Here is a 56,658-nt window from a genome sequence, read left to right as displayed (position 1 = left end):
ATCCAGTTCACGCCCGACCTGCTGCCCTCCGACGTCACCGGGACGCCGCTGTACGACCAGCGCTCCGGCGAGATGGTGTTCCACCCCGGCCCGGTCTTCACACACCTGCTGCTCGCCGACGAGATCAACCGGACGCCCCCGAAGACCCAGGCCGCGCTGCTGGAGGCGATGGCCGAGTCGCAGGTGACCGTGGACGGCGAGACCCGGCCGCTCGCCGACCCCTTCCTGGTGATCGCGACCGCCAACCCGGTGGAGTACGAGGGCACGTACTCGCTGCCCGAGGCGCAGCTCGACCGGTTCCAGCTGCGGGTGCGCATGGGGTATCTGGCCGCGCGGGAGGAGCTGGCGATGCTGCGGGCCCGGATCGACCGGGCCGCGCCCGAGGCCGTACTGGAAAGGCTCGCCGGGCCGGACGACGTCGTGGCGTGGCGGGCCGTCGTGGAGCGGGTGGAGATCGACGACGACCTGCTGGAGTACGCCGTCGCGCTCGTCGGCGCGACCCGCGACCACCCGCAGATCAGCATCGGGGCCTCGCCGCGCGGCGGACTCGCCCTGGTCCAGCTCGCCCGCGCCCGCGCCGTGCTGGACGGCCGCGACTACGTGGTCCCGGAGGACGTCAAGGGCCTCGCGGTGCCCGCGCTGGCCCACCGGGTGTCGCTGCGGCCGGAGTTGTGGGTGCGCGAGATGTCCACGGACGACGTGCTGCGCGAGATAGTCGACGGCGTGGGTACGCCGACGACGCGGCGTACGGCCGCGGCGTCGTCGTGACCGCGCCCGCACCGCGCCCGGCACCGGCACCGGCTGTCGCGCCGGACCCCGTGCCCCGGCCGGGCCCGGCGGTGGTCCGTGCCCTGGAGGGGCGCACCGCCCCGACGCAGCCGCCGCCCCCGCCGGCCGGCGGCCCGCGGCCGAGCGAGCGCACCCTGCGCCTGCTGACCGTCGCGGTCGTGGCCCTGGCCGCCGCGCTGGTCACCGGCCGGGCGTGGCTGCTGGCACTCGCGGCGGCACCACTGGTCCTGCTCGCGCTGGCCCTGCCCCGCGTCCACGCCCGCCGCGTCGAGACGTCGACGACCGTCGAGCCGGGGCGCTGCTTCGAGGGCGACACGGTCACCCTCCGCATCGCGCTGGCCCACGACGGCGAGGCCGTGCGCCTGGACCCCGGTGTCACGCTCGGCCCCGGCCTGCGCCTGGACGAGGTCGTCGTCGGCCCGTCCACGGTGACGCTGCGGCACACGGCGCTGCACTGGGGCCGCTGGTCGCTCGGCCCGGTGGACGTCGACGTGTACGACCCCGGCGGCACCGTCCGGCGCACCGTGCGCGTCGAGGCGGCCGAGGTGGCGGTGTTCCCGCGCGCCACGCAGGCCCGGTTCACGCCGATCCCGGTACGGCTGCCGCAGCGGCTCGGCGAGCACGCCTCGCCGCAGTCCGGTGAGGGCGTCGAGGTCATCGGGGTGGGCCCCTGGGTCCCCGGGGAGCGGCAGCGGCGCATCCACTGGCCCTCGACGACCCGGCGCGGGGCCGTGCAGTTGCACCGGTTCGCGGCCGAGCGGGCCGCCGACACCGTGATGCTCGTCGACGCGTTCGGGGACGTCGTCGACCCGGGGACCGGGCTGTCGTCCCTGGACGAGACGGTGCGGGCCGCCGCCGGGCTCGCCCGGGCCTATCTGCGCACCCACGACCGGGTCGGGGTGGTCTCCACCGGCGGCACCACCAGGTGGCTGGCGCCGGGCACCGGGGACGCGGCGTTCTACCGCATCGTGGAGAGCGTCCTGGACGTCCGCAAGGACCGCGCCTTCGGCGGCGACGGGCTCGAACGGGTCCCGCCGCCCGCGCTCCCGGAGGGGGCCCTGGTGTACGTGTTCACGCCGCTCAGCGACGCACGGATCCTGGAAGTGCTGCGGGACCTCCAGGCGCGGGGGCGCCGCCCGGTCGTCGTGGAGATACCGAGCGGGGACCCGGTGGTGGAACCGGGCGACGAGGCGGGCGGGTTGGGGCTGCGGCTGTGGCGCGCGGAGCGCGACGCGATGCGGTTCGCGCTGCGGGACAGCGGGGTGCCGGTCCTGCGGCACACCGAGGGCGACTCACTGGATCTGGTGCTGGCGCCGCTGCTGGCGGGGCGGGTCGGCGGAAGGGGGCGCGCGGGATGACGGCGCTGGACGGGCGGGTCGGCCTCCGTGAGTACCTCGGCTACTGGATCGGCACCGTGCCGGTGCGGGTGCTGGGAGCGGCGGCCGTCGTGATGGCCTGGCGGCCGTGGGCGACGGTGGACACGGCCGGGGAGGCCGTGCCCTTGGTCTGCGCCCTCGCCTTCGCGCTGTGGGCGGCGCCCTCGCTGGACCGGCGGCCGTCGGTGGAGGCCGTCCGGTGGTCCCACCGGCTGCTGCGCCACCGCACGACGCTGCTGGCGTCGGGTGTCGTGGTCATCGCGGCCTTCAGGGAACCGGCCCGGTGGGAGGGCGCCTGTGTGGTCGCGCTGTTGGTGGCCTACCTGGTGACCAGTGAGACGTGGCCGTGGCGGTGGGGCCGCGGGAGTGCCCGGGTGTGGGGCGAGGCGGCCGCGGCGTGCGCGGGTGCGGGTGTGGTGGCGGCCGCGGCGGCGGTTCCGGTGTCCGGGACGGGCTCCGGGCTGGGGCGGCTGATCGCCGCCGCGGCAGTGGCGGGCCTGGCGGTGGCCGGCGGCGCGGTACTGCGGGCCCGGTGGCGGGGCGATGCCCCGAAGTCCCGCGCCCCGGGGAACTGAAGGGCAACGGAATTTCCCGTTCGGCATCGGGAGAATCCCCTTCACGAAACCGTGCGGACGGCGGCCCGTCAATTCGGTCGCAAGACATTCACACGCTGTCAATTTCCGGCCCAGCCCTCCATATGACGGCTGGTAGCGTGCCCAACGCTTCACCCCCACAGAACGAAGTAACCGATCTTTGGATTTCACTTCATGACTGGTACGCCAGAGGAAACCCCCACGAACACCTTCGCCCCCGGCGGACGGCGCAGGCATCGCAGGGCGAGAGTGAGCCGCGTCGGCGCACGCCGGGCCCTCGTGCTCGCGATGGCCGTGCCCGTGGCCTCCGCCACGCTGGCCGGAACCTCGGCCTTCGCCGCCGACGACAGCTCCCCGCGACCGCAGGGCATCTCGGTCGACGACCTCGCCGCCGACGACGCGCAGCTGGTCAAGAACCTCAACGAGCGCCTCGCCGACGAACGCCTGGGCAACGATGTCAGCGGCGTCGTGCTCGACGCCGACTCGGACACCGCCCTGTGGGACCACAACGGCTCCACCGCCCTCATGCCGGCCTCCAACGCCAAGCTCGCCACGGCCACCACGGCCCTGACGCTGCTGGGCGCGAACCACGAGTTCACCACCAAGGTCGTGTACGGCGAGGGCACCCTGACCCTCGTCGGCGGCGGGGACCGCACCCTCACGGGCGAGGACGTCGCCGCACTGGCCAAGACCGCCGCCGACGGCCTCAAGGCAGCCGGCCGCACCGACGTCCAGGTCCGGGTGGACGACAGCCTGTTCGCCGACCCGAGCCTCGCCGAGGGCTGGAACGAGGGCTACTACCCCACCGAGGTCGCGCCGGTCCGCTCCCTCGTCGTCGACGGCGCCGCCGTCCAGGACACCTCGATCGACGCGGGCAAGGTCTTCGCGAAGAAGCTCGCCGAACAGGGCGTCACCGTCACCGGCGAGGTGGGCCGCACGACGGCGAAGCAGTCCGACGTCCCGGTGGCCCAGCACAAGTCGGCGCCGCTGTCGGACATCGTCAAGAAGATGCTCAAGACCAGCGACAACAACATCGCCGAGACCCTGCTCCGCATGACGGCCGTGGAGCTGGGCAAGCCGGGCACCTTCGAGGCCGGTACCGCGCTGGTCCGCCAGGTGCTCAGCTCGTACGGCATCTCCCTCGACAACTTCGAGATGCACGACGGCAGCGGCCTCTCCCGCGCCGACCGCATCCCGGCCGCCACCCTCGCCCAGCTCCTCGACGCGATCACGGAGTCCCCCGCCCTGGGCTCGATCCTGGAGGGCCTGCCGATCTCCGGCGAGGCCGGTGCCAGCCTCGGCCCGGAGTGGGGACGCTTCGACGACCCCGACTCCGAGTGCGCCGTCGGCAAGGTGCACGCCAAGACCGGCACCCTCACCGGTGCCATCGCCCTCAGCGGGGTCACGCGGACCGACGACGGCGACTGGCGGATCTTCTCCTTCATCGAGAACAACTCGACGGCCGACCCGAGCGACATCAAGGACGCGATGGACGGCCTCGCCGCGACCGTGAACGGCTGCTGGGCCTGACCCGTCGCACGTGACGGAGCGTGGAGATCCGGTGAAGGTCCCCCAGGGCAGACGGGCGTGCCCCGTCAGTCCGCCGGGACGCCGCACTCGAACCACACGACCTTGCCGGGCTCCCGCTCCGCCACACCCCACTTGTCCGCCAGCTCCGACACCAGCAGCAGCCCGCGCCCGCCCTCGTCCGACCCGCCGGATTCCAGAGGCACCGCCGGCACACCGTCCCCGCTGTCGTGGACCTCGACGCGTACGCCGTCCCCGCAGGGCAGCAGCCACAGCCGCAGCAGGAATCCCCGGCCGGGCGGTACGCCGTGCAGCAGGGCGTTGGTCGCCAGTTCGCTGACGCACAGCACCACGTCGTCCGCGCGCCCGCGCACGCCCCAGTCCGCGAGCGTCTCCCTCGCGAACGCCCGCGCGGCGGGCACGGACCGGCGCTCACGACGGTAGAGGCGCTCACGCGGGGACGAGGGTGGAGTTTCACTGTTCACGTGACGAGGGTCACGCTCCGTGGTCATGATGGGACAGTGCGCATGGCCGTACAGCAGGGCTGTACGGGTGCGCGTTGGTGAACGTACGCGCGCGGGTGGGGAGTTCGACCTCATGGGTACGACGACACGGAGGAACGCCTCCGCGATGAAGATGGTGGGCGCGCTGCTCGCCCTCTACCGGCAGGCGGCGGGGCACACCCAACGGTCCCTGGGCGAGCGCTTCGTCATCGGCGAGCAGCAGATCGCCTCGATCGAACAGGGCCGACGCCCGCTGAAGCCGGATCTCGCCGAGCAGCTCGACGAACTCCTCCAGACCAAGGGGGCGTTGTCGATCGCGCTGAGCAAGATGCCGGAGGTGGGTCTGGTCCCGCTGTGGGCGGAGGAGTATCTGGACAGGGAGCGGGAGGCAATCGTCATCTCCTCCTACGAGAACCAGGTGTTGCCGGGGCTGCTCCAGACCGAGGGCTACGCCCGAGCGGTGTTCCGCAGCCGTATCCCGGCCCTTGAGGACGACGAAGTCGAACGTCACGCGACGGCTCGTGTCGAGCGCCAAGCTCTCTTCCACCGCAGGGTCCCGCCCATCACCTGCTTCGTCATCTGGGAGGCCGTGCTGCGGGACCACTTGGGCGGCAGAGCGGTGTTCCTGCAACAGGTTCGCCATCTGCGAGAGTGCTGCGAACTCCCGAATCTCGCGATTCAGGTCCTGCCGCTGGCACGCACCGCGCACGCGGCCCTCGACGGGCCGTTCGTGCTCCTGGAGACACCAGACCACCAACGGCTCGCCTACACGGAAACACAACGGGGTAGCCAACTGATCGCTGCTCCCGACGAGGTGGCCATCCTCACGCAGAGGTGTGCGATGCTGCGGTCACAGGCCCTCACCCCTGAGGACTCGAGGGACTTTCTGGACCGTCTGCTAGGAGACCAATGAGCAGCACCGCACTTCGGTGGTTCAAGTCGAGCTACAGCGGAAGCGACGGCGGCAACTGCATCGAAGTCGCCTACGAATGGCACAAGTCCAGCTACAGCGGCAGCGAAGGCGGCAACTGCGTGGAAGTAGCTCACGAGTGGAGCAAGTCGAGTTCCAGCGGCAGCGAAGGCGGCGAGTGCGTCGAGGTCGCCCAAGAACCCGCCGCCATCCACATCCGCGACTCCAAAGCCCCGCAGGGACACGTCACCGTCGGACCAGACGCCTGGGCCGCGTTCCTCGCGGCGCGGTGACGTCCGCCTTCCACAGGTCGTACTCGGCGTCCAGCGGGCCGTGGGCCGTGTGCGGGTCGCCGTCGCCGAAGACCCGCACGGGGTGGGTGGCGTCCCAGGACTCCCACCCGGGGTCTCCGGACTCGGCGAACCGCACCCACGCCCCGTGCATCGCGTCGGCCAGGGCCTGCGGCGCGCCCTCGCCCGCGAGCCTGCGTGCGTCGGGGCCGTCGCCGGAGTCGAAGACGAAGCCCAGCTCCAGGGCGTGGCAGGCGCCGAGGCCGGGGAGGTTGGACGGCCAGGCGAACTCGTAGAGGTGCGACGAGCCGGGCCGCGCGTCGGCAAGGCGCAGCATCGGGATGCGGAGCAGGTGGTCGGTGACCAGCTGGCCCACGGTCTCGGCGGCCCCCGCGTCGGGGCGCAGCGCGCGGTAGCCGCGGATCACCTCGTTGCCGCAGTGGCAGCGGGCGCGGGCACCCGCGAGGGCCACCGCGCCGAGCCGGTCGACGCGTTCGACGAGGCCGCCGGGGACGAGCCAGAGCCGGTACTCGTCGCGGGTCCAGCCCAGCATGAGGTCGACGCCGGGTGCCGCGTCGCCGTCGACGAGCGCCTCCAGCGGATCGCGGGGCAGCACGTCGCCGTCGACGACGAGGCCGAACCCGGGGCCGCCGAGTACGGGGCTGCTGAAGCGCCCCACCTCGGCCTGGGCGCGCAGCAGCTGGTCGCGATCGGCGGCGGCGAAGGCCTCGGCGGTGGCGGGGATCTTCAGCCGGGCGGCCATACGGCGGACCATGCGCCGCACCTTGTCGCGGTCGGAGGCCTCGGGTGCGCCGCTCTGGAGCACGGCCCGCCGGAACAGGCCCTGGGCCGCGGGCGCGGCGAGGAGCGCGCCGGTGCTGATGGCGCCGGCGGACTGGCCGGCGACGGTGACCCGGTCGGGGTCGCCGCCGAAGGCCGCGATGGAGTCCCGCACCCACTTCAGGGCGGCGATCTGGTCGCGCAGGCCGGCGTTGGCGGGGGCGTCCGGGAACAGGCCGTAGCCCTCCACACCCAGTCGGTAGTTGATCGACACGCAGACCACGCCGTCCCGGGCGAAGGTGCTGCCGTCGTAGACCGGTACGGCGGAGGAACCCCTGGTCAGCGCGCCGCCGTGCAGCCAGACCAGGACCGGCAGGCGGGCGCCGGGGCCGGGCCCGGGGGTCCAGACGTTGAGGTTGAGGCAGTCGTCGCCGGGGATCGCCGGATCGGACAGGTACCGGGCGAAGGCCTCGGAGTACGGCGGTTTCGGGGCCGTGGGGCCGAAGGAGCCCGCGTCGCGGACGCCGTCCCAGGGCTCGGGGGGCAGGGGCGGGCGGAAGCGGCCCGGTCCGAAGGGGGGCGCGGCGTAGGGGATGCCGCGAAAGACGGCGACACCGTGCTCGTACCTGCCGCGTACCGCGCCGTGAACCGTCCTGACCACGGGGTTCGTCCGGCCTGACCGCATGCGCTCACCAGCCCTTCGCCGCACTCTCGTACCGCTCAAGGCATAGCGCCGCGCGACCGGGGATCTATTCCGGCAGGCCCCGGTCGCCACGGCTGGGGGACAATGGAGACGACGCACGCGAGGCGCGACCGAGGAGGCTGCCGTGACGGACGCACCCGTAAGGATCGCCGAGGCCGACGGGCAGCACGTGGTACTGGCTTTCTCCGGAGACCTGGACGCGCCCGCGCTGGGCGTGCTGGAGGAGCTGCTCCTCGACCCGCGGCTGCGTGAGCCGGGGGCCTGGACCCTGGAGATGAGCGGCTTGAACCACATCGATCTGGCCTGCGCCTACGCGCTGCTGCGGACGGTGACGCGCACGCCGAAGCCGGTCGCCCTCACCGTCCGGGGTGCCCGCCCTGCCGTCCACCGGACGCTGCGGCAGGCCGGTCTGGACACGGTGGCGGCCTTCACGGCGTAGCGCACGCGCCGTCGCGATCAGGGTGTCCGTGCCGGACGGGGGCCGGTGGAGAGGACATGGTCGACGGCGGCGCCGAGGGTCTCGGTCTCGGCGACGAGGACGGGCTCGCCGGTGGGCAGGGCGCGTTCGACCGCGAGTCCGTTGAGGACGGTGAGCAGGAACCTGACGTTGCGGGTGTGGTCTCCCGGTGGCAGTGCGCCTTCCTCGGCGAGCACGGACAGCCAGAGTTCGACACGGCGCTCCGCCTCTCGCTCATGGCCGAGGTAGGCGGCGCGGACCTGTTCGGTCGGCTCGGGTTCGATGAAGGTCCGGTAGGTCGTGCCCCATGCGACGCGCGCGTCCTCGCCGGTGCCGAGCGGTGCGAGAACCTGCCGCAGGCAGTTCAGCAGCCGTTCGCGGGGCGGCAGTGTCCGGTCCCGGATCGGGTCGCCGGGCAGCAGGTGTTCGTAGATCCGCGCGAGCAAGCTGTCCTGCAGAGCGCGCTGGGTGGGGAAGTGGAACCTCAGCGAACCGGTGCTCACCCCCGCACGTGCGGCGACCGCGCGCACGCTCAGCTTCGCCGTCATGTCCTCGGCCATCATCTCCGCAGCGGCCTGGAGGATCTTCTCGCGTGTTTCCATGCTCCGCTCTCCCTCTCTTCTCCCAGCCCTCCCACTGTACTAGCACGCCGTACTAGTACGCCGTACTAGTGCAGTGTGCTAGCGTTTCTCTAACACGCTGTACTAGTGGGCTGGCGGCCGACGTCGCGGCCGATGCGCAGGAGGGGTGGACCATGACCTGGAAGCAGTGGGCGGCGTCGAAGCGCCTCAAGCCGGGAGACGGCAGGGAGCTGCAACGGTTCCGCTGGTACCAGCTCCCCCTGCGCTCCCTGTTCTGGCTACGGCTTCCCGGCGCCGGTGGGCACGCCCGCCTGCACGCCGTCGACGTACGGCACTGGGCGCGGTTGGACAACAGCAGGATCCGGGCGCACCTGTTCCTGGACGGCAGGCATGTGGCCGAGTCGAAACTGCCCGCGGTCTTCCCCGTCGACGGCGGCGTCATCGAGGTGGCGATGAGCAACTACGGCATCAGGCGCTGCCACTACCGCCCCTCGGGCGGACAGCCGCGTCAGCTCACGCCCGACCCGGCCTCGGCGGAGGGACGGCGGGCGCGCCTCGGTGCCGACCGTCCGGGACTGAGCCGGGCGATCGGCGCCGCATCGGTGGTGCTGCTGGTCATCGGTGTCGGCCTGAACCTGTTGCAGCTCGCCGAACCCGTCTCCCGCATTCCTCCCGTCATGCGGCGGGTCGGCACGTTCGAATCGCCGGTACACCTGCCGCTCTGGCTGAACCTCGCCCTGGGGGTCATGGCCGTTCTGGCGAGCATGGAGCGCGCGCTCCGCCTGCGGTACTCCTCGCTGCTCGACATGGCCGGTCACTGAACACGCGAACGACGAAAGGAAGATCAGCATGGTCCGGTCGAGGCCACGGCCCGCCGCCCGGTACGCGGCGGTGTTCGCCGCCGCCCTCATGGTCCTGACCGGGTGCTCGTCCGGCGCCTCGGGGCCGCGCGGCACGTCCGCGGGGGCCGCGTCGACATCCGTCCCGTCCCCGGACCCACCCACGTGGAAGGCGTGCGGGGACAACCTCGAATGCGCCACGATCAAGGTGCCGCAGGAATACACCGAGCCCGACGGCACGCAGATCCCGCTCGCGGTCATGCGGCACCGGGCCACCGATCCCGACCACCGCATCGGCACTCTGGTCTTCAACCCGGGCGGGCCCGGGGTCCCCGCCACCGAGACACTGCGCAATCTGCCCAAGACGGCCGGGACTCCCGGCGCCTTCTCGTCCGAGGTGCTCGCCAGATTCGACGTGATCGCGATGGACCCGCGCGGCGTCGGCGGATCGCAGGCCGTTCGCTGCCTGACCGACGAGCAGCGGGCCGACTTCGGCACTGCCTTCGACCCGGCCGTCCCCGGGGGCAGACCCCTGCCGCGGCTGCTGGCCGATGCCGCCGCGTTCACCGACGGCTGCGTCGAGCATCAGAGCAAGGCGTTCCTGGCCAGCCTGTCCACCGACAACGTGGCCCGCGACCTCGACCAGGTCCGCTCCGCGCTCGGCGAGGACGAGATCACGTACTACGGCCTGTCCTACGGCACCGTGGTCGGCCCGATGTACGCCACCCTGTTCCCGCACCGCGTCCGCCAGATGGTGCTCGACGCGCCCGTCGACACCGACCTGTGGTTCGGCGACTCCCTCGCCTTCCTCAACGACGTCGCCGTGGCGAGCGAACGGACGCTCGACGCCTGGTTCGAGACCTGCCGCACCGAGGGGACCGCGGTGTGCCCGTTCGGAGCGGGGGACCCGCAGTCGGCGTTCGACACCCTGATCGACACGCTGGAGGCGAAGCCGCTGAAGGCCGCACCCGCCGAGGGCACCGCCCCGGGCGGCGAACTCGACGGCGCCATGGCCCTGGAGGCCACCCGGGCACTGGCCGGCGACCAGCACACCTGGCCGCTGCTGACCTCGGCGTTGCTGGCCGCGCAGAGCGGCAACGGCGCACCCCTGTACACCCTGTGGAGCAGCGTCACAGTGTCCCCCTTCCCCGTCCCCACCGCGATGTTCGAAGCCCACACCGCGGTGCGCTGCGCCGACTGGCGGACACCGACCGGCATCGCCGCGCACAAGGCCGCGGCCGCCAAGGCCGTTGCCGAGGCCAAGCGGATCGGGACCCGGGCGGCCTACTCCGCGCTGAACTGCGCCCGGTGGCCCGCGCCGAACAAGGACCGCGTCACCGAGCCGCTCACGGGCGCCGGTTCGCCGCCGTCACTGGTGGTCGCGGGCCGGCTGGACCCCGTCACCCCGCATCACTGGGCCGAGAACATGACCCGAGTCCTGGACTCCGCGGTCCTGCTCACGCGTGAGGGAGTCGGACACGGCTCCTACGGCACCAACTCGTGTGTCGACAGCGCGGTCGACGCCGCCCTCATCCACGGCACCCACCCCGCCGACGGCACCGTGTGCGAGACGGACACGCCCGCCACCACCCGCCCCCTCGTCCCCGCGAACCGTTGAGCCACGCCAGGCCCTGGGTCAGCCGCCCACGTCCACGTGGTTGTCGGGGGCCCCGTCGCCGAACGGCGGCAGGTCGCCGCGCTCGACCGGCGTGGCGGGCGCCGGTTCGACGGAGGGCAGGAGGCGGTCGGTCTCGGCGGCGTCGGGGCGGTGGGCGGCGAGCGCGGCCGCGCGCAGGACGTCGCGCGGTACGGCGTCCTGCTCGGCGGAGACGCGTACGACGTGCCCCTCCTCGGGCAGCGCGTACTCGTGCCGTCCGGCCCCGGTGCGGTACCAGGCGCCACCGTCGCGTTCGCAGGTGGTGTGCTCGCCGGACATGTCGCCGACGGGCTGCTCGGGGCAGGTGCCGGCGGTGATCGTGCCCCGGTCGACGGCGAGCCGCAGCAGCGCGTTGGTCTCGCCGTCGACCCAGGTGGCGGAGAAGCCGTCGTCGCCGAGGACCCCGACGGACTGCTGGGCGAGGGTGAAACCGGGGGCCTCGGTGACGTAGACCAGTTCGGGGGCCACGCCCATCGCCTGGGCGCGGGAGGCGAGTTCGCCGGTGTCGGGGGCCGCGGCCGGGGCGGCGGCGGAGGCGGGGCCGGACGGACCGGGGCCGCCCGCCTTCTCGGAGCCGCAGGCGGTGAGCAGCAGCGGGGCCAGCACCAGCACCGGCAGGACACGCGCGTGACGAATCATGCGGCCATCCTGCCGTACGGGTGTTCGCCCCGGGGGCGACTTCGGTGGGGCCTGGTCCAGCCTGGCCGCGCCCCGAGCAGCCTGTGCGGCATCCGTATGCTCCCGGGCATGAGACTCTTCCGGTCGCGCCGCCGAAGCGACGCCGAACGAATGACGGGAACACCGGTGGCCGATGCCAAGGCCCTTTATGAGGCCGGGCGTTACGCCGAGGCGGAAGCCGAAGCCCGGACCGTGAGCCGATCGCGGCCGCGCGACGACGTGTACGGAGCCGTGGCGCTGAACATCGCCGCGCTCGCGACGGGTGCCCAAGGCCGCCACACCGAGGCTCTCGCCACCTATGACGAAGCGCTGCCCGTCTTCGGCAGGATATTCGGAGCCGATCACTGGCTGACGTTGAAGCTGCGCTCGGACCGCGCCCAGCAGATGATCTCGCTGGGCCGGCACGCCGAGTGCGAGGCGGAATGTGCCGCCGTCGCCCGGGCCGCGGTGCGCGGTACCGGCCCGGAGATGGCACGCCTGGCAGCGGCCGCCCGAAACGGACAGGTCTTCGCCCTCAACGCGCAGGGGCGGCACCAGGAGGCGGAGGCGCTCGCCCGCGAGGCCCTGGCCGCCCATCGCGAGCGTGACCGGATGTCCTTGGTGCTGCGACTCGGTCTGGCTCGCAGCCTGAGCGGCCAAGCCCGCCACGAAGACGCCCTCACCGAGGCACGGGGCGCCGAAAAGCTGCACCGCTCGCTTCCCGACCACCAGCGCCTTCCAGAAACGGGCGCCGTCGAACTGGCCTTCGCCACTGCCCAGTTCGGGTTGGGACGCGTTCCCGATGCCCGTCGTCGGGCCGCAGTCGCTCACGATGCCTGCCTGGCCTCCTTCGGCCCGGACCACCGCCGCACCGCCGAAGCCCGAACGCTGCTCGAGCGCATCGACGGCACTCGACCGTAGGCCGCGGCCCCCACCGGGCGGACGATACGGGGCCACCCCAGTCAACGGCCCAGAACGTCTCCGAGTAGACGAAAACACCCGTCATCCACGGCTCGTTCACCCGACCTGACGAAGCCGTACTAGGGCTGGTGGGCGGCGGCGTCCTTCGTCAGCTTCACGGCCTGGCGCAGGCTGAGTCCGGGGGCCGCCTCGCGCAGGGTCTTGACGGCCCGGACGGAGTCGACGGGACCCTCGTGGCCGGCCGCGGCGAGGCGTTCGTGCACCCAGCGGGCGAGCAGTGCGGCGTCGGGCTCCGCGGCGGCCTGCTCGACCAGGGCGGCGGCGCGCTCCAGTCCGGGCCGTTCCTCCGGCGTCGCCTCGGCGAGCGCCTGACGGATGCGGTGGGCGACGACGTCCGTGTCGCGCAGGACGAGGACGTTGAGTTCCGGTGGGGCGAGTCGTCCGAACATGCAGCCATGATCGACGGGACACCCCGTGCCGTTCAACGGACTTGAGGAGCATCTGAGGCGCGCGGCGGCCGGGTGTCCGTTTTCTTCAAGACCGGGCTCGCACGCCCCGTCTACGGTGAGCCCATGACCGCACGATTCGACGCCATCGGCCTCATCGTCTCCGACATGGCCGCCTCCGTGACCTTCTACCGCCGGCTCGGCTTCGCCTTCCCCGAGGGCTCCGAAGGACAGCCGCACGCCGAGGCCCCACTGCCGGGCGGCATCCGGCTGCTCCTGGACACCGAGGACTCCGTCCGTTCCTTCACCCCCGGCTGGCAGCCGCCGGCCGGTGGCGGGCGGCACTCCCTCGCCCTGCTGTGCGACACACCCGCGGAGGTGGACGCCTGCTACGCGGAGCTGACGGGCGCCGGGTGCAAGGGCGAGCGCGAGCCCTGGGACGCCCCCTGGGGACAGCGGTACGCCGTCGTCAACGACCCGGACGGCCACGGCGTCGACCTGTTCGCACCACTGGCTTGACCCTGTTGGCGCCCTCTCCCGGCAGGCACACCGACAGAAGTCCTGATCGCACGCAATTTCTCGTTTACGAGCACATCTTCCGTCGCGAGCCGAGCGCCGTCGCGGCGAAGGACGGGACCGTTGTCTGGGACAACGACACCTACGCGTTTCTCGATGGGGACGCTCCTGGGACCGTGAATCCGAGTTTGCGCAGAGAAGGTCGCGCACCTCACTCCCCCGATGTTGTTCGACGCGCTCGCACTCCCGGCCCTCGCCGCCGGCAACGTGACACCAGCCGCCCTGGCAGCAGCCGGTAGCAACGCCACCGGCGACACCTCGGTCCGCGACCGCCTCGCCGCCGTACTCGATCCCGGCGATCAGAACTTCCCCATCGTCACCCCCTGATGCCCGGCGTGACACGCCGTCTCTCAGCCCCTCCTGATCAGCATCCCCGAAAACGTCGGGCAACGCGGCTCTGTAATGCCCGAGTAACGCCGCCCGCCTAGCGTCCGGGCTCCCCCGTTTCGTCCCTGGAGGAGCACCCAGATGCACCTGTCCCGATCGCGCCGGCGGAGAACCGCCGCATGGGCGGCAGCAGCGCTCACCGTCACGGGCCTGCTGATCGGCCCTCCGTCCGCGGCCGCCGCCGGTGGCCCGGCCGCTCCGGTCGACTCCGCCCTGCTGAAGGCCGTGGACAAGGGCGGCGAGAGTTCGTTCTTCGTCGTCCTCAAGGGCAAGGCCGACCTCACCCCCGCCAAGCGCAAGCGCGGCCATGCCGCGCGGACGGAGTCCGCGTTCAACGAGCTGAAGACGAAGGCCCACGAGAGCCAGCAGTCGCTGAACAGCTTCCTCGACAAGAAGAAGGTCGGCCACCAGGACTTCTGGATCGCCAACGCGGTCAGGGTCACGGGGGGCCAGGACCTCGTCGAGCAGTTGGCGAAGCGCTCGGACGTGGCGCGCATCGTCAAGGAGCAGCACTACAAGCTCGACGACATCGAGTCGAAGCCCACCGAGGCCCAGACGAAGGCGGCGGTCAAGGCCGCGGCCGAGGAGGTCGGCACCCCCGAGTGGGGCGTCGGGGACATCAAGGCCGACCGGGTCTGGGACGAGTACGAGGATCGCGGCGAGGGCATCGTCATCGCCAACATCGACTCCGGCGTCCAGTACGACCACCCGGACCTGGTCGACAACTACCGGGGCAACAACGGCGACGGCTCCTTCACCCACGACTACAACTGGTTCGACGCCAGCGGTCAGTGCCCCACCGACGCCCCCTGCGACAACAACGGCCACGGCACGCACACCATGGGCACCATGGTCGGCGAGAACGGCGTCGGTGTCGCCCCGAACGCGACCTGGATCGCGGCCAAGGGCTGCGAGACGGACGAGTGCTCGGACGGGTCGCTGCTCGCGGCCGGCCAGTGGATTCTCGCGCCGACGGACGCGAACGGGAAGAACCCGCGCCCGGGCCTCGCCCCGAACATCGTCAACAACTCCTGGGGCGGCGGCGACACGACGTTCTACCAGGACATCGTCGAGGCGTGGAACGCGGCCGGGATCTTCGAGGCGTTCGCCTCCGGCAACGACGGCGACGGGAAAACCTGCTCCACGGGCCACGCTCCCGGTTCGCAGGCCCCCTCCTACGGCGTCGGCGCCTACGACTCCAGCGGCAGGATCGCCGACTTCTCCGGCTTCGGCCCGTCGCTCGTCGACGGCTCCATGAAGCCGAACATCTCGGCGCCCGGCGTCGACGTCCGCTCCACCTGGCCGGGCAACTCGTACAACACGATCTCCGGTACGTCGATGGCGACCCCGCACGTCGCCGGTGCGGTGGCCCTGCTGTGGTCCGCGGCCCCCTCGCTCATCGGTGACATCGACACCACCCGCGCGCTCCTCGACGACGGCGCGGTCGACGTGGACGACACCCACTGCGGCGGCACCGCCGACGCCAACAACGTCTGGGGCGAGGGCAGGCTCGACATCTTCGCCTCCGTCGACAAGGCCCCGCACACCGCCGCGACGATGACCGGCCAGGTCACCGACAAGGCCACCGGCGCCGCCCTGACCGGCATCACCGTGCAAGCCACCGGTGCCACCGGAACCCGCGCGGTCAGCACCATCGACGGCGGCTCCTACCGGCTGACCCTGGCCCCGGGCACGTACTCCTTCACGCTCAGCGGTTACGGCTACGCCCCGGCCAGCGTCTCCGGCGTCGAGGTCACCACCGGCCAGCGTCTCAGCAAGGACTTCTCACTCGACGCGGTGCCCGCGCACAAGGTCTCCGGCAAGATCCTCGATGTCCGGGGCCGCCCGCTCGCCAAGGCCTCCGTCCAGATCAGTGGCTCCCCGGTCCCGGCGGTCACCACCGGCACCGACGGCACCTACACCCTGCCGACCGTCGCCGAGGGCACCTACACCCTGAGCGTGGCGCCGGCCGCCCCGGTCCTGTGCAACGGCAACTCGCGCGGCTCGCTGACCGTCGACGACGACGAGACCGCCGACGTCAGGCTCCCGAACCGCACCGACGCGTACGGCAACACCTGCGCCCCGGCCGCGTACTCCTGGATCAAGGGCTCCACCAAGGTGGCTCTCTCCGGTGACGAGGACGCCAAGACGGTCGCGCTGCCCTTCCCGGTCAAGCTGTACGGCGTCCCGTACACCAGCGCCTCCGTCACCACGAACGGTCTGATCAACTTCCTGGAGCCGCGCATCGGCGACTACGCCAACACCGCGCTCCCCTCGGCCGCCCGGCCGAACGGCACCGTCGCCGCCCTCTGGGACGACCTGGTCCTCGACAAGAAGTCCAGCGTGCAGACCGCGGTGAAGGGCGCGAAGGGCAACCGCGCCTTCGCCATCGTCTGGAACAACGCCGCCTATGCCGACGGCACGGCCGGCCGCGCCACCTTCGAGGCCGTCTTCGACGAGGCCACCGGCTCGGTCACCCTCCAGTACAAGTCCGTTGCCGACCGCGGCGCGGGCGCGACGGTCGGCATCGAGAACCAGACCGGTGACGACGCCCTCCAGTACTCCTTCGACCAGTCGGTGCTCACCGCCGGCTCGGCCGTCCACATCGCGCAGGAAGTCAAGTGATGAGAGCCCACACCTCACGGCGCGCCCTGCGGCTCGCCTCCGGACTGGTCGCGGCCGGCCTGGCGCTCACCGCCGCCCCGCACGCCCTCGCCGCCGACAGCGGTGACTCCCACGGCATGCGCCTGACCGCCGCTCAGGCGAAGAAGCTGTCGGACCGCCTCCAGGTCGACCTGTACGGGGACGACGCGGCCGACACCACCAAGGATTCCTCAACCGGCTCCGCGAAGGACAGCGGCACCGACGGCGCCTCCAACGTCACCCTGACGCAGAAGTCGACCGTCGAGGGCGTGCGGGGCTTCGGCGCCACCGTGCCCGTCGGCAACAAGAGGGGCGACTACTTCACCCTGCACAGCCTGGGCCACGTCGCGCGCACCACCGCCGACGGCACCGAGCAGTGGAGCCGGGACAACACGTCCCTGTACGCGGACTGGGGCATCAAGCCACTGCGCGTGTGGGACACCGAGCTGTACCCGCCGCGCGTGCTCATGGGCTACAACGCCGTCAGCCCGTTCACCCCCGCCTCCGACCAGGGCCACGACAGCGGAGACCTGTCCGGTGACGGCGTGCCCGACGTCGTCTTCGCGGCGAGCGTGGGCGACAACCCGCCCACCGGAGTCCGCATACCGGGTACCACGATGACCTCCGGCACGGTCGTCACCGTCCTCGACGGCAAGACCGGCAGGACGCTCTGGTCGAAGGTGTACGCGTTCGCCACCCTCGTCAAGATCGTCGACGGCACCCTGCTGGTCGGCGACGCACCCCGGCAGAACGACAGCGCTCCGGCCGCCGCCACCGCCAAGTTGACCGGCACACGCTTCTCGTACGCCGACGGCGAGCTGACCGAGTCCAGCACCTGGACGTACGACACGGAAGAGGTCCAGCCGGCCACCTGGGGGGCGATCGAGGACCTCGGCAACGGGAAGGTCGCCGCCACGTGGGACCTGCGCAAGACGGACATCACCACCCCGCGCGGTCGCACCCTCGTCCTCGACACCGGCGACGGCTCCGTCGTCTGGCAGAAGGACAGCGCGCTCTACGGGCGCCAGCTGCGCCTGGACGCCGGCCGCAACCAACTCGTCGCGCTGGAGCAGGCCGACCCCAACGACGAGATCCGCTACGAGGTCGCCGCGTACGACCTCGGTGACGGCCGCCGCACCACGCTGGACAGCCGCGTCAACGTGCTCCCCACCGCCTTCACCGTCGGCGACCTGACCGGCAACAAGAAGGTCGAGTACGCGGTCAGCGAGTCCTCCCTCACCGACAACCTGTACGTGAACGCCGCCACAATCCGGGTCCTGGACGGTTCGGACCCCGAGACCGCGCTGTGGCAGCACACCACCAAGCGGGACCCGGACAACCCGGAGAACGGCCCCAGCACCTGGCGGCTCGACGTCGTCGACAAGCAGCTGGTCGCCGCCGCGCAGGACGACGCCGACATGGGCACCTCCCGCAACGTCAGCGGGCGGTACGGGTCGCTGACGGTCTTCTCCGGCAAGGGGAAAGTGCGCTGGCAGACCAAGGGCGCCACCGCGTCTCCCCTCTTCCAGGACATCTTCAAGGACAAGAGGGGCCGGCACATCCGCGTCGTCGACGGCGACCAGAACGTCCGCACGTACGACTTCGCCGGCGGCACGCAGCAGCGGCTGACACCCCTTCAGGGCGACATGTCCTACGCGCAGGCCGTGGACGTCGACGGTGACAAGAAGCCGGACTTCGTGGGCGGCGGCAACTCCAACGGCCTGTTCGCCTACTCGGGCACCTCGCTGGTCGACGGCGAGCCGAAGAAGCTGTGGCAGGCCACCCTGCCCGGCGCGGTGCACCGCATCGAGACCGCGGACGTCACCGGCGACAGGAACCCGGAGATCGTCGTCGCCGCGGACAGCGCCGTCGTCGTCCTGAACCCGCGGACCGGCGAGATCCTGAAGACCATCGACGGCGGCGGCCGGTTCGTGCGGTCCGTCGTGCTCGCGGACGTCGACGGCGACAGGAAGGCCGACGTCCTCGTCCCGACCGACGCCCTGCGCGCCTACAAGGGCAACGGCAAGGCGCTGTGGACGTACTCCGCGCCCGAGAGCGCCGGTGACGTCCTGTTCTCCGACCCCTCGACGGCCGACGGCAACGTGTACGCGCAGTACACCGGCGCCGACTCCCTCGGCCTCGACGCCCCCGCCATGAAGGCCGTCCAGCTGGACGCGAAGACCGGGGCGCTGGGCTGGGCCCAGGAGCCGAAGGCGCCCGCCGGCTCCCAGGACGGCCGGCTGCACGGCGGGATCCTCGACCGCGCGGTGTACGCCTCGCCCGAGATCCCGTACGCCGACGGACACGCCGTCGTATACACCTGGATCGCGTGGACACCGGCGGGGGTCAGCGGGGCCGACGCCTTCAGCCCGCACAACGTCATGGAGATCCGCGACGGCCGCACCGGTGAACTGCTGCACAGCACCGTCATGGGAGGGCTGTGGACCCACAACAACTACTTCGCCGGTGACGGCGTCCTGCTGCAGGCCGGCACGTCCGCGCTCCGCACCTTCGCGGCCGACGGCGAGGACCACACCGTGTTCCTGACGCCCGCCAGCGCAGTCGGCGGATGGCTGACCGGCCCCGGTGGCCAGAAGCTGGTCGGCACCGGTGTCCAGGGCGGCTTCTACCTGTGGGACCCGAACCTGGTGGGGACCGACGCCCTCTACCCGCCCGCGCTGGGACGGACCCCGGGGTACAGCGCGGCGCGCAACTACCTCGCCGCCGACTTCGACGGTGACGGGACCGACGAGGTCGTCCTGCTCAACTTCGACGACCGGGGCGCGGACCAGACCGCCGAGCAGCTCGGCGGACGCTACCTCATCCAGAACGACGGGACTCCGAAGATGATCGCCTTCAAGCTCTCCTGAGCCCGTCCCACCGCGTGGTCCGAGGACCCTCCGGGCACTGCCCGGAGGGTCCTCGACGTGTCCGGTTACAGTGGCGCCCTCATGAACGCGCGCCAGACAGCGGGCAACGACCCGGCAGCACCACTGCTCCTCATACGCCTTCTCGGTGGCTTCGACGTCACCCGTGACGGCGGGCCCGAGCCCGTCGCGCGGTGGCCGAGAACGACCGCCCAGGCGCTGGTGAAGCTGCTGGCGGTGTCCCCCGGGCACCGGCTCCATCGTGAGCAGCTCATGGAGGTCTGCTGGCCGGACACCGACGCGCAGGCCGCCCAGGGCAGTCTGCGCGTCGCCCTGCACGCCGCACGCCGGGCCCTGGAACCCGAGCTGGCCCCGCGCGCAGCGTCCTCCTACCTCGTCTCGAACGGGGCCCTGCTCTCCCTCGATCCCCATACGGTGTGGATCGACGCGGACCACGCGCAGGAAGCCGCGCAGGCCGCCCTGACCGCCGGCGACCCGGACGCGATCGCCCGGGCGCTGGAGCTGTTCTCCGGTGAACTGCTGCCCGAGGACCGCTACGCCGACTGGGCCGAGGTCCGCCGCTCCGAGCTGGCCGCGCTCAGGGAGAAGCTGCTCCTGGGGCTCGCCTCGGCCCACCTGGAGGCGGGCGCGGCCGACGAGGCGGTCGCCGTCGCCGAGCAGGTGCTCGCGACGAGCCCGGCCGAGGAGCTGGCACACCAGGTGCTCGTCGACGCGTTCACCCGGAAGGGACTGCGGCGGCGCGCGGTACGGCAGTACCACGCCTGCCGGTCCGCGCTCGCCGCGGAGCTGGGTGTGCGACCGGGCCCGGAGACCGAGCGCCTGCACCGGGCCGCGCTGGCGGCGGCACCGCCCGTCCGGCTCCCGTCCGCACCTTCGCTCCCCACCTCTCTGCGGGCCCCGGCCGCCACCCCGTTGCGCGGGCGCGAGGCCGTGCTCGGCCGGCTGCTCGCGACGGACGGCTCCGCCGTCGTCACGGTACTCACCGGTGAGGCCGGGGTCGGCAAGACCCGGCTGGTCGCCGAGGTGGCCCGGCAGGCGGCGACGCTCGGCACCGCCGTCCTGTGGGGCGGCGGCCACGACGCGGAAGGACACACCCCGTACGGGGCCTTCGCCGAGGCCCTGGACGGCTGGCTGGCCGAGCACGACGAGGCGGAACGCGCCCGCGTCGGCGGGGAGTACCCGGAACTGGCCGCGTTCCTGCCCGCTCTGGGCCGGGTGCGGGCGGGCTCCGAGCGCAGTCCCGAGGAGGAGCGGGACCGCCTCTTCCGCGCCACGGCGGGCCTGCTCGGCGAGCTGGCCTCCGTGCAACCGGTGCTGGTCGTGCTCGACGACCTCCACGCGGCGGACCTGGGCTCCTTCCAGCTGCTGAGCCACCTGTCCCGGCGGGCGGCGCAGGCGGACGGCCAGCGTTTCCTCGTCACGTACCGCGAGGAGGAGATACCCGACGGCGATCCGCGCCGCACCGGCCTGTCCTCTCTGTTCCGCCAGGGCCTGGCCACCCGCGAGGACGTGCCGCGCCTGGACCGGGCGGCATGCCTCGCCGTCGTGCGCGACACGGTGGAGGTCACGGCCGCCCGCGCCTCGGACACCCCGGCCAGAGTCTGGGAACTGTCCCTCGGCAACCCGCTGTTCGCCGTCGAGCTGGCCCACGGGATGGCCGAGGGCGCCGGCACCGTGGCACCGGACGGGGTGCGGCAGCTGGTCACGGACCGACTGGCGCGGCTCGACCACGACGCCCGGAGAATCGTCGAGGCGCTGTCCGTGGCCGGGCCCGAGACATCGTTGTCAGAACTGCTCGACGTCGCCGCGCACGGGCTGCACCCCGCCGTCACCGGGGGCGCCGCCACCGACGCGCTGGAACGGGCCATGGCCGCCTCGCTCATCGAGGAGCGGGACATCGTGGTGGGCGGGCAGCACGAGGCGGGGCTGACCTTTCGCCACCCGCTGGTCCGCCTCACCTGCTACGAGACGCTCTCCGGCGTCCGCCGCAGGCAGTTGCACGGCGCGTTCGCGCAGGCGGTCCTCCACCGCCGCCCCGACGCCGTGGACACCCTCGCCTCCCACTTCACGCGCGCCGACGACCCGCGCGCCGCCGAGTATCTGCGCCGCGCCGCCGCCCGGGCCGCCGCGCTCTTCGCCAACGACACCGCCGACCGCTACTACCGCGACCTGGTCGCGCGGCTGGACGTGGACGCCGCCCGCGCCCGCCTCGCCCACAGCCAGGTGCTGCGCCGCATGGGCAACTTCGCCCAGGCGGCCGAGGTACTGCGCCTCGCACTCGAGGAGTTCGTCCGACGCGGCGACCACGAGGACGTCGTGCTCACCGCCGCCTGGCTCGCCGACACCCTGGGCCGCAGCGGCCTGCCCGACGCCGGCCGGCAGGTGCTGGCCGCGCACCCGGTGACAGCGGACACCCCACCGGAACCGGCCGCCGGCCACTACTTGGCCCAGGCGGTGCTGTGCCGCATCCAGGGGCGTTACGAGGACGCCCAGCCGGCCGCCGGGCGGGCCCTGGCCGCCGCACTGCGGGTACCAGGGAAGCCGGGGGAGGGGCTGTTGGCCCGGGTCCACTCGCTGCGGGCCAGCGTCCTCGGGCTCAGCGGGCGGCTGGACGAGGCCCGCGAGGCGGCCGACCTGGCGCTGGCCCCGGCCGAGGCCTACGGGGACCCGACCCTGCTCGGCTCGGTGCTCTCGACCCTGCGGGAGAATGAGCGGCGGAGCGGCCGGCTGCGTGCGGCCGTAACCACCGGGCAGCGGGCCCTCGATCTCGTCGAGCAGTCGGGCGACCTGGCCGGGGCCGCCTTCGAACAAGCCAATCTTGCCGAACTGTGGCTGCTGCTGGAGGAGTTCGACACCGCGCGCACGCTCGCCGAGGCCGCGGTGGCGGGCGCCCAGCAAGACGACGCCTGGTGCCTTCCGTACACCCTGGCGGCCCTCGCACTGGTCCGGATGCGCACCGGGGGCGCCCGGGACGCCACCGCCCTGCTGGACCGGGCGCAGTCGTCGCCAGGACTCGTGGACCGGCAGGCGGGCCACGAGGTGCGGGCGGCCCGCACCGAACTCTCCCTGCGTGAAGGGCTCCCGGACCACGCGCAGCGCGCCCTGGAAGGCCACGAGCGGGACGTGCCGGTGCTCGCGGCCTGGGCGGAGCTGCACCGCGGCAGGGCGGAATCGGCGCGGCGGCTGGCCGGTGCGGAGGTCGACCGGGCCGCCCGCACGGGCGAGCGCATCGCGGAGGTGGACGCACGAACGGTCCTGGCCCTCGCCCTGTTCCGGCTCGGCGACGGCGAGGCCGCCCGGCATGCGCTGACACGTGCGGACGACCTGGCACGGGCGATGCCCTACCCGATGGGCATGACCCACACGGCCGAGGTGCGCCGGCTCATGGAGACGGAGCCGGACGCCCCGTAGGTGGTCAGCCGGACGCAAGGTCCGACGGCCTAGCCACGCAGCAGCTCACCGGGGGTCGCACCCGCCAACTCGCGCACGTCGCGCGCCAGATGGGCCTGGTCCGCGTAGCCGGTCAGGGCGGCCGTCTCGGCGAGGGGTGTGCCGTCCCTGGCCAGGGTGAGGGCCCGTTGCAGTCGCCGTACGCGGGCCAGCGTCTTGGGGCCGTAGCCGAAGGCGGCCAGCGAGCGGCGGTGCAGCGTGCGGGCTCCGATGCCGAGGGCGTCGGCGGTGGCGGCGACCGGGCGGCCCGCGTCGAGGGCGGCGACGATCCGGACCAGCAGCGGGTCGGGCGGCCCGGTCTCGGCGGCGCGGGACAGCGCGGCGTCCTCCAGGCCGGTCGCCGGGTCGGGGGCCGCGTTCACCCGGGCGGTGAGGTGCCGTGCGCGGGCGGCGGGCCAGAGGTCGGAGAGGTGGACGCGCCGGTCGCGCAGTGCGTCGGCGGGGACGCCGAGGAGGGCGGGCGCGGTGCCGGGGTAGAAGCGGACGCCGGCCCAGGGGCCCGGGGCGCCCTCGGTCACGTAGGCGTGGGTGTCGGGGCCCGCGACCAGCAGCCGTCCGTCGTGCCAGAGCAGATCCATGCAGCCGTCGGGCAGGATGCGCCCGGGGCCGGACCCGGCCGGGGTGTTGGTCCACACCATCGCCCCGGTCAACCGGGACACCCGCTCCACGTACACGCGTGCCAGGTTACGCCGCCCCAGCCGCGGGCAGCCGCCCCAGCTGCGGGCAATCGCCGTAGCTGCGGGCAGTCGTGCCGCTGGGGCGGCACGGGTGGGCGCAGCGGCACCCCGCACCGCCGGGCAGCGCACCCCCTGGCCGGCACCGGCCCCGCACCGGAGCCGGGCCCCCGCTCAGGTCCGGTACTCCTGCGGGCTGACCCCGTACTCCCGCTTGAACGCCGCGGACAGCGCGAACGCGCTCCCGTAGCCGACCCGGCGGGCGATCGCGCCGAGGGTGTCCTCGCCGTCCCGCAGCCGGTCGGCGGCCAGGGCGAGGCGCCAGCCGGTGAGGTACGCCATGGGCGGTTCGCCGACCAGGTCGGTGAAGCGGCGGGCGAGCGCGGCGCGCGAGACGCCGGTCTTGGCGGCGAGCGACGCGACCGTCCACGGGTGCGCCGGGTCGTCCTGGAGCAGCCGCAGTGCCCGGCCGACGACCGGGTCGCCCAGGGCCCGGTACCACGCGGGGGCCTCGGCCGACGGACCGGCGAACCAGGCCCGCAGCGCGGCGATGACCAGCAGGTCCAGGAGCCGGTCCAGGACCACCTCCTGGCCCGGCTCGTCCCGCGTCACCTCCGTCATCAGCAGGGGTGTGAGCGGGTTGTCCCAGCCCTCGGAGGTAAGGGACAGCAGCGGGGGCAGCGCGTCGAGGAGCCGGCCGCCGATCTCGCCACGGACGAGGTAGGTGCCGATCAGGAGGACCGCCTCGCCGTCGGCGCGGTCGCCCCAGGTGCGTACGCCGAGGTCCATCGAGCCGTTGAGGGGCCGTCCGTCGGGGTAGCTGCACGCGCCGCCCGGCAGGATCACCGCCTGCGGTGCGGTGCCGGGGTCGTCGGCGCAGACGTACGGGTCGGGGCCGCGCGCGACGGCCAGGTCCCCGGCCCGCAGCCGCAGCCGCTCCCCCGTGTCCGGCACGATCCAGGCGTCGCCGCGGACCATCAGCATCACGGTCAGCGGCGCCCGGTCCTCCACGCGCACCGCCCAGGGCGGGTCGAAACAGGCGCGGATCATGAAGGCGCCACGGGCCCGAGGGCCCTCCAGCAGTCCGGCGAGTGCGTCCACGGGGCCAGTGTCCCGGTTCGGCCCGCGGGACGTCACCGAGGGGTGCCCCGGACCTCCTCGCTCCGTGCGACGGCCGCGTCGAGCGCTCTCCTGGCCGCCGCGACGACCGTGCCGTCGGTGACGAAGTGGGTGTCGTCGGCGGCGGAGGTGCCGCCCGCGCCGAGGGGGACCCAGCCTGCCGCGCGCCGGGGCGCCGCCCGCGACTTGGCGGACAGGTGCACCGAGCCGGCGCCCGCCGCGAGCAGGCCGGGGATGTCACCGGGCCGCACTCCGCCCCCGGCGGCCACGTCGAGCCCGGGGTTCGCCGCGGCCATCGCGGCCAGGACGGCGCTCCCCTCGATCGCGGTGGGCGCGCCGCCGGAGGTCAGGACGCGGGTGATGCCGAGCCCCGGCAGCGCCGCGACGGCGGCCACCGGGTCGCTCGCCTGGTCCACGGCCCGGTGGAGCGTGACCTGTGCGGCGGGGTCGGTGTCCCGCGCGGCGCCGGCGAGCGCGGCGAGGGCGTCCGTGTCGAGGGCGCCGTCCGGGGTCAGTGCTCCGACGACGACGCCGCGGGCCCCGGCGCGCAGGGCGGTGCGCACCTCGGCGGTCATCAGGGCGACCTCCTCGGCGTCGTACACGAAGTCGCCGGGGCGGCAGCGGACGAGGACGTGGACGGGCGGCCCGGACTCGACGGCCGCCTCGACCGTCGCGGTCGAGGGGGTCAGGCCGCCCAGTTCGAGTCCGGTGCACAGTTCGACGCGGTCCGCCCCGTTCTCGCGGGCGGTACGGGCGCCGGCCGGGGAGACGACGGCGATCTCGAGGCTGGGGTGGGGGCTCATTCGTCGGCCCCGGTCAGCGGCTGGTCGGCGGCCGGGATCAGGCGGGCGGACAGGTCCGGGTCGGCCATGGCGGGGTCGAAGGGGAACATGGGCCGGCGGATGCGGCGGTGGCCGAGGCGTACGAGGTCCTGGTCGACGCCGCCCGGGGTGAGCGCCATCTTCCAGTCGGCGGCCATCGCGAACAGCTCGGGTTCCAGGTAGCCGATCTTCACGACGACGATGTCGGCGCCGCGCGGGTCGAGGTCCAGGTCGGTGAAGTCGTGCTCGTGGTGGTAGGGCTTGCGCAGCTCGGTGAGGATCACGTAGGCGCTGCCGACGCGGACGACCACCTCGGTGCGGGCGTCGCGGTCGCCGAGCCGGACGGCGTGCACGACTCCGGTGAGGGTGACGGGTCCGGCGTGCCGGTCGTCGACCTCGGCGCCCGCCGTCACCGTCACCGTGGCGCCGACGCCCGCCGCGGCGGCCTGCCGGACGGCCTCGGGGCCGGGCACCGAGGCGTACAGGACGGTCGGCCCGTCCTCCTTCTGGAACTCGGGGCGGGCGAGCAGGCGTGCCAGGCCCCAGGTCACGTCGCCGGCGCCGCCCGCGGTCGGGTTGTCGCCGGTGTCGCTGACGTAGTACGGGCGCCGCTCGCCGGCCAGGGCCTCGTCCAGGATGTCGTCGAAGGTGCCGGTGGGGGCGACGAAGTCGAAGTCGTGGCGGGCCTCCCAGAAGCCGCGGGCCAGCCGCTCGGCGCCCGCGGACACTGCCTGCTCGTCGTGCCCGGTGACGACGACCGCGGCCCGGTTGCGGGGTTCGTCGGCCCAGGCGTAGCCGACCCAGATCGCCGCGTCGATCACGCCTTCCGCCGCCTCCACCCCGGGAACGGCCCCGTAGACGCTCTTCGCGGGCTCGATCCGGGTGGAGGTCTGCTCACCGGCGAGCAGGACGGGCACCGGCACCCAGGCCTTCAGCGGGCGGGGGGCGCCCGAGGCGAGGTGGGTGAGCAGGTTGCGGACGGCGCGTTCCTTGGTCTCCATGTGGTCCTCGTGCGGGGCCATCCGGTAGCAGGTGATCAGGTCGCTGCGGTGGACGAGGGCGCGGGAGACGTTGCCGTGCAGGTCCATGGAGGTGGAGACGGTCACGTCGTCGCCGACGACCGCGCGCACCTTCTCAAGGAGCAGGGCCTCGGCGTCGTCGACGCCCTCGACGGTCATGGCTCCGTGGATGTCGAACCAGAGGCCGTCCAGCGGGGGCAGGGCGGCGAGCCGGGTGAGGAGTTCCCCGGTGAGTTCCTCCCAGGCCGCGGCGGTGACGGTGCCGCCGGGCAGCGACTTGCCGACCAGCGCGCCGTGCCAGTCGGCCGCCTCGCGCAGTTCCTCGCCGACGGCGAGGAAGGGGTAGCGGTCCAGTACGTCCTGGCCGCGGGAGGGGTGGAAGGCGGGCGCCTGGGTGCGGGCGGGCGAGAAGGTGGACGACTCGATGCCGAGGCCGGCGATGGCGACGACGGGGCGGCGGGAGGGGGCGGGGGTCGAGGTGGGGGTGCTGGGGTGGGACATGGCTCCTCGTTCGTGCGGGTGGTGGTGCGGGTGGGGTTGGCTCAGGGTGAGGGGGTCTGGAACCGGTCCGGGTCCAGCTGCGCGCCGCCGACCTGGCGCAGGGCCTGCCCCAGCGCCCGCTGGAGGGCGAACAGCCCGGCGCCGACCAGACCCGCGTCGCGGCCGAGGACGGCACGTTCGATGGCGAGGTGCTCGGTGACCAGCGGGTGGCAGCTCTCGTAGAGCTGGCTGCGGACGGCGGCGACGAACGGTTCGACGGTGGAGAGGATGCCGCCCAGGTAGACGGCGTCCGGGTTGAAGAAGTTGACGTTCGCGGCGAGCACCTGGCCGAGGTAGTCCCCGGCCCTGCGCACCGCCCGGTTGGCCTCCGGGTGCGCGTCGGTGGCCAGCCGCACCACGTCCTTGGCGCTGGTGACGTCCACCCCCTCGTCCCGCAGCACCCGCACCAGGGCGGCGCCCGAGGCGACCGTCTCCAGGCAGTCGGTGTTGCCGCAGGAGCACGGCACGTGGTCGCCGCGGGCGATGCGGATGTGGGTGATCTCCCCGGCCGCGCCCGTGCCGCCCCGGTAGAGCCGGCCGTCGACTAGGGCGGCGGCGCCGATCGCGGTGCCGGTCTTCACCATGATCACCTGCTGGTGGCGTCCCTTGCGGGCGATGTGCTCGCCGACGGCCATGCAGTTGGCGTCGTTGTCGGCGACGGCGGGTACCGCGAAGCGCTCCCGGAGCCAGGACTCGACGGGGAAGCGGTTCCAGCCCGGCATCCGGGAGGGCTGTACGACGCTGCCCGTCGCGGTGTCCACCGGACCGGGCAGGGAGAGACCGACACCGCGCAGCCGTCCCCGGCCGTGGTGCTCGACCAGCTCTTCCAGGGTGGCGGCGAGCCGGGAGAGGGCCGCCTGCGGGCCCTCGGCGATCACCAGCGGCACGGTGGAGACGTCGCGCAGCTCGCCGCCGGGCAGGACCACGCCGACCCGGGCGTGGCTGCCGCCCAGGTCGGCGGCGACGGCGAACTCGTCCTGGCCGCCGAGTCTGAGCACCTTGCGCGGACGTCCGCCGGTGGAGGACTGGGTCCCCTCCTCGGCGACGAGGCCGTGCTCGACCAGCTGGGCCACGGCCACCGAGACACTGGAGGCCGCGGCGCCGAGCAGCTCGGCGAGCTGGGCCCGGGAGGTCGCCCGGCCCGAGGCGATGAGTTCGAGGGCTCGCGCCGCCAGTGCCGAGGTGCCCGCCGCCCGCCGGCCGGGCGTACTTATTTCATTCATGTACGTGCTTACTTCCCCATCGTCGGTCCGATGCAGACAGTACGCCTGAAACGCCGTCCCGTGAATGGCGATCAGTGCAGTAATTCCCGGATACGACAGGGCCCGGACTTTTTTCAGAAACGGAGATACTTAGTTGTTACGCAACTTTGTTTGTGCAGGGCACCGAGTCAGGCGTTAGCTACCTCCAGGCCACTCACCTGGAGGAGATACATGTCCCCTGCTCGCACAGCGCCACGCCGGCGCCGGGCGCTCGTCGTCGGCGCATGCGCGGCCGTGGGCGTGCTGCTCAGCGGCTGCACGGGCGGCGTGTCCGCCCCCTCCGGCTCGAAGAACGAGATCAACTACGCCCTCCCGGCGAACTTCACCCCGAACTGGATCGTGCCGATCGGGACACCGGGGCACCTCAACACGAACAACGCCTCCATATCCCAGGTGCTGTGGGAGCCGCTGATCGCCTACGACGGCTCCACCGGCGAGATCGGCTGGAACAAGGACAACTCGCTGGCGACGGACGCGAAGTTCGCCGCGGACGACAAGAGCGTCACCATCACCCTCGGCGACCGTCACTGGAGCGACGGTGAGCCGATCACCTCACGGGACGTCGAGTTCTGGTTCAACCTGGTCAGGGAGAACAAGAAGTCGTGGGCCAGCTACAGCCCGGGCAAGGCCCCGGACGTCTGGTCGTCCTTCAGGACCATCGACGACCGGCACTTCACGCTCGACTTCGACCGCGCCTACAACCAGCAGTGGATGCTCGCCAACGAGCTGAGCATGATCCGCGTGATGCCGCAGCACGTGTGGGACAAGACCAGCGACTCCGGGCCCGTCTCCGACCTCGACCGCACCCCGGCCGGCGCCGAGAAGGTGTGGACGTACCTGATCGACGCGGGCAAGAAGATCTCCCACTACGCGAGCGACCCGCTGTGGAAGACGGTCAGCGGGCCGTACCGGATCAAGTCCTTCTCCACCTCCGGCCGGGTCGAGCTGGTCGAGAACGAGAAGTACGACGGCGGGGGCGCGGCCCACGTCGAGCAGATCAACCTGCTGTCCTTCACCACCGTGGCCGCCGAGGAGAACGCCCTGCGGGCGGGCACGGTCGACTACGGCTACATCAGGGCCTCCGACCTCGGGATCAAGAAGTCCTTCACGGACCTCGGCTACCACGTCGAGCGGTGGTCCGGCTGGGCCGTCACCTACATGCCGTACAACTTCAACAACCCCGAGATGGGCGCGGTCTTCCGGCAGCTGTACGCACGGCAGGCCATCCAGATGTCCGTCGACCAGAAGACGCTGTCCAAGGTGCTCTACAACGGCACCGCCGTACCCACCTACGGTCCCGTCCCGCAGGGGCAGGCGTCCCCCTTCCTCTCGGACGAGCAGAAGGCGCAGCCGTACCCGTTCTCCAACTCCAAGGCGCGCAAGCTGCTGACGGACCACGGCTGGACCATGAAGGACGGCACGATGGTGTGCACCTCACCGGGCGCGGGCGAGGGGCAGTGCGGCGAGGGCGTCGAGAAGGGCACCGAGTTCAAGATGCGGGTGCTCGCCCAGTCCGGCTCCACGGAGACGGACAACATGATGAGCGCCCTGCAGTCCTCCTTCGAGGAGACCGGCATCGACTTCGACATCAAGACCGCACCGGTCAACTCGGTCCTCTCGCAGACCGGACAGTGCAAGGAGGACGACCCCGCCTGCAAGTGGCAGCTCTCCTTCTTCGGCAGCGCGGGCAGCTGGTACTTCCCCGCCTACCCCAGCGGTGACGCGCTCTTCGCGAGCGGCGGCGGCTCCAACTTCGGCAGCTACTCCAACCCCGAGGTGGACCGGCTGATCGACCGCACCACCACCTCCTCGTCCTCCGACGCCATGCTCGACTACAGCAAGGCGCTCGCCGAGGACCTGCCCGTGATCTGGCTTCCCGAGCCCGACTACCAGGTCTCCGTGATCAGGGACGGTCTCGGCGGATTCGCCCAGGACTCCCTCGCCAACTTCCATCCCGCCATGTGGGCGTGGACCGAGTGAGCCCGCACCCCGCCCCGCTCACCCGCAGCCGTCCCGTCCCCACCCAGTCACCCGGAAACCCATGAGCACATACTCCTTCCTGATCAGGCGGGTCCTGCAGGCCCTGGCGGTGGTCCTCCTCGTGACCGTCGTGGTGTTCTGCCTGCTGCACGCCCTGCCCGGGGGGCCCGCCCGCGGCATCCTCGGCCCCCAGGCCACCGCCCAGCAGATCGCCGCCTTCAACCACGAGCAGGGGCTCGACAAGCCGCTGCCGGTTCAGTACGTGTACTACCTGAACCAGCTGATCCACGGCGATCTCGGCATGTCCTACACCCTCAACGAACCCGTCACCCAGCTGATCACCGAGAGGCTGCCGAAGACCCTGCTGCTGACCGTGCTCTCGGCGGTCGTCGGCCTGCTGGTCGCGGTGCCGCTCGGCGTGTGGCAGGCCGTCCGCCGCAACAAGCCGGTCGACTACGTCATCACCACGCTCAGCTTCATCGCCTACTCCACCCCCGTGTACTTCCTCGGACTGATCCTGGTCCTCGTCTTCAGCCAGGTCCTGCCCTGGTTCCCGGCCCAGGCACCCCAGGGCAACAGCGTCGCCGACGTCCTCTCGCAGCCCCAGGGGCTGGTGCTGCCGGTGGTGGCCGGCGCGGCCACGATGGTCGCCGTCTTCAGCCGCTACATGCGCTCGGCCACGCTGGAGAACCTCACCGAGGACTACGTGCGCACGGCGCGGGCCGGCGGCACCCGTCCCCGGGCCGTCCTGACCCGGCACGTCTTCCGCAACTCGCTGACCCCCGTGGTGGCCATGCTCGGCTACTACATACCGGTCCTCTTCGGCGGCGCGCTGGTGGTGGAGCAGCTCTTCAACTACCCGGGCATGGGCCTGCTGTTCTGGACCGCCGCCCAGTCCTCCGACTATCCCGTGCTGCTGGGCTGCGTCCTGGTCATCTCGGTCGCCACCGTGACCGGCACCCTGCTGGCCGACGTCCTGCAACGCGTCATCGACCCCCGAGTGAAGGCAGGTCGGTCATGAGCTCCCTCACCTCCCTGGACGGGCTCGCCGCCAAGCCCGAGCGCGCCGCCTCCGGCACCCGGCTCGCGGTCCGCCGCTTCCTGCGCAACCGCCTCGCCGTGGTGGGGCTCGGGGTCGTGGTCTTCTTCGTGCTGTTCTGCTTCGTGGGTCCGCTGCTCTACACCACCGACCAGACGCACACCCTGCTCCAGCAGGTCAACCAGTCCCCCAGCGGCGCCCACTGGCTCGGCACCGACGCGGTCGGCCACGACGAACTGGGCCGGCTGATGTACGGCGGCAAGGTGTCCCTGATCGTCGGTCTGTCGGCCGGTGTCCTGGCCACGGTCATCGGCACCCTGTGGGGGGCCGCGGCCGGTTACGCGGGCGGCTGGATCGACGCGGTCATGATGCGTGTGGTGGACGCGGGCATCGCCATCCCCGCCCTGTTCATCCTGCTGGTGGTCTCCGCGATCACCACCCCGGACCTGACCGGCCTGGTCCTCATCCTCGGTCTCATCTCCTGGCTGGTGCCCTCGCGCCTGGTGCGGGCGGAGACGCTGACGCTGAAGAACCGGGACTTCGTCCTCACCCTGCGCGCGATCGGCGGCACCCACGCGCGCGCCATCATCCGGCACATCCTGCCGAACTCGGTGTCGACCGTCATCGTGGCCGCCACCTTCCAGATCGCCGACGCGATCCTGCTGGTGGCCTACGTCTCCTACCTCGGTCTGGGCGTCCAGCCCCCGTCCACGGACTGGGGCGGCATGCTCTCGTCCGGCATGACCGCGGCCTACTCGGGCTACTGGTGGCTGATCGTGCCACCCGGCCTCGCCATCATCCTGGTGGTGTGGGCGTTCAACGCGATCGGAGACGGACTCCGGGACGCATTCGACGTGAGGGGGCGGGCATGAGCGCCGTTCGACCACCGGCCGCTCCCGCCACCGGCGGGCACATCCTCGACCTCGACGACCTGGGCGTCGTCTTCACCACGGAGACCGGCACGGTGCAGGCCGTGCGCGGCGTGTCCCTGAGCGTCGCGCCCGGTGAGACGCTCGCCCTGGTCGGCGAGTCGGGCTCGGGCAAGTCCACCGTCGCGCTGGCCGCCATGGGCCTGCTCGCCGGCAACGCCCGGGCCACCGGAACGGCCGTCGTCGACGGCACCGACATCGTCGGCGCCGACGAGGAGCAGCTGTCGGGGCTGCGCGGCTCGACCGTCTCCATGGTGTTCCAGGAACCGGCCACCGCGCTCGACCCGCTCACCCGGGTCGGCAAGCAGATCGCCGAGGTGATCCGCAACCACCGGCGGATCTCCGCGGCGGACGCCGCCGCGCGCGCCGTCGAACTGCTGCGCCGCGTCGGCATCCCCGAGCCCGAGCAGCGGGCCCGCTCCTACCCGTTCCAGCTCTCCGGCGGCCAGCGCCAGCGCGTCGTCATCGCCATGGCCATCGCCAACGAACCGGCGCTGCTGATCGCCGACGAGCCCACCACCGCGCTCGACGTGACCGTGCAGGCCGAGATCCTCGACCTGCTGCGGCGGCTCGCCGCGGAGACCGGCACGGGTGTCCTGCTCGTCACCCACAACATGGGCGTCGTCGCGGACTTCGCGGACCGGGTCGCGGTGATGTACCAGGGCGCCATCGTGGAGACCGGGCCCGTCGAGGACGTACTGCTGCGTCCGACGCACGACTACACCAAGCGACTGCTGTCCGCCGTACCACGCCTGTCCGTCGCCGAGTCCGGTGAGCCCGGTGCGTCCGGTGCGTCGGGGGCGTCGGGTCCGTCCGGCGAGCCCAGCCCGTCCGGCGAGCCCGGTGCGTCCGGTACGTCTGGTACGTCCGGTACGTCGGGTGCGTCCGGCGAGCGGCGGGCGGACGAGGCGGGCGCCGCGTCGAGCGCCGGGCCCGGCGGAGAGGCCGCGGTGGAACTCAAGGATGTCTCGGTGGTCTTCGGCCGCGGGAAGCAGGCGGTGCACGCCCTCAAGGGCGTCTCCTTCGCCGTCCACCCCGGGGAGACCCTCGGCCTGGTGGGAGAGTCGGGCTCCGGCAAGTCCACCGCCTCCCGGGTGGCGCTCGGCCTGATCACGCCCACGGCCGGGTCCGTCACCCTCTTCGGCGCCGACCTGGCCGCCACCCGCGCGCGGGCCCGGCGTGCGCTGCGGGCCGGCATCGGCGTCGTCCTCCAGGACCCGGTCGCCTCGCTCGACGCCCGCATGACGGTCGGCGAGTGTGTCGCGGAACCGCTGCGGATCCACCGCCGGAAGCTGTCCGGCAGGGAGCGGGAATCCCTGGTCGCCGACGTGCTGGACCGGGTCCGGCTGCCGCGGGAGGTGGCCCGGCGCGCGCCGCGCGAGCTGTCCGGCGGCCAGCGCCAGCGCGTGAGCCTCGCCCGCGCCCTGGTCCTCGAACCGCGCCTGCTGGTGGCGGACGAACCCACCAGCGCCCTGGACGTGAGCGTGCAGCAGGCGGTCCTCGAAGTGATCGGCGAGTTGCAGGAGGAGCTGGGCTTCGCCTGCCTCTTCGTCTCCCACGACCTGGCCGTCGTGCAGCAGTTCGCCCGCCGGGTGGTCGTGATGCGGGCGGGGCGGGCCGAGGAGCAGGGCCTGACGTCGGCCACCCTGCTGCACCCGGAGACCGACTACACCCGCCGTCTGCTGGCGGCGGTGCCCGTGCCCGACCCCGTCGTGCAGCGCGGCCGCCGGGCCGAGCGGCTGGCGACCCTCGCCGCCGGGCGGACGGAGGAGCAGGGGTGAGCGGTCCCGACACCCCGGTCTTCGCCGGGGTCGACATCGGCGGCACCACCACCCAGGTGGTGCTCTGCGACGAGGAACTGAAGGTGCTCGACCGCGCGGACACGGCCACTCCGGCCCGTTCCGGCGGCCGGGCGATGATCGCCGCGACACTCGACGCGCTCGCCGTCGTGCGGGCGCGCACCCCCGGCCGGCTGGCCGCCGTGGGGGTGGGCGCGGCCGGAGTGGTCGACGCGGCCTCCGGTCACATCCTGGTGGCCAGCGACTCGTTCACCGACTGGGCCGGTTTCCCGGTGACCGCCGCCCTGCGCACCGCACTGGGCGTACCCGCCTTCCTCGACAACGACGTCAACGCGTTCCTGCGCGGCGAGATCGCGTGCGGTGCGGCGGCGGACGAGGAGGACGTCCTCGGCATGACCCTGGGCACCGGCGTCGGCGGGGCGTTGTGGACGGGGGGCGAGCTGCGCACCGGGGCGCACGGTGCGGCCGGCGAGATCGGCCACATCCCCGGCTTCGGCGACCTGCCGTGCACCTGCGGCGGCCGCGGCCACCTGGAGACGCTGGCCTCGGCCCGTTCGCTGCGGGCCCGCTACGGCGAGCGCACCGGGCGGGAGCTGACGGCCCGCGAGATGGCCGGGGCGGCCCGGGACGGGGACGCCGACGCCCACGGCGTGTTCGCGGCGGCGGGCGCCGGTATCGCTCGCGCGATCGTGATGACCGCCGGCCTCGTCGACATCGGCACGGTCGTGATCGGAGGAGGCGTCAGCGGCGCCTGGACGCTGCTGGAACCGCTGATCCGGGAGCCGCTCGCCGCCGAACCGCCGATCAGCGGCCACCCCGTCAAGCTGCTGCGGGCGGCCCTGGGAACCGACGCCGTGCCGCTGGGCGCGGCGGCCCGGGCACGCCACGAGCTGACCGCCCGCTGAGCCCCGGGCCGCTGGGCCCGGACGGGGGCCGTAGCTCCGGAGGACCGGAGCTACGGCGGGCCGGGCGGAAGGCCTACTGCGCGGGGCGCATGGCCACGCCCTTGTTCAGCGTGCCGGTGCCGGTCCCGGTGTACAGGAGCAGCGTGCCCTGACCGCCGACGGCGGCGACGTCGCCCTTGCCGTCGCCGTTGAAGTCGCCGCCGACGATGCGCTTCATGGGGGACCAGGTGTTGTCCGGCCACAGCTTGCGGGCGAGGTCGAGGCCGCCCGAGGAATTGCCCGCGTACCAGTTCAGGCTGCCGTCGTCCCGCACCGCGAGCAGGTCGTCGCGGCCGTCGGCGTTGATGTCGGCGGTGCCGGTGAGGCGGGTCTTGCTCCAGGTGGCGTCCGGCCACATCTTGACCTTCTCGCCGGTCAGCACGCCGTCGGCGCCGGTGTAGTAGCCGTAGAGGTTGCCGTTGCCCCACTGGGCGATCAGACCGTCACGGCCGTCGAAGGTGAACCGGGAGACCTGCTCGATCGTCTTCCAGGACGTGTCGTGCCACATCGGCTTGCTCTTGTTGAGGATGCCGGTGGGGGTGCCCGTGTACAGGTTGAGGGTGCCGTCGCTTCGCACCGCGGCGATGTCGCCGTTGCCGTCGTCGTCGAAGTCGCCGCCGATGATCTGCACCATCGGGCCCCAGGTCTTGTCGTTCCACAGTTCGCGCCCGTACTCCAGCGTCCCGTCGGGCTTGCTGTAGAAGGCGTGCAGGGATCCGTCGGCCAGGACGGCGGCGATGTCGGCGCGGCCGTCGGCGTTGAAGTCCGCGGAGGCCACCAGGTCGCTCAGATCGCCGGTGCCGAGATCGCGGTTGACGGTCTGCCGCACGAAGTCGACGTCGCTCGCCGCGGCGACGGCGGCCGTACTGGTCGCATCCGATCCGAAGCAGCCGCCCTGCATCGAGCGGCTGTTGACGCCCACCAGCTCCAGGGCGCCGTCCTTGTTCTGGAGCAGCGGGCCGCCGGTGTCACCGGCACACACGGCGTCGCCGTCCTGACCGGTGACGTTGACCGCGTCGGCGGTGACCGAGGTGACCGTGAAGGCGCCCTGGTGACGCTGGACGGGCACCCATTCGTCCTTCGTGCGTCCGAAGCCGACGGCCGTGAGTGGTGCGCCGGCGTCCGGTGCGCCGGCCGCGAGGGGCACCGGGGCGATGTCGGGGACGGCCTTGTCCAGCCGGGCGAGAACCATGTCCCGGTCCGGGTGCGGGACGAGTTCGACCACCTCGCGCACATAGCCGTTGGCGACGCCGGAGTCGGCCCGGCCCACGGTGGCCCGGGTGAGCCGCTCGGGCTTTCCGGCCGGGACGGCGACCGACTGGGCGGGGTCGTCCGCGAAGCAGCTCGCCGCGGTGAGCACCCACTGCGCGTCCACCAGGGCGCCCGAGCACGCGCGGTAGTCGGTGCCTATGGTCAGACGGACGGCGAAGTCCAGCTTCGCTTCGGTGGCCGGGGCGCCTGCGGTGGCATGAGCCGGGACGGAGCTGGACGCCAGGGCGCCGGCCAGCAGGGCGGCGGACAGGGTGGTGAGCCGGGCCCCCTGCGTGCGGATTCCTCTGTTGAGCAACACATTTCCCTTCTTCGGAATCATTGTGGCCACAAAAGGGCCTTCCGAATTGGCGATGGAAATACCTGACGCGTGACGCATCGTACACAAGCCGCCCCGAACAGCTACACGGCAAAGTCACCGACAGCCCAGGATTTCTTCACGGAAACTTGCGTGGTATGTGAATGAAGTGCGGCACTACCACTGGAAGCGGACACAACGCCCAAGGAGTGGATCACTGCGACATAGAGGTGATCTTGCTCGCCGGATTTCCGGAAGCCGCATTCTTCCGCTATCGAGAAATTGCCCTCGAATGAAGCGGCGTGTGTTTCCCTTTTCCTTGCCCTCAGGAGGCGTCGTCGCCGTTGTCGTGGTTGTGGTTGTGGGTGTGGTTCGCGGGAGGCGCGCTCTTCGGGTGGGTGCGCAGCCGGGCGGTGACGTCCTCGGGCGGCAGGAAGCGGGACCAGCGCTCGGGGAACTCGGAGGGCATGTCGGGGTCGCCCTCGCCGTTCGCGGTCGTACGGGCCACGTAGTCGGCGACCTGGGCCTGGCGCAGCCGCTCGTTGGCCTCGCGGGCGGCGGCGGTCGCGGCGGCCGGCCACACCCGGTCGATGGCCGCGTTGACCGCGGCGCCGACGAGCACCGCGAACGCGGACACCCCGATCCACAGCAGCACGGCGACGGGCGCGGCGAGGGAGCCGTAGATGGTGGGGCCCTCGACGGTGCTGGTGAGGTAGATGCGCAGCAGGAAGCTGCCCAGCACCCACATGGCGAGGGCGACGAGCGCGCCGGGGACGTCCTCGATCCAGGGCGAGCGCACGGGCACCGACACGTGGTAGAGCGTGGTCAGGAAGGCCACGGAGAGGATGATGACGACCGGCCAGTACAGCACCTGTACGACCGTCGTCGACCAGGGCACGACCCGCACCACGGCATCCGGTCCCGCCACCATCAGCGGCAGCGCGATCGACCCGATCAGCAGGGCCACGATGAAGAGGAGGAAGGCCATCAGGCGGGTCCTGACGATGCCCCGGACGCCGTCGAGGCCGTACATCACGGTGATGGTGTCGATGAAGACGTTCACCGCGCGGGACCCGGACCACAGGGCGAAGAGGAAGCCGATGGAGATGACGTCGGGCCGGCCGCCCTTCATCACGTCGTCCAGGATCGGCTCGGTGATCTGCCGGACGCCCTTCTCGGAGAGCACGGCGCGGGAGGCGTCCAGGATGTTGTCGCGCAGGCTCTCGGTGGTGTCGGCGCCGATCCAGGAGTCGACGTAGCCCAGCAGTCCGAGGAGGCTCAGCAGCAGGGGCGGCACCGAGAGCAGGGTGAAGAAGGCGGCCTCGGCGGCCAGGCCGAGGATGCGGTACTCCATGCACGAGTTGACCGTGTCCTTCAGCAGCAGCCAGGCGGTCCTGCGTTTGGAGACGTTCCGGTACAGGACCCGGGCACGGTGGAGCCGGCCCGAGGGCCGTTCGGGAGAGTCACTTGCTGGCTGCACGCCCTAAAGGTATCCGGCGCGGAGGGCGGCGCTCGTCCGCGGACGCCCGGTGATCGCGTACCGCCCCGGCACGGGCCCCCGGCACGGTAGGTTCACGTCCATGGCAGGCAGCACCCACACCGTGACGAATCAGGCGCCGCCGCTGACCGGCTACGACGTCTTCACCTCCGACCGTGCCCTGGCGGAGGCGGTCGGGCGGCAGCTGGCGGCGGGGGCGCGCGAGGAGGCGCTCGCCGAGCTGTCGGGGCTCGGCCGGGCCTGCGGGTCGTCGCAGACCCAGGAGTGGGGCGCGCAGGCCGACGCGCACCCGCCGGTGCTGCGCACCCACGACCGCTACGGCCACCGCGTCGACGAGGTCGACTTCCACCCGGCCTGGCACCGGCTGCTCGGCAAGGGCGTCTCGGCGGGCCTGACCGACGCCTGGTCGCGGCCGGGCGGGCAGGTGCGGCGCGCGGCGGCGTTCCTGATGTGGACCCAGGTGGACGCGGGCAACTGCTGTCCGCTGTCGATGACCCACGCGGCGGTGCCGGCCCTGCGCGCCGACCCGGCACTGGCCGCCGAGTGGGAGCCCCGGCTGACCTCCCGGGTCTACGACCGGGAGCTGCGGCCCGCCCACCTGAAGGCCGGGGTGCTGTTCGGGATGGGCATGACGGAGAAGCAGGGCGGCAGCGACGTACGCGCGAACAGCACGTCGGCGCGGCCGCTGGCCGAGGACGGGACGTACGAGCTGACCGGGCACAAGTGGTTCTGCTCGGCGCCGATGTCGGACGGCTTCCTGGTGCTGGCGCGGGCCCCTGGGGGTACCGCCCGTGCCGAAGGCAACGGGGGAGGGCTGACCTGCTTCCTGGTGCCGCGCGTGCTGGCGGACGGCACCCGCAACGTGTTCCTGGTCCAGCGGCTCAAGGACAAGCTGGGCAACCGGTCCAACGCCTCCGCCGAGGTCGAGTTCGCCGGGACGTGGGCGCGCCGGGTCGGCGCGGAGGGGCGCGGGGTGCCCGCCATCATCGACATGGTGGCGGCGACCCGGCTGGACTGCGTGCTGGGCTCGGCGGGCCTGATGCGCCAGGCGGTGGCGCAGGCGGTGCACCACTGCGGGTACCGCGAGGCGTTCGGCGCGAAGCTGGCCGACCAGCCGCTGATGCGCAACGTCCTCGCGGATCTCGCGGTCGAGTCGGAGGCGGCCACGACGCTCGGGCTGCGGCTCGCGGCGGCCTGCGACGCCGCCGCGGGCGGTGACGAGCGGGAGCGGGCGCTGCTGCGGCTCGCGGTACCGGCGGCCAAGTACTGGGTGACCAAGCGGTGCGCGCCGGTGGTGGTGGAGGCGGCCGAGTGCCTGGGCGGCAACGGGTACGTCGAGGAGTCGGGCCTGCCCCGGCTGGTGCGCGAGTCGCCGCTGAACTCGCTCTGGGAGGGCGCCGGGAACGTGCAGGCGCTGGACGTGCTGCGGGCGCTGGGCCGGGAACCGGCGGCGCTGGACGCGTATCTGACGGAGGTGGGCGCGGCGCGCGGCGCCGATCACCGGCTGGACGCGGCGATCCGCGGGCTGCTGACGGAGCTGGCCGACCTGGCGGGGGCCGAGGGGCGGGCCCGGCTGCTGGCGGAGCGGCTGGCGCTGGTGCTGCAGGGGGCGCTGCTGGTGCGGTACGCGCCGCCGGAGGTCGCCGACGCGTTCTGCGCCTCGCGGCTGGGCGGCGACGGGGGCGCGGCCTTCGGCACGCTGCCGCCGACCCTGGACCTGGCGGCGGTGGTGGAGCGGGCGCGGCCCGTGGTCTGATTCCGGCCGCGTGGCGCGGGGGTGGTGCTGCGCCGACACGGCACCACCCCCGCCACACGGGCCCGTTCAGGCCGCGTACGCCGCTCGGGACGGCGTGGTTCAAGTTTGGACACCCGCGAAGCCGTCCACCAGGGTTGCAGGGGGTTGCAACTTGCGGTCGGCTGTGTGCGGACTGTGCCCGCGGGGCGTGGGCAACCGGTCGGTATGAGACGGATATTCGACTTCCGGAAGGACGAGGTCCCGTGGCGCTCTCGCCCATGGACGTGACACAGTTGGCCGCCGCCGACACGGCGCGGGCGGCCCGGATGCTCAGCGAGGTCCGCTCCGCGAGACTCTCGGGCGGACGGGCTCCGGTGGCGCCGCGTCCGGTGATCGAGCAGTCCTGGGACCGGATGCTGCGCAGCGGCGTCGATCCGGAGCACGACTTCCGGTCCGGCCTGCTGACGCCTCAGGAGGTGCTGCGGCGGCGCGAGTGCTCCCGGCTGCGGCACGTCCTGCCGGTGCTGCGGGAGGCGCTGCTGTCGGTCGCGGACGTGGCCCACCACATCATGGTGGTCGCGGACGAGGACGGCCGGGTGCTGTGGCGCGAGGGCAGCGCGCGGGTGCTGCGCCGGGCCGACGGGCTCGGGTTCGAACTCGGGGCGGACTGGCGCGAGGAAGTGGTCGGCACCAACGGCGTGGGGACGCCGGCGGTGACCCGGCGGCCCGTACAGGTCTTCGCCTCCGAACACTTCGTGCGGTCGCAGGCGACCTGGACCTGCGCCGGGGCGCCGATCACCGACCCGCGCAGCGGGCGGCTGCTCGGCGTGGTCGACGTGAGCGGCCCGCTGGAGACGATGCACCCGGCGACACTCGCCTGGGTCGACTCGGTGGCCAAGCTGGCCGAGTCCCGGCTGCGGGAGCTGCACACGCGCTCGCTGGACCGGTTGCGGGCCGTGGCGGCTCCGGTGCTGGCCCGGCTGGAGGGGCGGGCGCTGGTCACGGACCGGGACGGCTGGACGGCGGCCGTGACGGGGATGCCCTACCTGGACCGGGTGGTGCTGCCCAAGTCGCCGGAGGCGGGGATCCGGTGGCTGCCGGCGTTCGGGGCGTGCACGGTGGAGCCGCTGGCCGAGGGCTGGCTGGTGCGGGCCGCGGCGGGGCCGGTGCCGCAGGACGCGACCCGGATCGTGCTGGACCTCGCGCAGCCGCGCCGCTGGTCGGTACGGGTACTGGGCGGCGCGGAGGACTGGGCGCGGGAACTGAGTCCGCGGCACGCGGAGTTGCTGTACCTGCTGGCGGTGCACCGGGGTGGCCGCAGCGCCGCCGGGCTGGCCGAGGACATGTTCGGCGACCCGGCCCGCACGGTGACGGTACGGGCCGAGATGTCACGGGTGCGGAAGTACCTCGGGGCCCATCTGGAACACCGGCCGTATCGTTTCTGCGAGGACGCGGAGGTGGAGATCCTGCTCCCGGCCGACCTCCGGGACCTGCTCCCCCACTCCACGGCCCCGGCGGTGGCCCGGCGGCGGGTGTCGCCGGGGGTGCCGTGACGGGGCGCCGGGGGTGCCGTGACGGGCGCCGGGGGTGCCGTGACGGCGCCCGGGGCGCCCCGGATGGCCCTAAAGGCGGGTTGATTCCGCATATTTGCATCGTCCGCGTCCGCCGGGCCGTCCGTCTGCCGTAGCATCCTTGATGGACCGTCCCATCCGCTCCTCGGGCAACGCGACCACCGTCGAGCGCAGTTGGTCCGGCGTCGTCCGTGGAGGTTCGATGAAGCAGCGCGGCAGACACCGCCGGCGCAGACGGGGCAGGGCGCTGCGCGCGGCCCTGACCGGCGCCGCACTCGCGCTGACCGGTGCCGCCACACTGATCAGCGCCTCGCAGGCCACGGTCGCCGACGACCCGGGCGCCCTCAAGCCCCTCACCTCCGCCGCCGAGACCGACGCGCTGCGCCTGACCGAGCACCGGGTGCCCGCGGCCTGGCTCGACCGGCTCTCCGCCTCGATGGGCGACCCGGTGGGCGTCGACACCGTCCTCGAGTCCGCCGACCACACCCTGCGCGACGGCGCCGACTGCACGGCCGGGGAGCGCGAGGCGCTGCCGGTCTCCCCCGCCGCCACCCGCGCCTACTGCTGGGACGAGGCCGACACCGACGGCTGGCGCCCCGGCGCGGTCACCACCTCGGGCGACGCCGACGAGGACGGCCGCTGGGGCGCCCACCGCGTCATCCTCTCCGCCTGGTCCCGCGACGACGGCACGCCCCAGGGCGGCCTCGCCCGGGTCTCCTTCGTCGACGCCGACGACCCCGGCCGGCTCGGCTACACCTCGGCGCTGCTCGCCGTCCCGGTCGACGGCGGCCACGACTACCGGGGACTCGCCTCGCCCGTCACCGGCATGGTCTGGTACCAGGACAAACTGCTGGTCACCACGGCCGCCGGGGACCGCGACGCGCTGTACGTGTACGACGTGGAGCGGGTCCAGCGCGCCACCACCGCGGCGGACGCCGTCGGGCGGGTGCCCGGCGGCTGGGCGGCGGGCGGCCACCGGTACGTACTGCCCGCCATCGCCTCCTACCGGCTGCCCGACACCGACGGCGCGGCCCGCCCCGCCGCGATCTCCCTGGACCGCGGCACCACCCCCGACAGCCTGGTGGCCACGGAGCACGTGGCCGCGGACGGCGACCGGCCCACCCGGCTGTGGCGCTACGCGCTGCGCACGGCCACGGATCCCGACCGCACCGGACTGCCCGCCACGGACCCCGCCGGCCACGTGGACGCGGTCGAGGCGTACGAGACCGGGGCGGCCGAGGTCGGGGGCGTGCTGTCGTACCGGCCGCCCGGCGCGACCCGGTCCGACTGGTACCTGGGGCGCGCGGCCGGCGGGCAGGACGGGCGCGGGACGCTGTGGCGCCAGGACACGGAGGGCGCCCGGGCCGCGGAGTGCGGCGCGGACCGCTCGCAGCAGTGCTGGAGCGGACCGGCGGGCTCGATGTCGTACTGGGAGCGGACCGGCGAGGTCTGGTCCCAGTCGGGCCGCATGCTGTTCGCGCTGCCGCTGACGTCGATCGAGGACGCGCTCGACTGACCCGCCGACGCGGGCGCCGCCCGGTCGCACGGAGCGGGGATCGACAGATCCGCGGAGCGGATGATTCCCTGACCGGCATGACCAACATCGCCGTGACCACGTGGTCCCTGGAGCAGACGGCGCCCACCGATCTGCTGCCGGCCGCCGCACCGGAGGGGGACGTCCGGATCGTCCGCGCCGAGGTGCCCTCCCCCGAGTTCAGCCGTTTCCTGTACGCCTCGGTCGGCGGCGACATCCGCTGGACGGACCGGCTCGGCTGGAGCCACGCGCGGTGGCGGGAGCACCTGGAGCGGCCGGGCGTGGAGACCTGGGTCGCCCACGACCGCGGCACGCCCGCCGGATACGTGGAGCTGACGCCCGGCGACGACGGGGTCGTGGAGATCGAGTACTTCGGCCTGATCGAGGCCTTCCGCGGCCGGCGCATCGGCGGCCACCTCCTCTCGTACGGCACCGCCCGCGCCTGGGACCTGGCGGAGCGCTGGCCGGGGCTGGCCACCACCAAGCGGGTCTGGCTGCACACCTGCAGCAAGGACGGCGCGTACGCCATGGACAACTACCAGCGCCGCGGCTTCCGGCTATTCGACACCAAGGTGGAGGAGGAGGCGGACGTGGCCACTCCCGGGCCGTGGCCCGGGGCCTTCCCCGCCTGACCTGCGCCGACACATCTGTTTTCGGCCGTCCGGCCGAACCCTCACCACAGGTGTGATCCACGACACCCTTGTCTCGCTCTCCGAGACAAGGGTGTCCACATTTTGGATTAAGCTGGACCAGTCACAGATCGCCGTGCCACGCTTCCGTCATGCCTGGAACTGGAATTGCCTTGGTGAGTCGGCGGCACGTCGACCTCGGCCGCATGTCCAGCGCCATCTGTCCGGGCCGCTGAGAGCACCCTCCAGCACCTCCGTATTCCCCGCATTCGCCTCGCTCCCGCGCAATGACGCGCACGCGTGTCTCCCGTGTGCCCACGTAGTGCCACGCGCCATGCGCGCAGGTCAGAGCCGCATTTCGCCTGTCACCAAAGGACGTGTCACCCATGGCCGCCACCCCGCCCGACTCCGCTGCCGCGACCCCGCGCCGCAAGGTGAGCCGTCACCGCGGCGAGGGCCAGTGGGCGGCCGGACACTTCACCCCGCTCAACGGGAACGAGCAGACCAAGAAGGACGACGACGGTCTCAATGTGCGGACACGCATTGAGACGATCTACTCCAAGCGCGGTTTCGACTCGATCGACCCCGGTGACCTGCGCGGCCGTATGCGCTGGTGGGGGCTGTACACCCAGCGCCGCCAGGGCATCGACGGCGGCAAGACGGCGATCCTCGAGCCGGAGGAGCTGGACGACCGCTACTTCATGCTCCGCGTCCGCATCGACGGCGGCGCGCTCACCACGGCTCAGCTGCGGGTCGTCGGCGAGATCTCGCAGGAGTTCGCGCGCGGCACCGCCGACATCACCGACCGGCAGAACGTCCAGTACCACTGGATCCGGATCGAGGACGTGCCGGAGATCTGGAACCGTCTGGAGGGTGTCGGCCTGTCCACGGTGACCGCCTGCGGCGACACGCCCCGCGTGATGATCGCCTCCCCCGTGGCGGGCATCGCCGAGGACGAGATCATCGACGGCACACCGGCGCTGGAGGAGATGAAGCGCCGGGTCCTGAACAACCCGGCTTACTCGAACCTCCCCCGCAAGTTCAAGACCGCGATCTCCGGGTCGCCGGTGCAGGACGTCGTGCACGAGATCAACGACGTGGCGTTCGTCGGCGTCGAGCACCCCGAGCACGGCCCGGGCTTCGACCTGTGGGTCGGCGGCGGCCTGTCCACCAACCCCAAGCTGGGCGTGCGGCTGAACGCCTGGGTGCCGATCGACGACGTGCCCGACGTCTACGAGGGCGTCATCTCCATCTTCCGCGACTACGGCTACCGGCGGCTGCGCAACCGCGCCCGCCTGAAGTTCCTGGTCGCCGACTGGGGCCCGGAGAAGTTCCGCCAGGTGCTGGAGGACGAGTACCTGAAGCGGAAGCTGACCGACGGCCCGGCGCCCGCCGAGCCCGCCGGCCGCTGGCGCGACCACATCGGCGTGCACCGGCAGAAGGACGGCCGCTACTACGTCGGCTTCGCCCCGCGCGTGGGCCGCGTCGACGGCACAATCCTGACCAAGGTCGCCGACCTGGCCGAGGCGCACGGCTCGGGCCGGGTGCGTACCACGGTCGAGCAGAAGATGATCGTCCTCGACGTCGAGGAGGCGAAGGTCGACTCGCTGGTCGAGTCCCTGGAGGCGCTGGACCTCACCGCCCGGCCCTCCACCTTCCGGCGGGGCACCATGGCCTGCACCGGCATCGAGTTCTGCAAGCTCGCCATCGTCGAGACCAAGGCGCGCGGCGCCTCGCTCATCGACGAGCTGGAGCGGCGCCTCCCGGACTTCGACGAGCCCCTCACCATCAACCTCAACGGCTGCCCGAACGCCTGTGCCCGCATCCAGACTGCGGACATCGGTCTCAAGGGCCAGCTCATGCTCGACGAGCACGGCGAGCAGGTCGAGGGCTACCAGGTGCACCTCGGCGGCGCCCTCGGCCTGGAGGCCGGCTTCGGCCGCAAGGTGCGCGGCCTGAAGGTCACCGCCCAGGAGCTGCCGGACTACGTGGAGCGCGTCCTCACCCGCTTCCAGGCCGAACGCGAGGACGGCGAGCGCTTCGCCGCCTGGGCGGCCCGGGCCTCCGAGGAGGCCCTGTCGTGAGCGAGCGCGCCGCGCCCTTCTACTGCCCCTACTGCGGCGACGAGGACCTGCGTCCGGGTGAGCAGGGCCACGGCGCCTGGGAATGCGGGGCGTGCAACCGCGCCTTCCAGCTGAAGTTCCTCGGGCTGCTCGCCCGGGGCCTTCAGTCCGACTCCACGGGAGGGGAACCGACATGACGGCGGTTCAGGAAGAACGTACGGTCGAGGACCTCAAGGCGCTGGCCGAGCGGGCGGGCCGTGAGCTGGAGGACGCCTCCGCGCTGGAGATCCTCCAGTGGGCGGCCGAGACCTTCGGCAGCCGCTTCTGCGTGACCTCCTCCATGGAGGACGCGGTCGTCGCCCACCTCGCCTCCCGCGCCCTGCCCGGCGTGGACGTGGTGTTCCTCGACACCGGCTACCACTTCCCGGAGACCATCGGCACCCGCGACGCGGTCGAGGCCGTGATGGACGTGAACGTCATCACGCTCACGCCCCGGCAGACGGTCGCCGAGCAGGACGCCGAGTACGGTCCGCGGCTGCACGACCGCGACCCCGACCTGTGCTGCGCGCTGCGCAAGGTGAGGCCCCTGGAGGAGGGGCTGGCGGGCTACCAGGCCTGGGCGACCGGGCTGCGCCGCGACGAGTCTCAGACCCGGGCGAACACCCCGGTCGTCGGCTGGGACGAGAAGCGGGGCAAGGTGAAGATCTCGCCCATCGCCAAGTGGTCACAGGAAGATGTGCAAACGTACGTCACCGAGCACGGCGTCCTCACGAACCCGCTGCTGATGGACGGCTATGCCTCCGTGGGCTGCGCGCCCTGCACCCGTCGTGTGCTGGAGGGCGAGGACGCCCGCGCCGGACGCTGGGCGGGCCGCTCGAAGACCGAGTGCGGGCTGCACGGCTGACATGACGACGACCACCGGACCGACCACCACGGGACCGACAACCACCACGGGACCGGCCACCACCGGACCGGCCACCACCACCGGACCGGCCACCACCACGGGACCGGCCACCACCGGACCACCGAGATCCAGGGAGAACCACGTGACGACCGGAGCCACCGTCTGGCTCACGGGGCTGCCCAGCGCCGGCAAGACCACCATCGCCCGCGAGCTGGCCGACCGCCTGCGTGAGGAGGGCCGGCGCGTCGAGCTGCTCGACGGCGACGAGATCCGCGAGTTCCTCTCCGCGGGCCTCGGCTTCGACCGCGCGGACCGGCACACCAACGTGCAGCGCATCGGCTTCGTCGCCGAACTGCTCGCCCGCAACGGCGTCACGGCCCTGGTCCCGGTGATCGCGCCGTACGCGGACAGCCGCGACGCGGTGCGCGAGCGCCACGGGGCGAACGGCACGGCGTACGTCGAGGTGCACGTGGCCACGCCCGTCGAGGTGTGCTCGGTGCGCGACGTGAAGGGCCTGTACGCCAAGCAGGCCGCGGGCGAGCTGACGGGGCTCACCGGGGTGGACGACCCGTACGAGGAGCCCGTGAAGCCCGACCTGCGCATCGAGTCGCAGGACCAGACCGTGCAGGAGTCCGCCGCGGCGGTCCACGCGCTGCTCACCGAAAGGGGACTGGCATGACGACGACCGCCGAAGCGGCACGGGAGGGTACGGCGGGCCCGTACGCCCTCTCCCACCTCGACGCGCTCGAATCGGAGGCCGTGCACATCTTCCGCGAGGTGGCGGGCGAGTTCGAGCGGCCGGTGATCCTCTTCTCCGGCGGCAAGGACTCGATCCTGATGCTGCACCTGGCCCTGAAGGCGTTCGCCCCGGCGGCGGTGCCGTTCTCCCTGCTGCACGTGGACACCGGGCACAACTTCCCCGAGGTCCTGGAGTACCGCGACCGTACGGTGGCGAAGCACGGGCTGCGGCTGCACGTCGCCTCCGTGCAGGACTACATCGACCGCGGGGTGCTCAAGGAGCGCCCGGACGGCACCCGCAACCCCCTCCAGACGCTGCCGCTGACCGAGAAGATCCAGGCGGAGAAGTTCGACGCGGTCTTCGGCGGCGGGCGCCGCGACGAGGAGAAGGCCCGGGCCAAGGAGCGGGTGTTCTCGCTGCGCGACGAGTTCTCCCAGTGGGACCCGCGCCGCCAGCGCCCCGAGCTGTGGAACCTGTACAACGGCCGGCACGCCCCGGGCGAGCACGTCCGCGTCTTCCCGCTCTCCAACTGGACCGAGCTGGACGTGTGGCAGTACATCGCCCGCGAGGGCATCGAGCTGCCGCAGATCTACTACGCCCACGAGCGCGAGGTCTTCGCCCGCTCCGGCATGTGGCTGACGGCCGGTGACTGGGGCGGCCCGAAGGACGGCGAGACGGTCGAGAAGCGGCAGGTCCGCTACCGCACCGTCGGCGACATGTCCTGCACCGGCGCCGTCGACTCGGACGCCGACGACATCGAGAAGGTCATCGCCGAGATCGCCGTCACCCGGCTCACCGAACGCGGCGCCACCCGCGCCGACGACAAGATGTCCGAGGCCGCGATGGAAGACCGCAAGCGCGAGGGGTACTTCTAGACATGACCAGCACCACTGAACCCGTCGAGCCGCTGTCGGTCTGGCAGCTGTCGGAGACGACCCTGCTGCGGTTCGCCACCGCGGGCTCGGTCGACGACGGCAAGTCCACGCTGGTCGGCCGTCTGCTGCACGACTCCAAGTCGGTCCTCACCGACCAGCTGGAGGCCGTCGAGCGCGCCTCCGCGAGCCGCGGCCAGGACGCCCCGGACCTCGCGCTGCTCACCGACGGCCTCAGGGCCGAGCGCGAGCAGGGCATCACCATCGACGTGGCCTACCGCTACTTCGCCACCCCGCGCCGCCGGTTCATCCTGGCCGACACCCCCGGGCACGTGCAGTACACGCGGAACATGGTCACCGGCGCCTCCACGGCCGAGCTGACGGTCATCCTGGTCGACGCCCGCAACGGCGTCGTCGAGCAGACGCGCCGGCACGCCGCCATCGCCGCCCTGCTGCGCGTCCCGCACGTCGTCCTCGCCGTCAACAAGATGGACCTGGTCGACTACCAGGAGTCCGTGTTCGCGGCGATCGCCGAGGAGTTCACGGCGTACGCCACCGAGCTGGGCGTCCCCGAGGTCACCGCGATCCCCATCTCGGCCCTGGAGGGCGACAACGTGGTGGAGGCGTCGGCGGTCATGGACTGGTACGGCGGCCCGACGGTGCTCGAACACCTGGAGACCGTCCCGGTCAGCCACGACCTGGCGCACTGCCACGCCCGGCTGCCGGTGCAGTACGTGATCCGGCCGCAGACCGCCGAGCACCCCGACTACCGCGGCTACGCGGGGCAGATCGCCGCCGGCACCTTCCGGGTGGGCGACGAGGTCACCGTGCTGCCCTCGGGCCGCACCTCGAAGGTGTCCGCCATCGACGTGCTCGGCGAGCCGGTCGACGCCGCCTGGACGCCGCAGTCGGTGACGCTGCTCCTGGAGGACGACATCGACGTCTCGCGCGGCGACCTGATCGTGCCCAGCGAGGACGCCCCGGCCACCAGCCAGGACGTCGAGGCCACCGTCTGCCACGTCGCCGACGCGCCGCTCACCGTGGGCCACCGGGTGCTGATCAAGCACGGCACCCGCACCGTCAAGGCGATCGTCAAGGACATCCCGGCCCGGCTCACGCTGGACGACCTGTCCCTGCACCCGCACCCCGGGCAGCTCGTCGCCAACGACATCGGCCGCGTGAAGATCCGCACCGCCGAGCCGCTGCCCGCCGACTCCTACGCCGACTCGCGGCGCACCGGCTCGTTCATCCTGATCGACCCCGGCGACGGCACCACGCTGACCGCCGGCATGGTCGGCGAGTCCTTCGCCGCGCCGGAGCCGGTCAAGGACGCGGCCGACGACGACGGGTGGGACTTCTGAGCATGGGCTCCCCGGACTTCTACTCCACGTTCGCCAAGGAGGGCGGCCGCGTCGGCAGCGGTGCTCTCGGCAGCGGGCAGGGCGGAGTGGCGCGATGTGCGCGGTGACGTACGCGCACCGCTCGCGCGCCCTCACCCCCCACCCGCACAGCCGAAGACCTGCCGACCTCCCGGCCACGCCCTGACACCTCGGACCAACCGACAGGCGTGCGTGCCGGACCAACGAGAGGAACACCTCCCGTGCCTGCCACCAACGCCCTGCGCCGCACCCTGGCGGTCATAGCCGCCCTTCCGCTCCTGACGTTGGCCGCCTGCGGATACGGCTCCCAGGCGAAGGACGACGACACCGCCAAGGTCGCCGAGGGCGCCGAGAAGATCGACGGTCTCGACTCCGTCCGGATCGGCTACTTCGGCAACATCACCCACGCCACCCCGCTGGTCGCCAACCAGAAGGGCTTCTTCCAGAAGGCGCTGGGCGCGACCGAGGCCAAGTACGCGGTCTTCAACGCGGGCCCGTCCGAGATCGAGGCGCTGAACTCCGGCTCCATCGACATCGGCTGGATCGGCCCCTCGCCGTCGATCAACGGCTACACCAAGTCCGACGGGAAGAACCTGCGGATCATCGGCGGTTCGGCCTCGGGCGGCGTGAAGCTCGTGGTCAACCCCGACAAGATCAAGTCCCTGAAGGACGTCAAGGGCAAGCGCATCGCCACCCCGCAGCTGGGCAACACGCAGGACGTGGCGTTCCTCAACTGGATCGCCGAGCAGGGCTGGAAGGTCGACGCCCAGAGCGGCAAGGGCGACGTGACGGTCGTCCGCAGCGACAACAAGGTCACCCCGGACGCCTACAAGTCCGGCTCCCTGGACGGCGCCTGGGTGCCCGAGCCCACCGCGTCCAAGCTGGTGGCCGAGGGCGGCAAGGTGCTCCTCGACGAGTCGGCGCTGTGGCCCGACCAGAAGTTCGTGATCACGAACATCATCGTGTCGCAGAAGTTCCTCAAGGAGCACCCGAAGGCCGTGGAGGCGGTGCTCAAGGCGTCGGTCGACACCAACGCGTGGATCACGGCCCACCCGGACGAGGCGAAGTCCGCGGCCAACGCCCAGCTGGAGAAGGACTCCGGCAAGGCGCTCCCGGCGGACGTGCTGGACCCGGCCTGGGAGTCGATCAAGCTCACCGACGACCCGCTGGCCTCCACCCTCGACGCCCAGGCGGAGCACGCCGTCAAGGCCGGTCTGCTGGACGAGCCCGACCTGAACGGCATCTACGACCTCGCGCCGCTCAACAAGGTCCTCAAGGCCAAGGGCAAGCCCGCGGTCGACGACGCCGGACTCGGCGTCGAGTAAAGCCCGGATCCGACCACCCAGGAGGTGACGACCATGGCCACGACCACGACCCTCGCCAAGGCCGCCGACGGCACCGAGCCGGCCACGTACGCCGCCCGGATCGAGCACGTCTCGAAGTCCTTCGCGGGCCCCGCCGGGCAGCAGCTCGTCCTGGACGACATCACCCTCGATGTCGCACCCGGCGAGTTCGTCACCCTCCTGGGAGCCTCCGGCTGCGGCAAGTCCACGCTGCTGAACCTGGTGGCGGGCCTGGACAGGCCCAGCGCGGGCGGCATCAGCACGGACGGGCGGCCGGCCCTGATGTTCCAGGAGCACGCCCTGTTCCCGTGGCTGACCGCGGGCAAGAACATCGAACTCGCCCTCAGGCTGCGGGGCGTGCCCAAGTCCGAGCGCCGCGGCAAGGCGGAGGAGCTGCTCGAACTCGTCCGCCTGAAGGGCGCGTACGGCAAGCGGGTGCACGAGCTGTCGGGCGGTATGCGCCAGCGGGTCGCGATGGCCCGGGCGCTGGCCCAGGAGAGCAAGCTGCTGCTGATGGACGAGCCGTTCGCGGCGCTGGACGCCATCACGCGGGACGTGCTGCACGACGAGCTGACCCGCATCTGGCGCGAGACGAAGCTGTCCGTGCTGTTCGTGACGCACAACGTCCGCGAGGCCGTGCGGCTGGCCGAGCGGGTGGTGCTGCTGTCCTCCCGTCCCGGGCGCATCGCGCGCGAGTGGACGGTCGGCATCCCGCAGCCGCGCCGTATCGAGGACACCGCCGTGGCGGAGCTGTCCGTCGAGATCACCGAAGAACTGCGTGGGGAGATCCGCCGACATGGCCAGCACTGACACGACGCGTCCCGCCGGGGGCGCAGGCGCGAAGGACGGCGGCGACCTCGCCGGTCTGGAGGCGGGCCTGGACGCACTGGAGTCGGTGCAGCAGGGGCGCACGCCCTTCCGGCAGACCTTGGTGGAGAAGATCCTGCCTCCGGCCGTCGCCGTACTTCTCGTGCTCGCCGTGTGGCAGGCCCTGGTCTCCTTCGAGATCGTCGACGACCCCACCAAGCTGCCCGCACCGTCCGACGTGTGGGACGTGCTCCACCAGGCCTGGCTCCAGGGCGAACTGCTCGGCTACATCTGGACCAGCGTCTCGCGCGGTCTGCTCGGCTTCTGCTTCGCGCTGCTCATCGGCACCCCGCTGGGGCTGCTGGTGGCGCGGGTGAAGTTCGTGCGGGCGGCGATCGGCCCGATCCTGTCCGGCCTCCAGTCGCTGCCGTCGGTGGCCTGGGTGCCGCCGGCCGTGATCTGGCTGGGCCTGAACAACTCGATGATGTACGCCGTCATCCTGCTCGGCGCGGTGCCCTCCATCGCCAACGGCCTGGTGTCCGGCGTCGACCAGGTCTCCCCGATCTTCCTGCGGGCGGGGCGCACGCTGGGCGCGACGGGGCTGAAGGGCACCTGGCACATCGTGCTGCCGGCCGCGCTGCCCGGCTACGTCGCCGGCCTCAAGCAGGGCTGGGCCTTCTCCTGGCGCTCGCTGATGGCCGCCGAGATCATCGCCTCCTTCCCCGACCTGGGCGTCGGCCTCGGGCAGTTGCTGGAGAACGGCCGCAACGCCAGCGACATGGCCATGGTCTTCGAGGCCATCCTGCTCATCCTGGTCGTCGGCATCGCCATCGACCTGCTGATCTTCAGCCCGCTGGAGCGCTGGGTGCTGCGCAGCCGCGGTCTGCTGGTGAAGGGCTGAGGCACACCATGTCCGCACCGGCCCGCCCCGTCCTCCTGGTCGTCGCCCACGGCAGCCGCGATCCGCGGCACGCCCAGGCCGTGCACGCCCTGGTCCGCCGGGTGCGGGCGCTGCGTCCGGACGTGCGGGTGGAGACCGGCTTCCTGGACTTCAACGTCCCCTCCGTGCCGGGCGTCCTGGAGTCCCTGGAGGCGGAGGGCGTGCGGGAGGTGGTGGCCCTGCCGCTGCTGCTGACCCGCGCCTTCCACGCCAAGGCGGACATCCCCGCGGTCCTGGCGGCGGCGCCGCCGCGCCTGAGGATCCGGCAGGCCGAGGTGCTCGGCCCCTCGCCGCTGCTGCTGTCGGCGCTGGAGCGGCGCCTGTACGAGGCGGGTCTCACGCCCGCCGACAAGTCCTCGACCGGGGTCGTGCTGGCCTCGGCGGGGTCCTCCGACCCGGAGGCGATCGCAGTGATCGCTGAAATCGCGCGGGAGTGGCGGCACACCGGTTGGTGCGCCGTGCGGCCTGCGTTCGCCTCCGCATCCCTTCCGCGCACCGAGGACGCGGTACGGCAGTTGCGCGCGCTGGGCTGTGCGCGCGTCGCCGTCGCCCCGTACGTCCTGGCGCCGGGCTTCCTGCCGGACCGTATCGCGCGGGGCGCGGCCGGGGCCGACGTGCTGGCGGACGTCCTGGGTCCCGCACCGGAGGTGGCGCGGGTCCTGCTGGAGCGGTACGACGCGGCGCGGATGCCGGTGGCGCTGGCGGTCGGGGCCTGAGGCCGACGACCCGTCGGGGGCCCGTCAGGCGCCCGTCAGCTCCACGAGTTTGGTGACCGTGTTCCAGTTGCGGCTGGTGGCGATCAGCCCCTTGTTGACGCGGGGCCTGCCGAGGGCCTCGGCGAGCTTGGAGCGGCCCAGCCCGTCCGGTGCGTAGAGGTACAGGGCGCGGTCGCCGAGGCGGAACTCCTCGGGGCGGAAGGCCGGTGCGTCGATCGCCGCGAAGCGGTCCGCGTCGACGGGTGCGGAGAAGTAGGTGACGTGCAGCTGCCTGGCCTCCAGTTCGGCGGCCGGGAAGGGGCACGCCTCGACGACCGATCTCAGGTAGGGGTGGTCGCGCACGATCACGTCCACCGGGAAGCCGAACCGCTTCTCGATCGCCTCCGCCAGCTCCGCGGCCAGGGACTCCTCGTCGCCGTGGTCGGACGCGAAGACGGCCTGTCCGCTCTGCAGATGGGTGCGTACGGCGTCGTGGCCGAGGGAGGTCAGCAGCGCGCGCAGGTCGGCCATCGGGACCTTCCGGCTGCCGCCCACGTTGATCCCGCGCAGCAGCGCCGCGTACATCGTCGTCATCCGCACACCATAGAACGGCCGTCGTGCCCCGTGGGGGTGGGCACGACGGCCTGGTCCGCGCCGGGCGGACGTGCGCGCCACTCTCGCCGATGCGGTGTGCGGGGTTCAACCACTACACACGCCTGTGACTTAAACAACAACTCTTCCAAAAGGCTCCGGCGCGCCGTCGCACCCTGATCGACGCCCCTGGGATCGCCCGGTACATGTAAGGGGCCGGGATCCTCCTCAGCGGTGAGTGCGGCGGTACGGAGGGATGAGGGCGGCGCCGCCGCACGTCACCGGAGAGCACGACGCGGCGTCCTTACGCGGGCCATACCTTCGAAACGCAAGGTGGCGGCAGGGGGCCGGCACCGCTCATGAGGGGGCAGGCCGGTCATGCGGAACCGAGAGACACGGGTGCGGGGCATAGCCGCCCGGGCGGGCGGCTGGAGTGCCCGGCACCGCTGGGCCGCCGTCGGGATCTGGGTGCTGTTCGTCGTCCTGGCGATGGGGCTCGGTTCGGCAGCCGGCCGGGTCGACGTCAAGGACAGCGACCAGATGGGCGGCGAGACGCACACCGCCGCCCGGATCGTCGAGGAGGCGGGGATCGACGAACCGGCCAGTGAGTCGGTCCTGGTCCAGGCGAAGTCGGGTGATCTGAAGGCCGCGGACGCCGAGTTCCGGGCCGCGGTCGACGCGGTCGTCGCGGCGGTGGAGGAGACCGGGAAGGTCACGGGCGTCACCTCGCCGTACGACGCCAAGACGATCTCGAAGGACGGCCGCAGCGCGCTGGTGCAGTTCGACATGCGCGGCGAGGCGGACACCGCGGGCGAGCGGGTCGAGCCGGTGCTGAAGGCGGTCGAGGGGGTGCAGAAGGAGCACGAGTCGCTGCGGATCGAGGAGATCGGCGGCGCCAGCATGATGAAGACGTTCGACGACGCGTTCGGCGACGACTTCAAGAAGGCCGAGTACTCGGCGGTGCCGGTGGCGCTCGGCATCCTGCTCGTCGCGTTCGGCGCACTGGTGGCGGCGCTGGTCCCGGTGGCGCTGGCGATCACCGCGATCGTCGCGACGATGGGCCTGATGGGCCTGGTCAGCCACGTCCAGCCGATGAGCGAGACCGCCAACTCCGTGATGCTGCTGGTCGGTCTGGCCGTCGGCGTCGACTACTGCCTGTTCTACCTGCGCCGCGAGCGCGAGGAGCGCGCCGCCGGACGGGACGCGCAGACGGCCCTGCGGATCGCCGCCGCCACCAGTGGCCGGGCGATCGTCGTCTCCGGCGTCACGGTGTGCGTGGCGATGGCGGGCATGCTGTTCACCGGCATCGCCGAGTTCGAGGCGATGGGCCTGGCCTCGCTGATGGTGGTCGCGGTCGCCATGGTCGGCTCGGTGACGGTGCTGCCGGCGCTGCTGTCCCTGCTGGGCGAGCGGGTGGAGAAGGGCCGCGTGCCGTTCCTGCGCCGCCGCCGGCCGAGCGGCTCCGCGAGTGAGGGCAGCCGGTTCTGGACGGCCGTGCTCAAGCGCGTACTGGCCAAGCCGCTGCTCGCCGCCGTGGTCGCCGTCGGCGCGCTGCTGGCCGTCGCCGCGCCCGCCCTGGGCATGAAGACGCAGAACCTCACGCTGGACCAGGAGTTCGGCGACTCGCTGCCCATCGTGCAGACGTACAACCGGGTCAACGAGGCCTTCCCCGGCGGGTCCGACCCGGCCGAGGTGGTGGTGAAGGCCGACGACATCAACGCGCCCGAGGTGCGGGCCGCGCTCGCCGACTTCCGGGAACGGGCGATCGGTTCGGGGGCCTCGCGCGGTCCGGTGGACATCACGGTGCACGACCAGCAGAACGTCGCGCTGGTGTACGTCCCGCTGGTGGGCGGCTCCGACCAGGACAAGGCGGGCGAGAGCCTGGACAAGCTGCGCGACGACGTGCGGCCCGCGACGCTGGGCAAGGTCGACGGCGTCGAGGCGCCGATCACCGGTCAGGTGGCCGGCAACAAGGACTTCAACGACCAGCTCGTCGGATCGGTCCTGCCGGTCTTCGCCTTCGTCGTGGTCTTTGCCTTCCTGCTGATGCTGCTGTCCTTCCGCTCGCTGACGGTCGCGCTCACCTCGATCGTGCTCAACCTGCTGTCGGTGGGCGCGGCGTACGGCATCCTGGTCGCCGTCTTCCAGCACGGCTGGGGCGCCTCGCTGGTGGGCGCGGAGGGCGTGGGCGCCATCATCACGTGGCTGCCGCTGTTCCTCTTCGTGATCCTGTTCGGCCTGTCGATGGACTACCACGTGTTCGTGGTCTCCCGGATCCGTGAGGCGCGGCTGCGCGGGCGCTCCACCCGGGACGCGATCCAGCACGGCGTGGTCACCACGGCGGGGGTCGTCACCAGCGCCGCCGTCATCATGGTCGCGGTGTTCGCCATCTTCGGCACGCTGTCCATGCAGTCGATGAAGCAGATGGGCGTGGGCCTGGCGGCGGCGGTACTGATCGACGCGACGATCATCCGCGGTGTCCTGCTGCCGGCCGTGATGTCGCTGCTCGGCGAGCGCAACTGGTACCTGCCGAAGTGGCTGCACCGGCTGCCGGACCTGACCCACGACGAGTCGCCCGAGGCGATCGCGTCGCCGGAGCGGGACGGCGAGCGCGGGGAGCGCGGGGAGCGGGGAGAGCCGGTCGGCGTCTGACCGACACGCTCCACGGGCGAGGGGCTCGTCGGTTCCGGGG

Annotated in this window: 49 protein-coding genes (1 of these 49 only partly in view); 36 read left to right on the top strand and 13 right to left on the bottom strand. The window is 72.5% G+C overall.

Going from position 1 to position 56,658, the window contains the following annotated elements; all coding sequences use genetic code 11:
* The 4 genes from ACFV9J_RS27625 to dacB form a co-directional block, all read left to right on the top strand.
* Window positions 1-768: the 3' portion of an AAA family ATPase gene (locus ACFV9J_RS27625; protein ID WP_385358297.1), read on the top strand. It extends 231 nt beyond the left edge of the window; the window shows 768 of its 999 coding nt (coding positions 232-999); its start codon lies off the left edge, out of view; its stop codon occupies window positions 766-768.
* A complete protein-coding gene (locus ACFV9J_RS27620; RefSeq protein WP_385358295.1) occupies window positions 765-2,147 on the top strand; it encodes a DUF58 domain-containing protein in 1,383 nt (460 codons plus the stop codon). The genes ACFV9J_RS27625 and ACFV9J_RS27620 overlap by 4 nt, the downstream gene beginning before the upstream one ends.
* A complete protein-coding gene (locus ACFV9J_RS27615; protein ID WP_385358293.1) occupies window positions 2,144-2,740 on the top strand; it encodes a hypothetical protein in 597 nt (198 codons plus the stop codon). Before ACFV9J_RS27620 ends, ACFV9J_RS27615 begins: the two co-directional genes overlap by 4 nt.
* 192 nt (window positions 2,741-2,932) lie before the next feature.
* A complete protein-coding gene (dacB, locus tag ACFV9J_RS27610) occupies window positions 2,933-4,288 on the top strand; it encodes a D-alanyl-D-alanine carboxypeptidase/D-alanyl-D-alanine-endopeptidase (RefSeq protein ID WP_385358291.1) in 1,356 nt (451 codons plus the stop codon).
* 65 nt (window positions 4,289-4,353) lie between these two features.
* On the opposite strand, the gene ACFV9J_RS27605 is transcribed toward dacB, so the two are convergent.
* Window positions 4,354-4,797: an ATP-binding protein gene (locus ACFV9J_RS27605; RefSeq protein WP_385358289.1), complete on the bottom strand. Its 444-nt coding sequence runs from the start codon at window positions 4,795-4,797 to the stop codon at window positions 4,354-4,356.
* An 85-nt stretch (window positions 4,798-4,882) separates the two neighbouring features.
* Here ACFV9J_RS27605 and ACFV9J_RS27600 point away from each other — a divergent pair, with 85 nt between their 5' ends.
* Both ACFV9J_RS27600 and ACFV9J_RS27595 read left to right on the top strand, forming a co-directional pair.
* Window positions 4,883-5,701 (top strand): helix-turn-helix domain-containing protein, encoded by an 819-nt coding sequence (locus tag ACFV9J_RS27600; RefSeq protein ID WP_385358286.1) that lies wholly within the window; start codon window positions 4,883-4,885, stop codon window positions 5,699-5,701.
* Window positions 5,698-5,991, top strand: coding sequence for a DUF397 domain-containing protein (locus ACFV9J_RS27595; RefSeq protein ID WP_385358283.1), 294 nt, complete (start codon window positions 5,698-5,700; stop codon window positions 5,989-5,991). Before ACFV9J_RS27600 ends, ACFV9J_RS27595 begins: the two co-directional genes overlap by 4 nt.
* Here ACFV9J_RS27595 and ACFV9J_RS27590 read toward each other — a convergent pair.
* Window positions 5,945-7,453 carry a carboxylesterase/lipase family protein gene (locus ACFV9J_RS27590; protein WP_385358281.1) on the bottom strand — a complete coding sequence of 503 codons (1,509 nt, stop codon included), beginning with the start codon at window positions 7,451-7,453 and terminating at the stop codon, window positions 5,945-5,947. The genes ACFV9J_RS27595 and ACFV9J_RS27590 overlap by 47 nt on opposite strands.
* 142 nt (window positions 7,454-7,595) lie before the next feature.
* Here ACFV9J_RS27590 and ACFV9J_RS27585 point away from each other — a divergent pair, with 142 nt between their 5' ends.
* Complete coding sequence (locus ACFV9J_RS27585) at window positions 7,596-7,910, top strand: STAS domain-containing protein (protein ID WP_385358279.1); 315 nt, start codon at window positions 7,596-7,598, stop codon at window positions 7,908-7,910.
* 17 nt (window positions 7,911-7,927) lie between these two features.
* Here the strand turns inward: ACFV9J_RS27585 and ACFV9J_RS27580 are convergent, their stop codons facing one another.
* Window positions 7,928-8,530, bottom strand: coding sequence for a TetR/AcrR family transcriptional regulator (locus ACFV9J_RS27580; protein ID WP_385358276.1), 603 nt, complete (start codon window positions 8,528-8,530; stop codon window positions 7,928-7,930).
* 152 nt (window positions 8,531-8,682) lie between these two features.
* Between ACFV9J_RS27580 and ACFV9J_RS27575 the strand changes: the two genes are divergently transcribed.
* Together ACFV9J_RS27575 and ACFV9J_RS27570 are read left to right on the top strand one after the other, a co-directional pair.
* Window positions 8,683-9,330, top strand: a complete 648-nt coding sequence (locus ACFV9J_RS27575) for a hypothetical protein (RefSeq protein ID WP_385358273.1) — start codon at window positions 8,683-8,685, stop codon at window positions 9,328-9,330.
* A gap of 28 nt (window positions 9,331-9,358) precedes the next feature.
* A complete protein-coding gene (locus tag ACFV9J_RS27570; RefSeq protein ID WP_385358271.1) occupies window positions 9,359-10,966 on the top strand; it encodes an alpha/beta hydrolase in 1,608 nt (535 codons plus the stop codon).
* An 18-nt stretch (window positions 10,967-10,984) separates the two neighbouring features.
* Here ACFV9J_RS27570 and ACFV9J_RS27565 read toward each other — a convergent pair whose 3' ends face one another.
* The gene (locus ACFV9J_RS27565) at window positions 10,985-11,644 is read right to left on the bottom strand and encodes a hypothetical protein (protein ID WP_385358269.1); all 660 of its coding nucleotides are present in this window, start codon (window positions 11,642-11,644) and stop codon (window positions 10,985-10,987) included.
* A gap of 108 nt (window positions 11,645-11,752) precedes the next feature.
* Here ACFV9J_RS27565 and ACFV9J_RS27560 point away from each other — a divergent pair, with 108 nt between their 5' ends.
* Window positions 11,753-12,583 carry a tetratricopeptide repeat protein gene (locus tag ACFV9J_RS27560; RefSeq protein ID WP_385358267.1) on the top strand — a complete coding sequence of 277 codons (831 nt, stop codon included), beginning with the start codon at window positions 11,753-11,755 and terminating at the stop codon, window positions 12,581-12,583.
* A 119-nt stretch (window positions 12,584-12,702) separates the two neighbouring features.
* Here the strand turns inward: ACFV9J_RS27560 and ACFV9J_RS27555 are convergent, their stop codons facing one another.
* A complete protein-coding gene (locus ACFV9J_RS27555; RefSeq protein ID WP_189747376.1) occupies window positions 12,703-13,032 on the bottom strand; it encodes a hypothetical protein in 330 nt (109 codons plus the stop codon).
* Window positions 13,033-13,155: 123 nt separating this feature from the next.
* On the opposite strand from ACFV9J_RS27555, the gene ACFV9J_RS27550 reads away from it, so the two are divergent.
* From ACFV9J_RS27550 to ACFV9J_RS27530, 5 genes are all read left to right on the top strand, one after another.
* Window positions 13,156-13,548 (top strand): VOC family protein, encoded by a 393-nt coding sequence (locus tag ACFV9J_RS27550; protein WP_385358265.1) that lies wholly within the window; start codon window positions 13,156-13,158, stop codon window positions 13,546-13,548.
* 219 nt (window positions 13,549-13,767) lie between these two features.
* A complete protein-coding gene (locus tag ACFV9J_RS27545; protein WP_385358262.1) occupies window positions 13,768-13,932 on the top strand; it encodes an alkyl sulfatase C-terminal domain-containing protein in 165 nt (54 codons plus the stop codon).
* A 141-nt stretch (window positions 13,933-14,073) separates the two neighbouring features.
* A complete protein-coding gene (locus ACFV9J_RS27540) occupies window positions 14,074-16,617 on the top strand; it encodes a S8 family serine peptidase (RefSeq protein ID WP_385358259.1) in 2,544 nt (847 codons plus the stop codon).
* Window positions 16,617-19,505, top strand: coding sequence for a VCBS repeat-containing protein (locus ACFV9J_RS27535; protein ID WP_385358257.1), 2,889 nt, complete (start codon window positions 16,617-16,619; stop codon window positions 19,503-19,505). The genes ACFV9J_RS27540 and ACFV9J_RS27535 overlap by 1 nt, the downstream gene beginning before the upstream one ends.
* Window positions 19,506-19,586: 81 nt before the next feature.
* Window positions 19,587-22,934, top strand: coding sequence for an ATP-binding protein (locus tag ACFV9J_RS27530; RefSeq protein WP_385358255.1), 3,348 nt, complete (start codon window positions 19,587-19,589; stop codon window positions 22,932-22,934).
* Window positions 22,935-22,963: 29 nt separating this feature from the next.
* Here the strand turns inward: ACFV9J_RS27530 and ACFV9J_RS27525 are convergent, their stop codons facing one another.
* The 5 genes from ACFV9J_RS27525 to ACFV9J_RS27505 all read right to left on the bottom strand — a co-directional run bounded on the left by ACFV9J_RS27525 (window position 22,964) and on the right by ACFV9J_RS27505 (window position 28,369).
* Window positions 22,964-23,647 carry a helix-turn-helix domain-containing protein gene (locus ACFV9J_RS27525; RefSeq protein ID WP_385358252.1) on the bottom strand — a complete coding sequence of 228 codons (684 nt, stop codon included), beginning with the start codon at window positions 23,645-23,647 and terminating at the stop codon, window positions 22,964-22,966.
* A 174-nt stretch (window positions 23,648-23,821) separates the two neighbouring features.
* Window positions 23,822-24,748, bottom strand: a complete 927-nt coding sequence (locus tag ACFV9J_RS27520; protein WP_385358250.1) for an AraC family transcriptional regulator — start codon at window positions 24,746-24,748, stop codon at window positions 23,822-23,824.
* 32 nt (window positions 24,749-24,780) lie between these two features.
* Window positions 24,781-25,569 (bottom strand): copper homeostasis protein CutC, encoded by a 789-nt coding sequence (locus ACFV9J_RS27515; protein ID WP_385358248.1) that lies wholly within the window; start codon window positions 25,567-25,569, stop codon window positions 24,781-24,783.
* Complete coding sequence (locus ACFV9J_RS27510) at window positions 25,566-27,107, bottom strand: M81 family metallopeptidase (protein ID WP_385358246.1); 1,542 nt, start codon at window positions 27,105-27,107, stop codon at window positions 25,566-25,568. The genes ACFV9J_RS27515 and ACFV9J_RS27510 overlap by 4 nt, the downstream gene beginning before the upstream one ends.
* A gap of 41 nt (window positions 27,108-27,148) precedes the next feature.
* Entirely contained in the window at window positions 27,149-28,369 is a 1,221-nt protein-coding gene (locus ACFV9J_RS27505; protein ID WP_385358244.1) for an ROK family protein, read from the bottom strand.
* Window positions 28,370-28,579: 210 nt separating this feature from the next.
* Between ACFV9J_RS27505 and ACFV9J_RS27500 the strand changes: the two genes are divergently transcribed.
* From ACFV9J_RS27500 to ACFV9J_RS27480, 5 genes are all read left to right on the top strand, one after another.
* Window positions 28,580-30,388: a peptide ABC transporter substrate-binding protein gene (locus ACFV9J_RS27500; protein ID WP_385358241.1), complete on the top strand. Its 1,809-nt coding sequence runs from the start codon at window positions 28,580-28,582 to the stop codon at window positions 30,386-30,388.
* A gap of 61 nt (window positions 30,389-30,449) precedes the next feature.
* The gene (locus ACFV9J_RS27495; protein WP_385358239.1) at window positions 30,450-31,409 is read left to right on the top strand and encodes an ABC transporter permease; all 960 of its coding nucleotides are present in this window, start codon (window positions 30,450-30,452) and stop codon (window positions 31,407-31,409) included.
* A complete protein-coding gene (locus ACFV9J_RS27490; RefSeq protein WP_109029671.1) occupies window positions 31,406-32,299 on the top strand; it encodes an ABC transporter permease in 894 nt (297 codons plus the stop codon). The genes ACFV9J_RS27495 and ACFV9J_RS27490 overlap by 4 nt, the downstream gene beginning before the upstream one ends.
* Window positions 32,296-34,137 carry a dipeptide ABC transporter ATP-binding protein gene (locus ACFV9J_RS27485; protein WP_385358237.1) on the top strand — a complete coding sequence of 614 codons (1,842 nt, stop codon included), beginning with the start codon at window positions 32,296-32,298 and terminating at the stop codon, window positions 34,135-34,137. Before ACFV9J_RS27490 ends, ACFV9J_RS27485 begins: the two co-directional genes overlap by 4 nt.
* On the top strand, window positions 34,134-35,060 hold the full coding sequence (locus tag ACFV9J_RS27480) for an ROK family protein (RefSeq protein WP_385358235.1): 927 nt from the start codon (window positions 34,134-34,136) through the stop codon (window positions 35,058-35,060). The genes ACFV9J_RS27485 and ACFV9J_RS27480 overlap by 4 nt, the downstream gene beginning before the upstream one ends.
* Before the next feature lie 73 nt (window positions 35,061-35,133).
* Here the strand turns inward: ACFV9J_RS27480 and ACFV9J_RS27475 are convergent, their stop codons facing one another.
* Complete coding sequence (locus ACFV9J_RS27475) at window positions 35,134-36,666, bottom strand: trypsin-like serine protease (protein WP_385358233.1); 1,533 nt, start codon at window positions 36,664-36,666, stop codon at window positions 35,134-35,136.
* 325 nt (window positions 36,667-36,991) lie between these two features.
* Window positions 36,992-38,146: a YihY/virulence factor BrkB family protein gene (locus ACFV9J_RS27470; RefSeq protein ID WP_385358231.1), complete on the bottom strand. Its 1,155-nt coding sequence runs from the start codon at window positions 38,144-38,146 to the stop codon at window positions 36,992-36,994.
* 100 nt (window positions 38,147-38,246) lie between these two features.
* On the opposite strand from ACFV9J_RS27470, the gene ACFV9J_RS27465 reads away from it, so the two are divergent.
* From ACFV9J_RS27465 to ACFV9J_RS27395, 15 genes are all read left to right on the top strand, one after another.
* Window positions 38,247-39,920: an acyl-CoA dehydrogenase family protein gene (locus tag ACFV9J_RS27465; protein WP_385358229.1), complete on the top strand. Its 1,674-nt coding sequence runs from the start codon at window positions 38,247-38,249 to the stop codon at window positions 39,918-39,920.
* Window positions 39,921-40,162: 242 nt separating this feature from the next.
* On the top strand, window positions 40,163-41,452 hold the full coding sequence (locus ACFV9J_RS27460; RefSeq protein ID WP_385358226.1) for a GAF domain-containing protein: 1,290 nt from the start codon (window positions 40,163-40,165) through the stop codon (window positions 41,450-41,452).
* A gap of 220 nt (window positions 41,453-41,672) precedes the next feature.
* Window positions 41,673-42,986 carry a hypothetical protein gene (locus ACFV9J_RS27455; protein ID WP_385358457.1) on the top strand — a complete coding sequence of 438 codons (1,314 nt, stop codon included), beginning with the start codon at window positions 41,673-41,675 and terminating at the stop codon, window positions 42,984-42,986.
* 77 nt (window positions 42,987-43,063) lie between these two features.
* Window positions 43,064-43,636, top strand: coding sequence for a GNAT family N-acetyltransferase (locus tag ACFV9J_RS27450; protein ID WP_385358222.1), 573 nt, complete (start codon window positions 43,064-43,066; stop codon window positions 43,634-43,636).
* Between the two features lie 149 nt (window positions 43,637-43,785).
* Entirely contained in the window at window positions 43,786-43,869 is an 84-nt protein-coding gene (locus ACFV9J_RS27445) for a putative leader peptide (protein ID WP_309475039.1), read from the top strand.
* A 150-nt stretch (window positions 43,870-44,019) separates the two neighbouring features.
* Window positions 44,020-45,717, top strand: coding sequence for a sulfite reductase SirA (gene sirA, locus ACFV9J_RS27440; RefSeq protein WP_385358219.1), 1,698 nt, complete (start codon window positions 44,020-44,022; stop codon window positions 45,715-45,717).
* Window positions 45,714-45,893, top strand: a complete 180-nt coding sequence (locus ACFV9J_RS27435; protein ID WP_159328176.1) for a hypothetical protein — start codon at window positions 45,714-45,716, stop codon at window positions 45,891-45,893. Before sirA ends, ACFV9J_RS27435 begins: the two co-directional genes overlap by 4 nt.
* Window positions 45,890-46,600, top strand: a complete 711-nt coding sequence (locus ACFV9J_RS27430; RefSeq protein WP_385358217.1) for a phosphoadenylyl-sulfate reductase — start codon at window positions 45,890-45,892, stop codon at window positions 46,598-46,600. Before ACFV9J_RS27435 ends, ACFV9J_RS27430 begins: the two co-directional genes overlap by 4 nt.
* A 1-nt stretch (window position 46,601) precedes the next feature.
* Complete coding sequence (gene cysC / locus ACFV9J_RS27425) at window positions 46,602-47,279, top strand: adenylyl-sulfate kinase (RefSeq protein ID WP_385358215.1); 678 nt, start codon at window positions 46,602-46,604, stop codon at window positions 47,277-47,279.
* Window positions 47,276-48,214: a sulfate adenylyltransferase subunit CysD gene (cysD, locus tag ACFV9J_RS27420; protein ID WP_385358213.1), complete on the top strand. Its 939-nt coding sequence runs from the start codon at window positions 47,276-47,278 to the stop codon at window positions 48,212-48,214. Before cysC ends, cysD begins: the two co-directional genes overlap by 4 nt.
* A gap of 2 nt (window positions 48,215-48,216) precedes the next feature.
* The gene (locus tag ACFV9J_RS27415) at window positions 48,217-49,572 is read left to right on the top strand and encodes a sulfate adenylyltransferase subunit 1 (RefSeq protein ID WP_385358210.1); all 1,356 of its coding nucleotides are present in this window, start codon (window positions 48,217-48,219) and stop codon (window positions 49,570-49,572) included.
* 239 nt (window positions 49,573-49,811) lie between these two features.
* The gene (locus ACFV9J_RS27410; RefSeq protein ID WP_385358208.1) at window positions 49,812-50,915 is read left to right on the top strand and encodes an aliphatic sulfonate ABC transporter substrate-binding protein; all 1,104 of its coding nucleotides are present in this window, start codon (window positions 49,812-49,814) and stop codon (window positions 50,913-50,915) included.
* A 33-nt stretch (window positions 50,916-50,948) separates the two neighbouring features.
* A complete protein-coding gene (locus ACFV9J_RS27405) occupies window positions 50,949-51,743 on the top strand; it encodes an ABC transporter ATP-binding protein (protein ID WP_385358206.1) in 795 nt (264 codons plus the stop codon).
* A complete protein-coding gene (locus ACFV9J_RS27400) occupies window positions 51,730-52,641 on the top strand; it encodes an ABC transporter permease (protein WP_385358203.1) in 912 nt (303 codons plus the stop codon). The genes ACFV9J_RS27405 and ACFV9J_RS27400 overlap by 14 nt, the downstream gene beginning before the upstream one ends.
* Before the next feature lie 8 nt (window positions 52,642-52,649).
* The gene (locus tag ACFV9J_RS27395) at window positions 52,650-53,396 is read left to right on the top strand and encodes a sirohydrochlorin chelatase (RefSeq protein ID WP_385358201.1); all 747 of its coding nucleotides are present in this window, start codon (window positions 52,650-52,652) and stop codon (window positions 53,394-53,396) included.
* A 24-nt stretch (window positions 53,397-53,420) separates the two neighbouring features.
* Here the strand turns inward: ACFV9J_RS27395 and ACFV9J_RS27390 are convergent, their stop codons facing one another.
* Window positions 53,421-53,969 (bottom strand): DUF1697 domain-containing protein, encoded by a 549-nt coding sequence (locus ACFV9J_RS27390; protein ID WP_385358199.1) that lies wholly within the window; start codon window positions 53,967-53,969, stop codon window positions 53,421-53,423.
* Window positions 53,970-54,344: 375 nt separating this feature from the next.
* Here ACFV9J_RS27390 and ACFV9J_RS27385 point away from each other — a divergent pair, with 375 nt between their 5' ends.
* Window positions 54,345-56,618 (top strand): MMPL family transporter, encoded by a 2,274-nt coding sequence (locus ACFV9J_RS27385; RefSeq protein WP_385358197.1) that lies wholly within the window; start codon window positions 54,345-54,347, stop codon window positions 56,616-56,618.
* Window positions 56,619-56,658 lie beyond the last annotated feature (40 nt).

This window comes from Streptomyces sp. NPDC059906 (assembly GCF_042730645.1).
GTDB classification, from domain to species: Bacteria; Actinomycetota; Actinomycetes; order Streptomycetales; family Streptomycetaceae; genus Streptomyces; species Streptomyces rubrogriseus.
The sequence above is the reverse complement of the archived record's forward strand: the minus strand, read 5'-3'. Positions and strand labels throughout refer to the sequence as shown.

Excerpts from the sequence above, each read along its gene's own strand:
- ACFV9J_RS27385 (WP_385358197.1), top strand. The coding sequence starts at position 54,345 with ATGCGGAACCGAGAGACACGGGTGCGGGGCATAGCCGCCCGGGCGGGC.
- ACFV9J_RS27615 (WP_385358293.1), top strand. The coding sequence starts at position 2,144 with ATGACGGCGCTGGACGGGCGGGTCGGCCTCCGTGAGTACCTCGGCTAC.
- ACFV9J_RS27495 (WP_385358239.1), top strand. The coding sequence starts at position 30,450 with ATGAGCACATACTCCTTCCTGATCAGGCGGGTCCTGCAGGCCCTGGCG.
- ACFV9J_RS27540 (WP_385358259.1), top strand. The coding sequence starts at position 14,074 with ATGCACCTGTCCCGATCGCGCCGGCGGAGAACCGCCGCATGGGCGGCA.
- ACFV9J_RS27550 (WP_385358265.1), top strand. The coding sequence starts at position 13,156 with ATGACCGCACGATTCGACGCCATCGGCCTCATCGTCTCCGACATGGCC.
- ACFV9J_RS27455 (WP_385358457.1), top strand. The coding sequence starts at position 41,673 with ATGAAGCAGCGCGGCAGACACCGCCGGCGCAGACGGGGCAGGGCGCTG.
- ACFV9J_RS27465 (WP_385358229.1), top strand. The coding sequence starts at position 38,247 with ATGGCAGGCAGCACCCACACCGTGACGAATCAGGCGCCGCCGCTGACC.
- ACFV9J_RS27565 (WP_385358269.1), bottom strand. The coding sequence starts at position 11,644 with ATGATTCGTCACGCGCGTGTCCTGCCGGTGCTGGTGCTGGCCCCGCTG.
- ACFV9J_RS27405 (WP_385358206.1), top strand. The coding sequence starts at position 50,949 with ATGGCCACGACCACGACCCTCGCCAAGGCCGCCGACGGCACCGAGCCG.
- ACFV9J_RS27595 (WP_385358283.1), top strand. The coding sequence starts at position 5,698 with ATGAGCAGCACCGCACTTCGGTGGTTCAAGTCGAGCTACAGCGGAAGC.
- ACFV9J_RS27605 (WP_385358289.1), bottom strand. The coding sequence starts at position 4,797 with ATGACCACGGAGCGTGACCCTCGTCACGTGAACAGTGAAACTCCACCC.
- ACFV9J_RS27545 (WP_385358262.1), top strand. The coding sequence starts at position 13,768 with ATGTTGTTCGACGCGCTCGCACTCCCGGCCCTCGCCGCCGGCAACGTG.
- ACFV9J_RS27450 (WP_385358222.1), top strand. The coding sequence starts at position 43,064 with ATGACCAACATCGCCGTGACCACGTGGTCCCTGGAGCAGACGGCGCCC.
- cysD (WP_385358213.1), top strand. The coding sequence starts at position 47,276 with ATGACGACGACCGCCGAAGCGGCACGGGAGGGTACGGCGGGCCCGTAC.
- ACFV9J_RS27510 (WP_385358246.1), bottom strand. The coding sequence starts at position 27,107 with ATGTCCCACCCCAGCACCCCCACCTCGACCCCCGCCCCCTCCCGCCGC.
- ACFV9J_RS27505 (WP_385358244.1), bottom strand. The coding sequence starts at position 28,369 with ATGAATGAAATAAGTACGCCCGGCCGGCGGGCGGCGGGCACCTCGGCA.
- ACFV9J_RS27555 (WP_189747376.1), bottom strand. The coding sequence starts at position 13,032 with ATGTTCGGACGACTCGCCCCACCGGAACTCAACGTCCTCGTCCTGCGC.
- ACFV9J_RS27485 (WP_385358237.1), top strand. The coding sequence starts at position 32,296 with ATGAGCGCCGTTCGACCACCGGCCGCTCCCGCCACCGGCGGGCACATC.
- ACFV9J_RS27500 (WP_385358241.1), top strand. The coding sequence starts at position 28,580 with ATGTCCCCTGCTCGCACAGCGCCACGCCGGCGCCGGGCGCTCGTCGTC.
- ACFV9J_RS27580 (WP_385358276.1), bottom strand. The coding sequence starts at position 8,530 with ATGGAAACACGCGAGAAGATCCTCCAGGCCGCTGCGGAGATGATGGCC.
- ACFV9J_RS27400 (WP_385358203.1), top strand. The coding sequence starts at position 51,730 with ATGGCCAGCACTGACACGACGCGTCCCGCCGGGGGCGCAGGCGCGAAG.
- ACFV9J_RS27530 (WP_385358255.1), top strand. The coding sequence starts at position 19,587 with ATGAACGCGCGCCAGACAGCGGGCAACGACCCGGCAGCACCACTGCTC.
- ACFV9J_RS27390 (WP_385358199.1), bottom strand. The coding sequence starts at position 53,969 with ATGACGACGATGTACGCGGCGCTGCTGCGCGGGATCAACGTGGGCGGC.
- ACFV9J_RS27430 (WP_385358217.1), top strand. The coding sequence starts at position 45,890 with ATGACGGCGGTTCAGGAAGAACGTACGGTCGAGGACCTCAAGGCGCTG.
- dacB (WP_385358291.1), top strand. The coding sequence starts at position 2,933 with ATGACTGGTACGCCAGAGGAAACCCCCACGAACACCTTCGCCCCCGGC.
- ACFV9J_RS27415 (WP_385358210.1), top strand. The coding sequence starts at position 48,217 with ATGACCAGCACCACTGAACCCGTCGAGCCGCTGTCGGTCTGGCAGCTG.
- ACFV9J_RS27600 (WP_385358286.1), top strand. The coding sequence starts at position 4,883 with ATGGGTACGACGACACGGAGGAACGCCTCCGCGATGAAGATGGTGGGC.
- ACFV9J_RS27445 (WP_309475039.1), top strand. The coding sequence starts at position 43,786 with ATGCCTGGAACTGGAATTGCCTTGGTGAGTCGGCGGCACGTCGACCTC.
- ACFV9J_RS27490 (WP_109029671.1), top strand. The coding sequence starts at position 31,406 with ATGAGCTCCCTCACCTCCCTGGACGGGCTCGCCGCCAAGCCCGAGCGC.
- ACFV9J_RS27560 (WP_385358267.1), top strand. The coding sequence starts at position 11,753 with ATGAGACTCTTCCGGTCGCGCCGCCGAAGCGACGCCGAACGAATGACG.
- ACFV9J_RS27570 (WP_385358271.1), top strand. The coding sequence starts at position 9,359 with ATGGTCCGGTCGAGGCCACGGCCCGCCGCCCGGTACGCGGCGGTGTTC.
- ACFV9J_RS27395 (WP_385358201.1), top strand. The coding sequence starts at position 52,650 with ATGTCCGCACCGGCCCGCCCCGTCCTCCTGGTCGTCGCCCACGGCAGC.
- sirA (WP_385358219.1), top strand. The coding sequence starts at position 44,020 with ATGGCCGCCACCCCGCCCGACTCCGCTGCCGCGACCCCGCGCCGCAAG.
- cysC (WP_385358215.1), top strand. The coding sequence starts at position 46,602 with ATGACGACGACCACCGGACCGACCACCACGGGACCGACAACCACCACG.
- ACFV9J_RS27590 (WP_385358281.1), bottom strand. The coding sequence starts at position 7,453 with ATGCGGTCAGGCCGGACGAACCCCGTGGTCAGGACGGTTCACGGCGCG.
- ACFV9J_RS27575 (WP_385358273.1), top strand. The coding sequence starts at position 8,683 with ATGACCTGGAAGCAGTGGGCGGCGTCGAAGCGCCTCAAGCCGGGAGAC.
- ACFV9J_RS27535 (WP_385358257.1), top strand. The coding sequence starts at position 16,617 with ATGAGAGCCCACACCTCACGGCGCGCCCTGCGGCTCGCCTCCGGACTG.
- ACFV9J_RS27515 (WP_385358248.1), bottom strand. The coding sequence starts at position 25,569 with ATGAGCCCCCACCCCAGCCTCGAGATCGCCGTCGTCTCCCCGGCCGGC.